The organism is Pseudomonas sp. FEN (genome assembly GCF_904067045.1).
Lineage (GTDB): Bacteria > Pseudomonadota > Gammaproteobacteria > Pseudomonadales > Pseudomonadaceae > Aquipseudomonas.
Genome location: NZ_CAJFDC010000036.1, coordinates 57,672 through 114,415, shown reverse-complemented (window position 1 = coordinate 114,415; position 56,744 = coordinate 57,672). Strand labels below are relative to the sequence as shown.

Genomic DNA, 56,744 nt, shown 5'->3' with positions numbered 1-56,744 from the left:
CGATCCAGGCCGTCTACGTTCCCGCGGATGACTTGACCGACCCGTCGCCGGCGACCACCTTCGCCCACTTGGACGCCACCGTCGTACTGTCCCGTGACATCGCCTCCCTGGGTATCTACCCAGCGGTCGATCCACTGGACTCGACTTCGCGCCAGCTGGACCCGAACGTGATCGGCAACGAGCACTACGAAACCGCTCGCGGTGTTCAGTACGTGCTGCAGCGTTACAAAGAGCTGAAGGACATCATTGCGATCCTGGGTATGGACGAACTGTCGGAAACCGACAAGCAGTTGGTATCCCGTGCTCGTAAGATCCAGCGCTTCCTGTCGCAGCCGTTCTTCGTGGCTGAAGTCTTCACCGGTGCCTCGGGTAAATACGTTTCCCTGAAAGACACCATTGCTGGCTTCAAAGGCATCCTCAACGGTGACTACGACCACCTGCCAGAACAAGCGTTCTACATGGTTGGCGGCATCGAAGAAGCGATCGAGAAAGCCAAGAAACTGTAATCCCGGCGCCCGGCAACGGGCGCTAATTTAGGTTGAGGCAATCAGATGGCTATGACAGTCCATTGCGATATCGTCAGTGCAGAAGGGGAGATCTTCTCCGGGCTGGTCGAGATGGTGATTGCGCACGGTGCACTGGGTGATCTGGGGATCGCCCTGGGGCACGCGCCGCTGATCACCCATCTCAAGCCGGGTCCTATCCGCTTGATCAAGCAGGGCGGGGAAGCCGAGGTGTTCTACATCTCCGGTGGTTTCCTCGAGGTTCAGCCGAACATGGTCAAGGTGCTTGCCGACACCGTGCAACGTGCTGCCGACCTGGATGAAGCCTCCGCTCAGGAAGCCGTCAAGGCCGCTGAGAAGGCGCTGCACGAAAGAGGCGCGGACTTCGACTATGGCTCCGCTGCCGCACGTCTGGCCGAGGCTGCAGCTCAGCTGCGCACCGTTCAGCAGATCCGCAAGAAGTTCGGCGGTTAAGCCGAGGCTTGTTGTGTGATTGATTAAAAAGGGTAGCCTCGGCTACCCTTTTTTCTTTTCCGCATTTATTACTTGGTCACAGTCGCTGACCACACCAGGATTGGTAGCCAGTCATGTCTCTCGAAATCGTTATCCTCGCCGCGGGTCAGGGCACTCGCATGCGTTCATCGTTGCCTAAAGTGCTGCACCCGGTTGCGGGCAATTCGATGCTGGGACATGTTATCCACAGCGCTCGACAACTTGATCCACAGCGCATCCATGTCGTGATCGGCCACGGTGCCGACCTGGTGCGTGAGCGCCTGGCCGCCGATGACCTGAATTTTGTCCTGCAGGACCAGCAGCTCGGCACCGGTCATGCCGTGGCTCAGGCAGTGCCGTTCATTAGTGCCGACACTGTGCTGATCCTCTACGGCGACGTGCCCTTGATCGAAGTCGAGACCTTGCGGCGCCTGCTGAAGCAGGCGGGCCCCGAGCAACTCGGGCTGTTGACGGTCGAGCTGGCTGACCCCACTGGCTACGGCCGGATTGTGCGCGATGCCGCGGGCAAGGTCTGCGCCATCGTCGAACAGAAGGACGCCAGCGCGGCCGAGCGTGCCATTACCGAAGGCAATACCGGAATTCTCGCGGTACCGGCCAAGCGCCTGGGTGAGTGGATGAGCCGCTTGTCGAACAACAATGCCCAGGGCGAGTACTACCTGACCGATGTCATCGCCATGGCCGTGGGTGACGGCCTGGCGGTCGCCACCGAGCAACCGCAGGACGCGATGGAGGTACAGGGCGCCAACGACCGCTTGCAGTTGGCGGAGCTGGAACGTCATTACCAGTTGCGTGCGGCTCGGCGACTGATGGCACAAGGGGTGACGCTGCGCGACCCGGCGCGTTTCGATGTGCGCGGTGAGGTCATCGTCGGCCGCGATGTGCTGATCGACATCAACGTGATTCTCGAAGGTCAGGTGGTGATCGAGGACAACGTGGTCATCGGCCCGAACTGCGTGATCAGGAACAGCACCCTGCGCAAGGGCGTGACGATCAAGGCCAACAGCCATCTCGACGGTGCGGTCATGGGCGAGGGCAGCGATGCCGGTCCGTTCGCCCGCCTGCGCCCGGGCAGCGTGCTCGACGCCCGTGCCCATGTGGGTAACTTTGTCGAACTGAAGAATACGCACCTGGGCGAAGACGCCAAGTGCGGGCACCTGACCTACCTCGGCGATGCCGAAGTCGGTGCGCGGACCAATATCGGCGCCGGTACCATCACCTGCAACTATGACGGGGCCAACAAGCACAGGACGGTGTTGGGCGAGGACGTGTTCATCGGTTCCAACAATTCGCTGGTGGCACCTGTGGATATCTCTTCTGGAGCCAGCACGGCGGCGGGTTCGACCATCACCCAGAACCTCGGTGAGTCGCAGTTGGGCGTGGCCCGTGCCCGCCAGCGCAATATCGATGGCTGGAAGCGCCCGGTGAAGCTCGGCAAGCCCTGAGTTATCCACAGTGACGTTGCACGCTGATTTATCCACAGCTGCGATCATTTCACTTGACTAAGTTTCGGTTCGAAGGTCTTATTGGCGCCGTTATCTTTCGAATCGAAACTTAAGTGACTATATCGAAACGCAACACCCCTCAACGTCGGCACAATATCCTGGCCATGCTCAATGACCAGGGTGAAGTCAGTGTGGATGAATTGGCCAGGCGCTTCGAAACCTCCGAGGTGACGATTCGCAAGGATCTCGCGGCCCTGGAAAGCCACGGCCTGTTGATGCGCCGCTATGGCGGTGCGATCACCATTCCCCACGAGCTGTTCAGCGATCCTGCCCAGGCGGTTTCCCGCTACAAGCAGGCCATTGCCCGTACCGCCGTCGGACGTATCCGCGAGCACGCGCGTATCATCATCGACAGTGGCAGCACCACCGCCGCGATGATCCCGCAACTGGGCCAGCAACCCGGCCTGGTGGTGATGACCAACTCCCTGCATGTCGCCCGCGCCCTGAGCGAGCTGGAACACGAACCGGTGCTGCTGATGACTGGTGGTACCTGGGACCCGCATTCCGAGTCTTTCCAGGGCCAGGTCGCCGAGCGCGTGTTGCGTTCCTACGACTTCGACCAGTTGTTCATCGGTGCCGATGGCATCGATCTGGAGCGTGGCACCACCACCTTCCACGAATTGCTGGGGCTGAGTCGGGTGATGGCGGAGGTCGCCCGCGAAGTGGTGGTCATGGTCGAGTCCGACAAGATCGGCCGCAAGATTCCCAACCTGGAGCTGCCCTGGAGCAGTATCCATACCCTTATTACCGATGATCGCTTACCTCAAGAGGTTCGCGAACAGATTCAGGCCCGCGGCATCACTGTCGTTTGCGCGGTTGCCAGCCAGGAGAAATAGAGCATGTGTGGAATTGTCGGTGCAGTTGCTGAACGTAATATCACGGCCATCCTGGTCGAAGGCCTGAAGCGTCTGGAGTACCGCGGCTACGACAGCGCCGGTGTCGCCGTTTTCAGCCATAACGGCACCCTGGAGCGCACTCGTCGCACAGGGAAGGTCAGTGAGCTGGAGCAAGCCCTGGCGGGGGCGCCAATGCCCGGTCGCCTGGGTATTGCCCACACCCGTTGGGCAACCCACGGCGCTCCCTGTGAGCGCAACGCCCACCCACATTTTTCCGGGTCCGATATTGCCGTGGTACACAACGGCATCATCGAGAACCACGAGGCGCTACGTGAAAAGCTCAAGGGGTTGGGCTATGTCTTTACCTCGGACACCGATACCGAGGTCATCGCCCACCTGCTGAACCACAAGTTCAAGGAGCTGGGTGACCTGACCAAAGCTTTGAAAGCCACCGTCAAGGAGCTGCATGGTGCCTACGGCCTGGCGGTGATCAGTGCGCAGCAACCGGATCGCCTGCTGGCCGCCCGCAGCGGCAGCCCACTGGTGATCGGCCTGGGCCTGGGGGAAAACTTCCTCGCCTCCGACCAGCTGGCACTGCGTCAGGTCACTGACCGTTTCATGTACCTGGAGGAGGGTGATATCGCCGAGATCCATCGCGACAGCGTGCGGATCTGGGACATCAACGGCCGTCAGGTCGAGCGCGAGGCCGTGCAGTATCGCGACGGCGCGGAGGCCGCCGAGAAGGGCGCGTTCCGCCACTTCATGCTCAAGGAAATCCACGAGCAACCGACCGTGGTCCAGCGCACCCTGGAAAACCGTCTCGGCCCGAACCAGGTCCTGGTGCAGGCGTTCGGTCCACAGGCGGCCGAGTTGTTCGCCAAGGTGCGCAATGTCCAGATCGTCGCCTGCGGCACCAGCTATCACGCCGGCATGGTGGCGCGCTATTGGCTCGAAGGCCTGGCGGGGATTCCGTGCCAGGTCGAGGTTGCCAGTGAGTTCCGCTACCGCAAGGTGGTGGTGCAGCCGGACACCTTGTTCGTTGCCATCTCCCAGTCCGGCGAAACCGCCGACACGCTGGCGGCCCTGCGCAATGCCAAGGAACTGGGTTTCCTCGGCAGCCTGGCCATCTGCAACGTCAGCATCAGTTCGCTGGTGCGCGAGTCGGACCTGACCCTGTTGACCCAGGCCGGCCGCGAGATCGGCGTGGCCTCGACCAAGGCCTTCACCACTCAACTGGTGGGCCTGTTGCTGCTGACCCTGGCCCTGGGCCAGGTCCGTGGCACCCTGGCACCGGGTGTCGAAGCGGAGCTGGTGGAAGAGTTGCGGCGCCTGCCGACGCGCCTGGGCGAGACATTGGCCATGGACGCCAAGGTCGAGAAAATCGCCGAGCTGTTCGCCGACAAGCATCACACCCTGTTCCTCGGTCGTGGCGCGCAGTATCCGGTGGCGATGGAAGGCTCGCTCAAGCTCAAGGAAATTTCCTATATTCACGCCGAGGCCTATCCGGCCGGTGAGCTCAAACACGGCCCATTGGCGCTGGTGGACAACGACATGCCGATCGTTACCGTCGCGCCGAACAACGAATTGTTGGAGAAGCTCAAGTCCAACCTGCAGGAAGTCCGGGCGCGGGGCGGTCAACTGATCGTCTTCGCCGACGAGGAGGCCGGGATGGTCAATGGCGAAGGCACTCACGTCATCACCATGCCGCACATCCACGACACCCTGGCGCCGATCCTCTACACCATCCCACTGCAACTGCTGTCGTACTACGTGGCGGTGCTCAAGGGCACGGATGTCGACCAGCCGCGTAACCTGGCGAAGTCGGTGACGGTGGAATAAAGCTTGTCACAAGGCCTTGCCCCGATGGATGTGAACAATAAAGATTGACACAAACCAACTTAGATTAACGCAAGACCTAAACCCCCGTATTTACGGGGGAGGTCCTTTTCAGGGTCGATCCTTCGGTCTGGATTTATCGTTTCAATTTTCAGCTGCAGTGGCCTAGGAATGCCTTCGAGATGGTCGTTGCCGAGCATCATTAGGCCGAGGGAGCGACATATTCTTCTTTGAGTGTTCAACTCAAGGGCTCCGATCTGGAGAGGTCCTGCTCACTCAAGTGGAAAGGGCGCGGCGAAAACCTGAGGTGGAGAGTTGCGTCCAAATGGTCGAACACCAGATCCTGATTCATGCGCGTCACCAGCGCAGGGGAAAGATGTCGATAACGTGGTAAGCCACGCATAACGAAGATGGCGAAGCGCAAAAACTCCGACGGGAAATGTAATGTGCGCTCTGGAAGCCCTTGAGCCTGGAATATTCTCGCCACCATGCTGCGATAAGTGAGGGTCTCGCCGCCGGACAGATTGTAGGCACCGCTCTTTGCTTCAGGCGCCAAGGCTGTGATACAGGCCTGAACCACGTCATCTATATGAACAGGCTGGCGTAATCCTGTGCCCCCCCCCATCAACGGAAAGAAGCCCAGCCGCCGAATAAGGCGCGCCACTTCGGTGATGTTTTTATCCAGCGCGAGGCCATAAATCATGGTCGGACGCAAAATTACCCAATCGACTCCACGTGCCAGTGCCCAGTTTTGTACGTAATCTTCTGCACTGATCAAGCGCTGCGCGAGTGCTCTTTCCTGCGAGTCAGGTGATTGCGCCTTGATGTATCGGCTGGTGGAGGACAAGGCAACAATGCGCTTGAGTTTGCTGGTATTAAGGCGCTCGAGATAGCCCGGTAAAACCCAGATGGGTGCAAACGACAGCAATGCATCCAGCTCTAGTCCCTGCCAATCTTCGGCATGACACCATTCAATCTGCGTAGAGCTTGGCAGAGGTTCGCGTCGTGTACAAACGCTGACCTGGCAACCCGCCTGCACCAGCAAGGGGAGCGCGCGTTTCCCAAGGAAGCTTGAACCTCCTAATACCCCGACGTGCGATTCAGGCATGTTTTCTCGTTTTTGCAGAATAGCGCAGTTGCTTGACTGCATGGCGAGCGATGACTAGGCTGAACCTAAACCAGACGCCCACGACCACGCCACCCCACAATAAAATCGGGTATTTGTGACGGAAAAATTTGCGATAGAAGCGCAGCATTCCAAGGTGCTTGTGCCACTCAACAAAATACGGGCGATTTCGGCTACACACACCGACCTCATGGGTGATCCGCGCACAGGGTACAAACATTATTTTCCAACCACTGCGGCCAAAACGCATGCACCAGTCCAGATCCTCACAATGCAGAAAGTAGTTCTCGTCCCAGAGTCCTACCATGTCCATAGCCTCTCGCTTGACCAGCATGCAGGCACCGGAAATCGCTTCTACTTCTACAGGGCCCGCCGGGACAGGGTCTTCATGGAGCAAAAAATCTGCAAATGCAGCCGGAAAAAACCGAGTCAGCCGGGACAGCCCGAATGCCCGTAACAGCGCTCGTTGTGGTGTGGGGAATACCCGGCGTCCTCCCGCTTGCTCACTGCCATCCGGATTGCACAGAAAACCGCCCACCATGCCAATAGAGAGTGAGCTATTTAAAGTGTCTATCAGGCAGTCCAGCGCATCGGCAGAAAGTACGGTGTCTGGGTTAAGAAAAAGAACGTTTGGGGCAGCGGAATAACGAGTTCCTATATTACACGCCGCTGCAAACCCAAGATTGGAAGTGTTTCGAACGATAATGAACGAGTTGTCAGTTTTATGGCGTCGTTCCACTGTCGCCAAACTGCAGTCATGGGAGTTATTGTCCACCACAATAACCGTTGAAGCCCCTGCCGCAAAGGCCGATTCGACGCAAGCCCTCAGAAACTCTCCAGCATTGTAGTTGACGATAATTACGTCACACGCTCCCTGTAGGGGGGGCGTGATTAAAGTATCGGACAATGGTATGCTTTCCGGCTTGTTCAATAAGGGATCGACTCGCTGATGTTTGTATTACAGCATAAAAGCTTATGCTGATCCACTCTTCTGGAAGCACCCCGCTCAAGGACAAGCACTCGAGCTCGGCCAAGGACTCAGCAAGAAAATGCAGCCGTTTAGTCTTTCTCCCGCAGCAATGGTCAAGAGCCTCGGTGCCAATCGAAATCTGATTAGAGCGTTAATTCGCAGAGAGATAGTGGGCCGTTACAAAGGTTCGATGCTAGGCATTTTTTGGTCGTTTTTTACGCCAGTGTTCATGCTTCTTGTGTATACTTTTGTATTCAGTGTCGTCTTTAAAGCCCGGTGGTCTGGTGGCAGCGATTCCAAGAGCGAGTTCGCCTTGGTGTTGTTCGCGGGCCTGCTAATATTCAACCTGTTTTCCGAATGTGTAAATCGCGCGCCGGGACTGATATTGGCCAATAGCAATTACGTCAAAAAAATAGTTTTCCCCCTGGAAATACTGCCCATCGTGTCTCTGGGGGCAGCCTTGTTCCACATGGCTGTGAGCCTGCTGGCCTGGCTGATATTCTATACCGTGTTGTTTGGCCTGCCTTCGTTAACCATTTTCCTGTTGCCGTTGGTGCTATTACCTTTTGCACTACTCACGCTGGGTATTTCTTGGTTTCTAGCGTCACTTAGTGTTTATCTGCGTGATATCGGTCAACTCGTCGGTATTATCACCACGGCCATGCTTTTTCTTTCGCCGATTTTCTATCCGCTCTCGGCACTTCCTGAAAGTTATACGGTCGTCCTGCAGATGAATCCGTTGACCTTTCCTGTGGAAATGGCACGCAACGTTCTATTTTGGGGAAAAGCACCACAATTTGGCAGTTTGATCAGTTACACCGCCGCCTCTCTGTTGGTTGCATGGGGCGGGTTTGCCTGGTTTCAAAAAACGCGCAAAGGCTTCGCCGATGTCGTCTGAGGTTAGCATTCTGGTTGAGCTGCTTGGCAAGACGACGATTTACTTCGATACTTGCTTCAGCCTTAAACCGGTATGATGGTAATAATTTCAGGGAGAGATGAAGGCATGCGGCACATTGTGCGCCTTGTTGATTGCATCGAAAAACTAACGCTTTTAGCTGAAACCCGGTCGGCTGAAGGTATGTTGCTAGTCAAAGAGATCGAGAACAGGGATCGGCTGCTCGGCGAGCTGCGTGAGAAAGAACAAGCGCTTCGTAGTAGTCTTTCGCGTCAGGCGCTGGAGCTTGAGGCGCTACGCAAGCAGCAGGCATCGCTCAAGGCGCAACTGCACGCGACCAAACGTCAAATCGAAGAGACCAACGAATTACTTCAGATCAAAACCAGTGAAGCTGTGACCCGTTTCGATTTGGCAGTCGACCTGAATAAAAAGCTGGTATCGAAGCAGGCCGAGTTGCTCACGCTGTCGGACTGGGCCAGCCGTATTGAGCGTGCTCCACTGAGTTATTTCCTGCGCAAGCACGTTTATAAAGGATTGCGCAGAATCTATGCACAACTGCCGCTGACGCCCGCGCTAAAGGGCAAGTTGACGCGCCGTGTTCGACGCTGGTTGAAAATCAGCGAGGCGACTCTTCCGGCACAGTCGACCACTCTCACCAAGTTGGTGGGTAAGCCTGCTTTCGCAAGAATAAAATTGCGCTCTTCTACCACGCAGCCTGCGGTGTTGATGTTTGGCGTTATTGACTGGCATTTTCGTATTCAGCGGCCGCAAAATTTGGCCAAGGAGCTGGCAAAAGCAGGCCAGAGAACGCTGTATATATCCAACCATTTTATCGACGATGACGCTCCGGGCTTCGACGTTGAAGAACTGGATCAAGCGAGTGGATTGTTTCAGATCCGCCTGAACGTCAGCGGCGCTCCAGCTATCTATCATGCCCCCCCTTCAGCTGATGCCATCTCACAGCTGTGTCGGAGTCTGGCGCTGCTGCTTGAATGGGCGAATATCGGTGCTACTCATTGCATCGTCCAGCACGCTTATTGGTTTCCGGTCGCTCGACGAGTTCCTGACTCCACGCTGGTCTATGACTGCATGGATCATCATGAAGGCTTCGGCAATGTCTCACGGGAAATGCTGGATCTCGAAATCGCCTTGATGCGCAGAGCTGACCTGCTGGTGGCAACCTCCGACTGGATCGGACGGCACGGAAAACGCGAAAACCCCAACGTAAAAGTCATCCGCAATGCGACTGAATACAGTGTCTTCAGCCAACGTCCAGACAGTATCTATCAAGACGCCCTGGGCAGAAGGATCATAGGTTACTACGGAGCTATCGCCGAGTGGTTCGATCTGAATCTGCTTAAACAAGTCGCTGAGGCTTTACCCCAGCACTTGATATTGCTGATCGGTAACGACACGGTTAACGCCAGAAAGTCCCTGAAAGCCCATTCGAATATTGTAATGCAAGGAGAAGTGCCGTACGCCTCTCTCCCATACTACCTGCATGCCATGGATGTGTGCTTGCTGCCCTTCAAGGTCATTCCGTTAACCCTGGCTACCAACCCAGTGAAGGTTTATGAATACCTGAGCGCAGGAAAACCGGTCGTTGCAGTGAAACTGCCGGAGTTGAGCCAATTCGGGGAGCTGATCAACACGGCTGAAACTGCCGCTGATTTCGTCTTGGCGGTACACGCCGCTCTGAAAGCTCTTCCAGAGCCAGAGTCTGCATTTCAGGCCCGTCAGTTATTTGCGAAGGGTCAGACCTGGCGACATCGCGCTATCAGCCTGCGCGAGGCAATCGATATGCTGCCTGTGCCGAGAATCAGCGTCGTGGTCTTGACCTATAACAATCTGGACTTGACCAAAGCCTGTCTGGACAGTCTAGTGATGCAGAGCAACTACGCCAACCTTGAGATAATCGTCGTAGATAACCATTCCAGCGACGATACGCCCACGTTCCTGAAGATGTGGGCCCAAGGGCACTCGAACCGAGTCGTCATCCTCAACTCTGAAAACAAGGGCTTTGCTGCAGGTAACAATGTAGGTCTTGCGGCGGCCAGTGGCGATTATCTCGTTATCCTGAACAACGATACGGTGGTTACCGCCGGATGGGCCAAAGGCTTGATGCGTCACCTGCGAGACAATGAGGATATCGGGATCATCGGTCCGATCACCAATAATATCGGCAATGAAGCGCGTGTCGATACCGGGTACACAGCGATCAAAGACATGCCGGCCGAGGCTGCGAGTATGACCCGGGCACGCATGGGCGAGTGGTTCGAAATTAATACCTTGGCATTCTTCTGTGCCATGTTTTCTCGCTCAACATATGAGAAGGTCGGCGGCCTGAGCGAAGAGTATGGTCTGGGTTTTTTTGAAGATGACGATTACTGTCGTCGTGTGCAGCACAGCGGCATGCGTGCTGCCTGTGCCGAAGATGTCTTCGTTCACCACCATTTGTCTGCTTCATTCAATAAATTGGGCGTAGAAAAAAAGCAGGCACTCTTCGAAAAAAACAAAGCGATTTATGAGGCAAAGTGGGGGGCCTGGAGTCCACATACCTATCGGGGCGTCTGAACATCAGACATGCATCGGAAGAGAAAATAAATGACCAAGAAGGTCCTTTGCATCATCGGTACGCGTCCTGAAGCCATCAAGGTGGTCCAGTTATCACGGTCCTGCTGGCCGACGAACATATCCAGTGTCGGGTGCTGGCCACGGCCCAACATCTGCGTTTTAAGGCAGCACTTCCAGCAATGCGAATGATCTACCTCTCACCGGTGCCGTGGGCCAGCTTCAGCCAGCGCCCGCATCACTTCGTCAACTGGTTGCACAGTCAGACGGAAGCGCCGGTACTTTGGGTCGATCCCTATCCGACACGTCTGCCGTCGCTGCAAGACTTCACCCGCACCTCGCCAGCGGGGCAACAGCAACGCGTTGCCATTCCGCACTGGCTGCAACTGTGTAAACCTCAAGCGTTGCCGATCGAGCCGATTGCCGGATCTGGACTGCTGCAGCGGTGGCTCTGGCGCGACATTTTCAAGCAAGCCATGGCGTTCGCAGAGGCGGGGCACTGCATGATTTGCGTTGGGAAACCCACCGAACTCGCCTTGCAACTGCTGGCGCTGCTGCCAGCCTGTTATTCCGTTTACGATGCCATGGATGATTTTCCGGCATTCTATCGGGGGCTTTCACGGCGCTCCATGGAGAGTCGCCAGCGTCGACTTGTTAGCAAGGTGTCCAAGGTGCTGGCGGCTTCCACTACCTTGCGCGACAAGCTGCTGAGCGCTACGGACGAGGTTGAGCTGGTCCTTAATGCGTGTGATATTCAAGCATTTGCGCCTGTCGACAGCCTGGATCTGGGTCAGAAGCAGCATATATTGGGTTATGTCGGCACCATCGGCCGTTGGTTTGATTGGGACCTGGTCGTCGCCATGGCGCGTGCCAATCCGGTAAATCGGATTCAACTGATCGGCCCGATATCTACCCCGGCACCGTGTCCGCTGCCAAGCAATATCGAGCTGCTGCCAGAATGCTCACATGCCGAAGCCATATCGGCCATGGCCAGATTTTCGGTAGGCTTGATCCCCTTCAAGCTCAGCCGGCTGACGGCGTCAGTCGATCCGATCAAATACTATGAATACCGCGCTCTGGGACTTCCAGTGATTTCTACCCGTTTCGGTGAGATGGCCCGACGAGGCGAGGAGTTGGAAGTGTGGATAGTCGATCATCAAAGTGAGCTGCACAACGTCTGCCAGAGCGCACTCGCGTTTCAAAGCAACCATTTAATTATCAGGCAGTTTCGCCGGGATAATCTCTGGTCGATGCGCTTTGCCGCGACCCAAGTACATACCCATGCCTATGCTGCGTTTACGGCATCAGGCTTGAGTTCATAGGATGCGCACCTACCTGCTTCAGGAACGAAACAAGCATGACCCATGCGTTCGTAAATAATGCAAGCCTGTTGGCGCTGGACCTTCAAATCTGGGAGGTGTTGGGGCGCATAAAGCTCCCAGTATCAGAAATTTGTTCGGTCCAGATCATCGATGATATCGAGACACTGACCGCTGTACTTGCCGGTATCAGCCAGCGTACAGCCTTAGATTATCGACACGCTCTCTCCGGAGCATCCCACCCAACGGTGACTGAATCAGGCCACGATGGAATGTCTGATTGAGAAGCAACAGGTCCTGCTGTGCTGGACGTGGTTCAGGAAAAAGAGCAACAGCTTGAGGCCGCGCGAGTGCTGATGTAAGCCAGGTAAATGATGAGCAACTTGAAGTGCTGCGGGCTTTACTGGCGGAGCAGGATTTGCACCTGAGTGACCTTACAGTTTGAAGCCGTCGCACAAATCCCCGCTCACTGTTCGAAAGCCGCTCAAGGCGCTGGGCGCGCTAATTTAGATGCCTTCGACGCCTGCTCAGGCTTTAATCCACAGTGGTGCGGCCATCAAACTCAAACCAAAAACTGGCTCCGCCGCTTTCAGATCGACCCTGCATGAGTTCGCTCAAAAGATCATCGTTGAAATGTTTGTGGTACGCATTGCCGAACAATAGTTTCGTGCGCGGGTTGTCAATCAACAGCGCTAGCAGTAAATACTGCTCGGTCCAGTAGATCTGGTGATCGATCAACCACTTCTGTGGAAGACCAAATGGCAGAAAGACATCGTGAACATGGACAAATATCTTCTTGGTTATTTTCGGCAGCAAGCGAAGGTAAATATGCAGGCAATCGCTACCTGTTTTGACCGTGTGGGTGGAGTCGATAAACAGAATGTCGCCATCTTGCAGAGTGGAGTTCAACATCTCAGCGGTCAAATCCTGAGCACGTATCGCTTCCAATTGAAGGGCGCCCTCGTTACTAAGCGACGTTATGAAGGGTCTCGGAAAAGGTTCTATGCAGTGCAACCGCCCCGTTCCGTTTTTGCCCAGCGCTTCCAGAGCAATCAGCGATGAGAACCCGCTGCCGATTTCCACAATGGTTTTTGGGCGGATACGCCTGACATAGGCGTAATAGGCCATGGCATCACTGCATGTGAACTGGCCGTTTCTCCAGAAATAGGAGGTGCAGGTTTCGTGATCATCCACTTCAGCAGGATTGAAATCCACCGCATACGGAATGAGCTCGATTAGCTCCGCTCGGAGTTTTTCCTGATCAAACAGGCCGCTGTTCAGATACGGTGGTTCTGATTCATTGTATTCATAGGAGCTATACGTTTCGGAAATCGATGGTGTGCTTGAGTAAAAATTGCAAGGGATCAGATTAAGGCCGCGCGTTTGCAGTCGCTCTCTATCCTGTGGATCAGCCCAAAGCAGCTTTTGCATCACTGCCAAAGCGGCATCAAACTCTTCATCTGTTACCAACGCCATCTTCCAGAACCCCGTCCCGAGCTATTTTCGTCAGTGTAGCGCGCTTGGACCCGAGGAGTCTTCCTGATGACAGTGTTGGCGCTTTATGCAACTGATCAAGCATCCCTGAAGATAGTCCAGTGCAGTGAACAAGGTGTCGAAAAAGTGTAGCGCGTTGGTATGACCAAATAGGATAGAACAATAAGGATGCCCTAAATTTTTTGATGTCAAATAAATAAACGATAAAGAGTCGGTGTGCATAGAGGGGGCGTGCGCTCTCTCACCCTTGTATATGCGCAGTGCAGCCTATCTGCGGACTGTCCTTGGCCTAGACGCAACGTACGTGGTACATCATTATCGATCCTCGCTCTGAACTGCATGCGGGGATGGCCCATGGTAGCCGAGTGTCCCGTGGTTTTGCCGTGTTGATAGAGGCAAAAGATGCGAACACGTATTGCCTGGAAATGTCATTTGATAGTAAGTAGCAATACTGATACATCGGAGGTTTACTGAAGGCTTGACGGTGTTACCGACAAGCCAAGGCCATCAGTTTCGTGGGTAACTTTGCAGAGGCGTGGTATCGCCCAGGGGCCACATAGAGCTTTCGGAGCCTGGCTGGTAGAAGGTCACTGTCACACTCCGGCGTGAGCCCCTTTGGTTCGGGACGACTGGAGAAACGGCATGCCAGGAGTTATCGGAACGTACCAGTATGGCAGAGTTTCCAACTAGAGGTTCGACCACTGCGGCCACGGCAGTTGGGTCCTTGCTGCGGAGGATATTCAGGCAACCGCCATGGGATCGATCCCAAGACTCATTGAAATAGAGAATATGGGTGATCCGTTTGTCTGGGAGGTCTGGATGTGGTCCCAGGCTAGCCCCAGGCCCATAGTGAAAAACGTTCACCTCCATTGGAGCATGACGTAGGTCACGGTCGGTCAGGGCGCTGAGGGCATCGCGATAAGCCTCGCTGCACAGGTCCCGGGCAAGTCGACGCCAGACATCGCTCAGTTCAGCCTCGTGGGCAATGGCGTTGCTACCCATAGGTAACAAGGCGCGGGCCTCGTAGTCATAATTTTTTTCCCCGCCATAACCCGTCACGGTCTTGAAGTGATCGTGGGGATAGCTAGCGGCGAGGGCGGCAGCGTCTTGCGCGGAATACAGGTTGCTTATTTCGGCCCATGAGAATGGATCGATTTTGAGTACACCATGCTTGAGTGCTGACAGGTTCAGGATGGGCTGCATTTATTTTCCCCTCAATTTTCTGAAAGCGCGCCTCAGCGCACGTAAAGGTGCCGTGACTTTGAAGCTGTTGGAGTTTCGCAACCTTGCAATCTGTTCGGTCAGCATGAAGATCTGTCGCTGTCTGGCGTTGAGCTCGATGTTCAGATAGTCGACCGTGGGTACTGACTGCTCTGTGGGTAACAAGGGCGCATGGCCTTCGTTTTCAAGCAAGGCAGGCAGATGCTGCCAGAAGCGATTGAGGGCGTGGTGAGCCGAAGTCTTGCCTTGAACGATGATGTCCACAACCTGGTCCCAATATGTGGCCAGCTCCACCTTTGTGGCCTCTATCGCCGCAGACGGTTCTGTTTTGCCCAGTCGTGAAGTGAACCATTGCTCCGTCAGTTCTTGCGCTTGAACAAGAGCGTGCATCTGACCCATTTTGGCCAGCGCCGTATACTTGCCGATGCTCAGGTCAGCCGTGGAAAACACCGGAACGCCAAATACCAGGGCACTGATGGACAGGTGATAGCTATGACCGATGACCGCCTGAGCGTGGCAGAGGATTTCCGCCAACAGTAACGGGTCCGGCCAGAAAGGCAGAGTAAGGGTATTGGGTATACGGGTGGACACTACCATGTGATGGTCGCCCAGAACCGGGCCGATCGGAAGGACCACCAAGCGGCAGCCGGATAGGGCTTGCGGATGTTTTTCAAAAAGCTGCAAAAACGGCTCGACCACGTGAATCGGCTGAATGACGATATACGGCCTATCCAACCCGAACGTCTTGCGTAGTTCGGTAAACGCCTTGCTCGGATGGTGCTCATCGATCAGGTTTGGCAGGCCGAAAGCGGTATCGGGTAACGCTTGAATATCAGTGGTTGGACTGAGTTCTCTTAGGCTATCGCGTGATAGCTCATCCCTGACCCGAACGCATTGGCTGTTCTCCAACACCATCTTGAGCAGAGGGGCGCTCCACTCGGGAATATCATTGCAATGCATGCCTGGCGCGTTCCAGATCACCGGTATGCCATGTTGCTGAGCAATCAGCGCCGGCGATAGCCAGTACCCCGTGGGGTGATGGATATACGGTGTCGGGGGAAGGTAGCCGTGGGCGACGACTTTGTCGAAGCGAACGATAAAACCGCCACCTATCAGGGCGCCGTCGAGTTGTTCGGCCAACGTCGGTAGTTCTGTTAGCGATGTAACGGTATAGGGCCACTCGGGAGGGCTTTTTGCGTTGTAGGAAAAACGATGCAGGTTAACGGTGCCCAGCCGCCGCGTCAGCTCCGCCTCGGCGATGACCGGAAACAGCAGGTCGCCGTAATTCTCTACGTCAAATGTGCCGAATATAGCGACGTGCAACGCGGGTTGTTTTATGACTTCTGTCAAACCTTACTCCCCGTGAGTTGCACAATCGGATGGCCGATCGGCCTGGAATAGCCTTTTATTCGACGCAGGGCTGACAGTTTGCAGACCCAGATCAACCATGCCCAGAAAGTTTTTCTGGTTCGGCAACATGTCAAACGCTAACGGCGCCACCTGTTTCTCAATCAATTGTGAGGTGTGCTCATTTTCCCCGTCCAGAAGCTTGAGGGTGATGTGATAGCGACCTGCGCTGAGGTTGGCCGGGAAGCACACGGTGATCGCTGCACGTCGCCAGCCATCTTCGGCTGGGCCTGCCTGCAGCGCAAAATTTGCGCCACCAATCACCAGCAGCCTTGCCTCCTGAATGGTGAAGCTGATGTTGGGTCGACTGATTGATTCTTTGAGCAGCACCTCAACGTGAATCTCGATATCGTCGCCATACAGGTAGCTCGAGGACAACTGCTGGGTGTTGGTGAAACAGGCAGAGCTGATGTGGCCCTCGTGGGTGCCAAACGCAACGCCATCCTGCTCACCCATAAATGATTTGCGCGTGACCGGTATGACGCCGCCACTGGCCCATTGCCGTTGCTCGTCGCGCATGTCGAGCAAGTACAACTCGGCTATTTCATCGGGTGCGCCGCTGGCAACGACCCGGCCTTGGCGCAGGTATATGACCCGATTGCAAAAACGTTTGACCATGGTCATGTCATGGGAGACGAACAACAGCGTCGTGCCTTTAGCAGTCAGCTCTTCCAACCGGTTCAGGCATTTGAACTGGAAGGATGCATCGCCGACAGAGAGGGCCTCATCGACGATCAGGATGTCGGGTTCCACACAGACCGAAACGGCGAAGGCCAAACGCACCAGCATCCCACTGGAGTAGATTTTGGTGGGCTGGTCGATAAAGTCGCCGATGTTGGCGAAAGCTATGATTTCATCAAAGCGAGCATCGATCTCTGAGCTACTTAAACCCAGCACAGCTGCATTCATATAGACGTTTTCTCGACCGGTGAACTCTGGATTGAAACCAGACCCCAGCTCAAGCAACGCAGCAATACGGCCATCCCCTCGTACATGACCATGGGTTGGCATCAACGTCCCGCAGATGAGTTGCAACAGCGTAGATTTACCACTGCCATTGCGACCGATAATACCGACGGTCTCTCCCTTTTCGACCGTCAGGGAGACATCGTCGAGGGCCCAAAACTCGCGATAAAAACGTTTCCTGCCGCGTGCCAACATCTGCAGCAGACGGTCCTTGGGGGCATCATAAATTTGATAACACTTGCTCAGGTTTTCGGCACTGATGGCCATTTCACGCGACATCGGTAAAGCCCTTCCTTGAGTCGCTAGCGTTATTCCGGCGTGTTATTGAAAATAGTGCTTAGCAGGTGCGACAGCCTTTAGGATGTTGGCGCCGACGCCAAGTTGACCCAGTCTGAATCCTCGTGAATCATTGTCTGTGCTTTATTTTTGCAGCTTTTGAGATGGGACAATCTTGCATCGGCAACTGGGTCAATCCGGGGTCAGCATCAACAGGCGAGCTACTGATTGAACAAACTCGTGCAGCAGAGATAGAGAAGCCCACCTTTGGAGGCGGGCTATCAAGTATCTCCAAGGGGAGGCAATGCGCCAACAAATTCTCGGAGCAAGCTTGGACAGGATACGCAATCTGCATCGAATCTGCCAGCCAGCCAGCCAGCCAGCCAGCCTCTGCCATGCACCGTTGCCCTGAAGCCATTTTAATCTCCCTCCTCAATCGAAATGCTGGCCTGGCAATTCGCTGAGATAGTTTTCAAACTCGACTGCTTGAGAGCTCTCATAGACCAGGTTTTCCAGGCGAGATGAAGGCTATCGCAAACCAGTAAAAACCGTCGTTTTTGAGACCGCTGTGACTGCTGTCCTAGCTGAGCCCGCTCCTGAGCTTCCCTACGCCACAACCTCCCTGTGCTGTTCCGATCGAGCGGTTCACCCAATGATGAGCGACTCGAAAAATGAAATTTGCTCCCACTCCATCGGCCAAGCCTGCCCACTGTCGGCCCCTTGTCGGAAGCACTGGACAAGGCTGGTAGGGCATGTTTCATTCTTGTCTTCGATTTGGGAAATTTCCCACGGCGCGGGTCGAGTCTGATGAGGCGCTTCAGGATTAAAGGGCCTCCGCCAGATCGCTAGCCTGCCGTTGTCACTTATCAGGGATGATATTCATGCGAAGCGATAGTCCAACCAATAACAACGCGCCCATGCAGCCCGCCGACGTGCACCAATTGCTCGATGCCGAGCTGAGCAGACGTGGCCTTGGGCATTTCGAGGTCTATCAGTGTGGACCGACGCTGGATGAAGCGGAAATCATCACCAATTATCCCGATGCGCTGGACCGCGGTGACTCTGCGGATGACTTCTACCAACGCGGTCAATTGCTGTCTTTGTCCAAGCGCCGCATAAAACCGTTTTTCTGGAGCGATGAAAACATCCTCGCGCCCGCGGCAGAAGCGGTCCCGGTGCCGGGTCCCTGTGCCCCCGTCGGCGAGGGGGCCAGTTTTATCGTGCATGGCAATCGGGGGTTTTATTCCATCCTCAACCTGTGCAGCTTCGGCGAACACCAGCAGTTTCGCGAGAGAGTGCTGGCTAACAAAAGTGAGCTGCAGATGCTGCTGGTCTCGGTCTACGACGAGGCCTTGGAAAGCGACGTAGCCTCGCGCCCACCAGTTGTACAGGAAACTGTACTCACGCCTCGGGAAACGGAGGTGTTGTCCTGGACCAGCCTGGGCAAGACCTATAACGAAATAGCGCTCTTGGTTTCAATGAGCCCGCGCACCGTCAAGTTCCATATGAAGAATATCTTCAGCAAGTTGGATGTCACCAACGGAAAGTCCGCAATTCGCAAAGCCTTGCAACTGGGCTACATCCGCGAACAGGCCTGATCAACGGGCACTCCCATCTGCAAATGCCACGCCCGCCGATGAATTTTCACCGGCTGGCGTGCGTGTGCGCGTGTGATTCGGCCCTACCTGTCTAAAAGGGCAGCTTGTTCGCAATCAAGCGGTGCTTTAGTTTTTTTTGCAGCTAATGAGTCTAGCTCAGGCAAAAAAACAATAGCCGCAACACCTGAAAAAACCTTAGCCCAGCAATGAGCCTGGTGTTGCAGCGTACCGCTTAATTATGGAGTGATTATGCTGGTCGATAAAAACAAAGAGTCTGCTGGCGAATACGCTGCGGGTATTTCCCGTGAAACCTTCGGAATGCTCAAGCATCTGTGCAAGAAGGATAACTATCACTGGGCCATAGCACTGGGTAAGGACTATGCAATCATCGTCTTTGCCATCTACCTGTCCCTGGGTGTCAGCTACTGGTTCTATCCGCTTTCGCTATTTCTGATCGGTACCACCCAGCGTGCCCTGACGAACGTGCTACACGAGTCAACCCACAAGGTCTTGGCGAAAAACCGCGCGATCAACTGGTTCGCCGGTACATTTCTCTCGGGCTACCTGGTTTTCCACCTGTATCAGTCCTACAGCACGTCGCACATCAAGAACCACCATGTGCACTTGGGACATCCGGAAAAAGACCCTGACTACAATTTCCATCTCAAATGTGGCCTATACGACTTGCAACAGAGCGAGCGTGAGTTTTTCTTGAAAAACGTGGTGATGGCGCTGTCCGGCTACAGGACCCTTCAGTACATCAAGTACGTGGTCAAGGACCGGGTCCAGGGCCAAGCCCCTCGCATCCGCAATGAACGCGGGGTGATGTGGGCCTACTGGGCGGTGATTCTGGCGGTGGCCGTCTGGTTTGGCGTGGTCGCTGAACTGGTGCTGTTCTGGCTGGTACCGCTATTCACCACCGCCGTCGCCGTAGGCTGGATCATCGAACTCGCCGAGCATTATCCGCTGCCTGCCGTAGAGACCGACAAGCTCTTGCTGACCCGTAACCGTAAAGGCAACGCGCTGGAAAACTTCTTTTTTGGTCGCCATGACGATAACTATCACCTTGTGCACCACCTGCACCCGTCGATACCCCATTGGAATATGCGCAAGGCACATAAGCTGCTGATGTCACATCCTGAGTACGCGCGCTGGGACAACATGTGGGCCGGTATTTTTACTCGTGACCGGCATAGCCGTCACAAAGAGACCCTGCTCAGTTACGCGGCCAAGTTCCGCGCCCACAAGATTGCCAATCAAGGCGACGATTCGAGTTTCGCACGTCGCATGCTCAACCAGGCTTACGGGGTTTAACGCCATGAACACTACTGATAACAGCTTGCTGGCTACCCTGGCCCTGAAGAAACTGGCGGCGAACAAGACCTATCGTGACTTGTTCCTGGGCAGCGAGACGCTGCGTGATTTCCTGCGTCCCGCAGCCCTTCGCTACATCATTTCCGAAGACCGCCTGGAGATGCTCGACAAGCTGGCTGCCCTGTTGGGCAAAGGCTATCGCACCGGTGTCGAGTTCGTCGGCGAGGAAGCGACTACGTTGGCCGAGGTGACCACTGCAACCGACGAATACCTGAAGCTGATCGACTTGATCGTGCAGCATCCCAAGCTCGGCGAACCACCTCAACTGGGGTTCGACCTGTCTAACGTCGGCACCATCATTTCCCGGGAACTGGCGATCGAGAACTGCTCGAAGATCCTGACCCATGCGGCCGACAAGAATGTCGGTGTGATCATCAGTATGGAGCGCTCCCAATGGACGGATTCGATCCTCGATATCTTCCTGCAACTGAGCGGGCGCTTCCCCAACGTGGGGATCACCCTGCAGGCGCAGTTGAACCGAACCCCGGATGACCTGGGGGCGGTCCTGGAAACCGGCTGCAAAGTGCGCCTGGTCAAAGGCGTCTATGCTGAGCCTGCCGCGATTGCCTTGCCTCGTGGCGAGGCGCTCAACGAGCGTTACCTGGGGCTGCTGGACCGGATCAATGGCGGCCGTGGGCAGTTTGCTTTCGCGACCCAGGACCCGTTGCTGGTTGAAGAAATCCTCACCAGCCACATCGCCAACCGCGGCGAGCTGGAGATGCTCCACGGCGTGCGCCCTGAACTGATCAAGGCGGTAAAAGATCAGGGCCAGGTCAAGGCCCGGGTATCGGCGGTGTATGGCACCAACTGGTACTTGCATCTGCTGCACCGTGTGGCTGAGTTTCCGCAGAACATTTTCCTGGCACTGGATGACGTGGCTTCGCCACGGGCCTCTGAAACCGCCACTCATTACTGAAAAGGACATTCTTATGAAGCAGTACGTCGCGTTGGTGGATGTCTACTCGAGCGGTAATTTCCTGCCGAAATATTTCCGGGATGCCGGTTTCAGCCTGATCCATGTACAGAGCACTCCCGAGTTGATGCCGAGCATGCTCGGGCCGAACCTGTCGGAGTTCGAGCACAATTTGGCATTCAACGACAATGCCAAAGAGATCGTGCGACGCCTGCGTGAATTCAATGTAGTCGCCGTCATTGCTGGCCAGGAGCCTGGCGTGCCATTTGCCGACTACTTGAGTGAACAGTTGCAATTGTCCACCTCCAACGGCAGCGCTGGCTCACGCGCTCGCCGCGACAAGTTTGAAATGATCAAAAAAGTCGCCGCCGCGGGCCTGTTGACGGCACGCCAGATCAAATCGTCGGACCCCGCCGAGCTGCTGGCCTGGGTAGAGGCCGGCCAAGTGTTTCCCTGCGTGATCAAGCCGCTGAGCTCGGCCTCGACCGACGGGGTTTCGATCTGCCATAACGTCGAGGACGTCAAGCGTGCTTGTGAGGAAGTGCTGTCTAACCTGGATATCTTCGGCCTGGCCAATACCGAGATTCTTTGCCAGTCCTACCTCAAAGGCCCGGAGTACATCGTCGATACCGTCAGCCGTGATGGGCAGACCTACGTCTGTGGGATCTGGCGCTACGTGAAGCGCGAAATCAGCGGCGGCAAGAACATCTACGACCGCGACGTGCTGATTGCCCCGGACAGTGCCGAAGCCAATGTGCTGGTGGACTACATCGTGCAGGTACTCAAGGCGTTGGGTATCAATAACGGCCCGGCCCATTCGGAAGTGATCCTCACCGAAGCCGGCCCCGCTCTGGTGGAAGTCGGTGCTCGCTTGAACGGCAACATGGAGCCCAAATTCCATGACATCAGCCTGGGCGGCAACCAGGCGCAGCTTACCTACCTGGTGTACTGCGACAGTGAGGCGTTCAAGGCAAACTACGCCGGCAAACGCTACCACAAGCTCAAGGAAGCCTGTGTCATCAACACCGACACCACGCTGCAAGGTGAGGTTACCGGGTTCAATGAAGCGGCCATCCAGCTGATTGAGGGGCTGCCCTCGGTGCATAAGCTGAGCGTCAAATACAAGGCTGGCAAGCTGATGAAAAGGACCGTGGACCTGCTCAGCAGTCCGCTGCGGGTGTTCCTGGTATCGGAGAGCCAGCGCGATATCGACCAGGATTACGAGCAGATCCGCCAGTACAAAGACAACGTCTATGTGATCCGCTGAATGATGGGCACTTATCGCGCGTTACGCGGGCTCAACGCTCGCTTGCAGTTGCTGTTCCTGATCACCCTGGTGTTCCGCATGGGCACCATGGCGTTCCCTTTCTATGCGGCGTACCTGATTCATCAGCACGCCGTATCGGCGGGCACCGCAGGCTTGCTGGTGGGCGTCTATGGCGCGGGGGCGTTGTTCGTGGACTTGATCATCGGCGAGGTGATCAAGCGGTGTTCCGCCAATCGGGTGATCCTCGGTTCGTTGCTGCTCAACGCGCTGCTGCTGCTGATCATTCCGTCGGTGGATAACCCCGCGGTACTGTTTGTGCTGTCGTTTCTGTGGGGCGCCTGTTATGAGGCATTCACCCCCGCGGCGTTCTCCGAAACGGTCAGCCACAGCAGTAGTGAGTCGCGCAAAGTGGCGTTCTCTTGCAACCGCCTGGCGATCAACATCGGCATGGCGATCGGGCCATTGCTGGGCAGCCTGATTTTCCTGAGTAACGCCGACGCGGTGTTCTACATCAACGCGGCGTTGTCCCTGGTGGCCTTCGTTGCCTGCCTGCGGTTCGGGCGTGCGGCGCCAGTAGCCCAAGGGGCTGCCGTCGTCAGCAAGGGCAATGGGTTGCCGGAGAGCGCATTGCACGAGCGCTCGCGCTTGCTGGTGATTTTACTGGCGGCATTGCCGGTGCACATTGGCTATGCGCTGCCGCCGACTTTCCTGTCGGCCTACATCATCAATTACACCGAATTGCCGGCGTACTACGTCGGTATCATTTTTTTTGTCAATGCACTGTTGGTGATCGTGTTCGAAGTGCCGATCAACCAGCGTATGTCGCACCTGTCGAGCAGCCGGTCGCTGGTGGCCGGTTTCCTGGTGGCCGGCGTGGGGTTCTTCCTGATGGGCTTCAGCCATATCGGCGCATTGTTGCTGGTGGCCACCGTGTTCTGGAGCCTGGGGGAGATGATCGTGTTTCCAGGCATCACCCACTACGTCAGCAGTATCTCCAGCCGTCATACCGTGGACCGCAACCTCGGTTATTACTCGGCGGGGGTCAATATCGGCGTGATGCTCACGCCGTCGCTGGCGTTCATGCTGGTGTCACAGCCATCCCTGCCTTCGCCGTGGCTGCTGGCGGGCACGGTATTGCTGTTGTTCGCGGTGGCGGTGGGGGTAATGAAAGGGTCGACTGTCTTGTGGAACAAGGAAGCGTGAAATGAATGTGGTGCATCTGAACACTGCCGGTGCCGGCCTGATGTCGTCGGCCACGCTGAATGCGATCCAGCGTTTTACCGCCATTGAAGCGCAAATGGGCAGCTATGAGACCGAACTGGCCTACGAAGAATTGCTCAACGTCGACCTGTATCGGGTGGTGGCCGGGCTGTTGAATGCACAACCTTCGCAGATTGGCTTTTTCAGCAGTGCCACCGAAGCCTGGACCAGCATTCTCAGCAAACTGCAATTCCCCCGAGGTAAGCGGGTTTGGGTGTCGACCTCGGAATACGCGGCGAACCTGATCTTCTTCAACTACCTCAAGCTATCGCGTGAGATCCGCGTCGAAGTGATCCCGACCACGGCCACCAGCCCGCTGGACCTGGAATGGGTGCAGCGGCATTTGGACGAGGACGTGTTTCTCGTCAGCGTTTCGCACCTGCCCTCGTGCTGTGGGGTGATCAATCCAGTGGCAGCGCTGGGTGCGCTGCTCAAAGGCTCGAACGCGCTGTATGTGGTGGATGCGTGCCAGTCGTTGGGGCAGTTGCCGCTGGATGTGCGCGACATCCGCTGTGATCTATTGACGGGCGCGGGCCGCAAGTTTCTCTGCGGGCCCCGTGGCAGTGGGATTGCCTACGTGTCGCCCCGCCTGCTTGGCCAGTTGCAGCTGAATTTTGCCGATTTGCACGCCGCCAGCACGGATGGCCAGGTCAACCGGGTGGACATGTCCGGCGCGCGGGTGCTGGAGATCGCTGAAAAGAGCTTTTCGGCGCTGGTGGGGTTGCACGCAGCGTTGCAGGAGTACGTGCAGGTGGGCGGCGGGCAGGTGAGCACGGAGCCCTATGCGCTGTTGGTGCAGGAGCTGCGGCGTCTGCCGCGGTTAACGCTTATGTGTGACCAGTTCGAACAGACCGGGATTGCCTCTTTCGTGCCGCACAACGTGCCGGCCCAGGCTTTTGTCCGCCAGGCCCGTGAGCGGGGGCTCAACCTATGGGCGGGCACTGCCGCGCATAGCCCTTTGCTGCTCAAGGACCTGGGCGTCACACACTTCGTGCGTGCCTCAGTGAGCCGGCACATCACCCTCGCTCAGATTGAACAGGCTCTGGTGACCCTGCGGAGTCTTTAGCTGCGGCCACTCACTGGGCGGCGATGGTGTATTTCGATGAGCGCATTTTTCTGGAAGCCGTCTGAAGAACCAGCGGATGCCCCCGGCCTATTCGAACTGTTGGCGATTTTCCGGGGTGATCAGTTTGAACGGCACCCAGATCAGCGGTGAGTCCAGGGTTTCCCCCCGCGCCAGGCGCAAGGCGACTTCCACCGCGCCGTTGGCCTGGCCGACGGCGTCCTGGAACACACTCACGGCCATCTTGCCGTCGGCCATCAGTTTCAAGCCGTCTGGCGTGCCATCAATGCCACCGACCCAATAGTCCTTGGCATTTTTGCCGGCCTTTTCCAGGCCCATGATCGCGCCAATGGCCATCTCATCGTTATTGGCGGCGATGATCGAGAAATCCACGCCGGCCTTGACCCAATCGATGACGATGGCGGCTGCCTGGCTACGTTCCCAGTTCCCGACTTTCTTCTGCACCACTTTCATGTTCGGGTACTTGGCGACGACCTTTTCCACGTCTTCGGTACGCATCAACGAGGACTTGTTGCTCGGGTCCCCCACCAGGATCACCACATTGCCCTTGTAGTTGGCGCGACGGGCCAACTCTTCCATCTGCAGGGTGCCCGACTCCAGCTCATCGGAGCCGACGAATGCCGTCTGCGCCGGCCATTTGTCCGGGGTCGGGTTGCGGTTGACAAACACCAGCGGGATTTTCGCCTCACTGGCCAAACGCAGCATTTCCGGCGCGCTCTTGGCATTGACCATGGCGATCACGATGGCGTCCACCTTGGAGTTGACCAGGTTGCGAAACTGGCGCATCTGCAACTCGGCATTGTCGTGACCATTTTCCATGAAGATGTCGGCATCCAGCACGGCGGCGTGTTTCTCCACGCCATTGCGCAGGATGGTCTGGAAGTTGTCATCATATTTGGCCATGCCCACGCCCAACAGCGGCGTGGCGGCCTGGGCCAGGCCGGCAGCCAGGAAGCTGGCAGCCAAGGCAAGCGTTAACCACTGTTTCATGTTCGGTCTCCCAGGCGTCATACGCTGAAATGATGGAGCAGCTCACGCTGCACCTTGGCCATGTCCGACAGGCCCTGGCTACTGCTGGCCGTCCGCTCGGCCCCTTCGGCGGCCTGCTGGGCGGAGTCGTTGATCTGGGTGACCATGCGGCTGGTTTCCTGCACCGTGGCGCTCTGTTCCTCGGTGGCGGCAGCGATCTGGATGTTCATGTCGCGGATGGTGCCCACCGCTTCGCCCATGGCCACCAGCAACTCATCGGCGCCAGAGGCCAGGGTCACGCAGTTGTTGGATTGCACCTGGCTTTCGTTCATCACCTGCACGGCGGAATGAATCTTGCCTTGCATCTGGCCGATCATTTCCTGGATTTCGCTGGTCGAAGCCTGGGTGCGACTGGCCAGCGAACGCACCTCGTCAGCCACCACCGCAAAGCCCCTGCCTTGTTCGCCCGCGCGGGCCGCTTCAATGGCGGCGTTGAGCGCCAACAGGTTGGTCTGCTCGGCAATGGTGCGAATCGCGTCGACGATGCTGTCGATGTTCTGGCCATATTTCTGCAGTTCATCGGTGACCGCCGAAGCCTTGTTCACCTGCTCGGCCTGCTGGCGGATGTTGACGATCGTCTCGGCCACGCGCTGCTGCACCTTGTGGGTCAGATCGCTGGTGTCATCCACCGCATGACGTGTGTCCTGGGCCCGCCGCGCGACTTCTTCGACGGTACTCTCCATTTCGGTCATCGCCGAGGCGGCGGAATGCAGGCGATCCTTCTGTTCATCCACTACCCGCGTGGTCTGTTCGCTGACCAGCGCGTTATCGCTCGCCGACTGGGCCAGGGTATCGGCGGAACCAATCAGCTCGCGGAAGGTGGTCTGCAAGGCCTGGGTCAGCTCGTTGAGGTAGCCGCCGAGTTCGCCGAATTCATCTTTGCGGCTGACATCGAAGCGCACCCGCATGTCACCCCGGGTAAGTTGTTTCAACACCTCGCGAAAGGCCGCCAATGGCCGACGCAGGCTGAAGGCTACCCACGTACCGATCACCACCGCGGCCAACACCGCCAGCACGCAGACGATCAACAGCAGGCTGAGGCTATTGCTGATGGTAGCGTCGGCGGCACTCTTCGCCGCGCTGGCCACGTCAAGCGACTGGCTGCCAAACTCGCCGATCTTATCCAGCGTGGCCTGCAGGCGGGTTTCCGTTGCCTGGCGTTGCTCGCGGACATGCTCGGCCAGGCTGGCTTCCTGCTGAAAGGCACGGTACAGACCGTCACTGCCGGTCAGGTCATTGAGCAAGCGGTTGACCATGACCCCGACGATGCGCCCCACCCGGGGGTCAACAGCCAAAAACGCCTGGAGCCGCGAGTTGATGACCTCATCCTGCAGGTTGAGCAGGCGCTGCAAGGTCGCGATATCCGGCTTGGCGGCGTGGGCGGCCAGGCTGTCATAGGATTTGTTGACTTCCAGCAACAGCCTCTCCGCAACGGCCAGGTTTTCCTCGGCACCGGCACTGCGCTCACGGGCGATGTAATCGCGAAGATAGTTGGTCAGTTGAACTCCCTGGCTGCTGCTGTAACCCTGCAACACCTGGGTCTGGGCAACTTGCTCCATGTGCTGGCGATGGCTCGCCATCAGCGTCTGTGCCTGTTCGACATAAGCCGCGCTGAGTTGGCGTTGCTGAACCAGGTTGTCGCGCAACTGCGGGTGATCGCCGATGTAGGTCGGGATGCTCTCGAGCAATTGACCGAAGCGCGCCAGGCTGTCATTGAACGGCTGCTTGCCATCGTCGATCTGTTTGGGGACGTTGCTGATGAGAACCGCCAGCAGTGCCTGGTTGGCCCGCAGGATATGCACGTAAAGCTCGCTGGCCGCCCGACTCAACGGCGCGGATTGGCCGGTGATGATAGTCAGGCGTTCGCTGATCGAATGGGTGCTTTGATAGCTGATACCCACCATGGTGAGCAGCACCACCAACAACACGGCAAATCCACCAATCACTCGTTGAAGAATGGTCATCGCTAGCCTCTTTATTATTTTTGGTACTGACTCAAGCACGAAGTACGCAGAGCACGAAGCCCGGAGGTTTTCTTGGCGACCTGAAAAGTTATCGGCATGGCGCCGGGCAACTTTAAGCGTGGCCTGTTGACGTGGGACGTGACTAACCCGTCTACGTCGCATACCTCTGGACATTTGAGCGCGTGCAGGCAACGCTGTCCGGTCTGTTGATTCCGAGTGTAGCGGGCCGAGCTCCCGTCGCATCATCCATTAGCAAAAGGGGAACTCAATGCCGTTTGTGACGATCGATGGGCAACCACTGCATTTTCTCGACCAGGGCATGGGCGAGGTGGTGGTGCTGGGTTCCAGCTATCTGTGGGATAGCGCTATGTGGGCAGCGCAGGTCGCCGCGCTGTCGCAACATTATCGGGTTATCGTGCCGGAACTCTGGGGTCATGGGCAGTCAGGGCCGTTGCCGGAGAACACCCGCAGCCTCGACGATCTGGCCAACCAGGTACTGGCCTTGCTCGATCACCTGGAGATCCGGCGTTTCACTCTGGTCGGCCTGTCGGTCGGCGGCATGTGGGGCGCTCGCCTGGCCCTGGCGGCGCCCGAGCGTGTTCGCGGTCTGGTGTTGATGGACACCGATGCCGGCGAAGAGCCCGCGCCGACCCAACAGTATTATTTTTCGATGCTGAAGATGATCGAGGACGCCGGCAGCATTCCCGCGCCTTTGCTCGACGCGATCGTGCCGATTTTCTTCAAGCCGGGTATTGATCCTCAATTGCCGTTCTACCAGGCGTTTCGCGCGTCCCTGACAACCTACTCGAGCGAGCGTCTGCGCGACAGCATCGTCCCGCTGGGACGGCTGATCTTCGGGCGTGACGATCGCCTGGCCGCGCTGACGGCGTTGGACGCCAGGCGCACCCTGGTGATGTGCGGTGAGCAGGACAAGCCGCGCCCGCCGAGCGAGGCGCGGGAAATGGCCGGGTTGATTGGCTGCGACTACATTGGGATACCCGATGCCGGGCATATTTCCAGTATTGAGAACCCGATATTTGTGAACAACGCATTATTGGCGTTTCTCTCAGAGCTACCTGCCTGATCACAGCGATCCTCAGTAGGAGCGAGCACGTCAAGCCATGGATAGATTCCAGGAAATGCAGGTATTCGTCGCCGTGGCCCAGGAGCAAGGTTTCGCGGCGGCGGCGCGGCGTCTGAGCCTCTCGGCACCGAGCGTCACCCGGGCGGTGGCGGCGCTGGAACAACGCATCGGTGCGCGGTTGCTGGTGCGCACCACGCGCAACGTGCACCTGACTGAACCCGGACAGCGTTACCTGGAGGACTGCCGACGTATCCTTGCCGCGATGGAGGAGGCCGAGGCTTCGGCCGCCGACAGTCACGCCCGTCCCAGTGGTCAACTGACCATGACCGCGCCGGTGCTGTTCGGCGAGCTGTACGTCACCCCGGTGATGGTGCGGTACCTGGCGCAGTATCCGGCGATGGCCATCAACGCATTGCTGCTGGACCGTGTGGTGCCCATGGCCGAGGATGGGATCGACGTGGCGGTACGGATCGGCGAGTTGCCCGACAGTGGTTATCACGCCGTCAGGGTAGGGCAGGTCCGCCGGGTGGTCTGCGCTTCGCCGAGCTATCTGGATGAACACGGCCGGCCGCGGCACCCGGACGAGTTGCGCCAGGCGCGGATTGTCATGGCCGCGTCGGCTTCACAGGTCAGGAACTGGCAGTTCCTCGACGGCGACAAACCCTTGAGTATCCGCCTGGAACCACGATTGGCGCTGACGGCGAATCGGGCGGCGATCCACGCCGCTTGTCTGGGTTTTGGCCTGACCCGGGTGCTGTCTTATCAGGTGGCGGACAAGCTGGCGAGCGCTGAGCTGGAGATCGTGCTGGAGGCGTTCGAGTTGCCACCACTGCCGATCCATGTGGTCTATCAAGGTGGCCGCACGGCATCTGTGCGTGTGCGCAGCTTTGTCGACTTCGTGGTCGCGGCCTTGCGTGAACATCCAAATCTGAGAGGCGAATGAGCATTTCAATTTTTGAAAGAGTGGATTGCCGTTTCTGGTGATTCTGTTGTTTTCGCTGAAGGAGGAACATCACTCCATCAGCGCGAACCATCCTGGGCCGCGCTCCCGTCCCCGGAGTCTGTCATGCCTCAGAACCCTATCAAGCTCTACAACTTTTCCCGTTCCGGTCACGCTCATCGGGTCGAGCTGATGTTGTCCCTGCTCGGCCTGCCGGTGGAGCTGATTCATGTGGACCTGCCCAGCGGTGCCCATAAAACCCCGGATTACCTGGCCCTGAACCCCTTTGGCCAGGTGCCGGTCATCGACGATCAAGGTCTGATCCTCAGCGATTCCACGGCCATTCTGGTGTACCTGGCGTTGACATATGGGCAAGGCCGCTGGCTGCCTACCGATCCGGTTGGCGCCGCTCAGGTGCAACGTTGGCTGTCGGTGGCATCGGGGCCGATTGCCTTCGGCCCAGCCCGGGCCCGGCTGATTACGGTCTTCGGCGCGCCCTATGATGCGGAGGAAGCGATCAGTCGCTCCCATGCCTTGCTCAAGGTTGTCGAACAGGAACTGAGTCAGTCGTCCTATCTGGTGGGGAACACACCGACCATTGCCGACGTCGCCGGCTACAGCTATATCGCCCATGCGCCGGAAGGCAATGTCTCGCTGGCGGAGTACCCCAGCGTCCGGGCCTGGCTGGTTCGCCTCGAAGCCTTGCCGGGCTTTGTTCTGATGCCGCGGACCATCGCCGGTTTGCAGACTGCCTGAGATCAATGAAACCTCCCGCCACGGTTGTGGCGGGAGAGCTTCAATGGAGATGTCGCGATGAACCCACATGACTCTTCCAGTGCATCACCCTGGCATGCCGGCGAACGGCAGATGCAGGCCCACGTCGGTGTTGCCGAACGGATGGCGGAGTTCGGGCCCAAGGTGATTCGCGACTACATGCCGGACCAGCATCGTGATTTCTATCGCCAGTTACCATTCCTGCTGTTCGGTGCCGTGGATGACGAAGGCAATCCCTGGGCGAGCCTGTTTGAAGGTGAGCCCGGGTTTGCCTTTTCTCCTGAGCCCAAGCTTTTACATGTAGGGAGTTTTCCCCAGATCGGGGATCCCACTTATTCAGCTCTGCGAGCCGGCGCGGCCGTCGGACTGTTGGGGATCGAGCTGCATACCCGGCGGCGCAACCGTATCAATGGGCGTATCACGGTGTTGTCCGATCGAACCCTGGACGTTGCTGTGGAACATGCATTTGGCAACTGTCCGCAGTACATCCAGTTGCGTCAGTTCGCACGGGGGCCGGCGCCGGACCCAGCCACACAAAGGGTATATCGCTCGCAAGGCCTGGATGCCGTGGCCACGGCAATGATTCGCGCCGCCGATACCTGCTTCGTTGCCAGTTATGTGGAGATCGAGGGTACCCGTTCGGTAGACGTTTCCCATCGTGGCGGGCAACGCGGCTTTGTCCGGGTGGAGGGCGACTGCCTGACCATTCCGGACTTCGCTGGCAACCTGCATTTCAATACCCTGGGCAATCTGCTGCTCAATCCGCGCGCCGGCTTGTTGTTTATCGACTTCAATAGCGGTGACTTGCTGCAACTCAGCGGGCGCACCGAAATCATCCTCGAGGGGCCCCTGGTGAAGGCCTTTCAGGGCGCTGAGCGTTTGTTGACGTTCCACGTGGAACATTGTGTGCGACGTCCGGCGGCTTCGACCTTGCGCTGGACGTTCGAGGGTTTCTCACCCAACAGTCTGATGACCGGATCCTGGGAGCAAGCCGTCGCGCGTTTGCAAGCCGAGGCGTTGGGCAATAGCTGGCGACCCCTGCGGATCAGCCGGATTGTCGAAGAAAGTCGCACCATCCGTTCTCTCTACCTGGAACCAACGGATGGGGCGGGGTTGCCCTTATTTCAGGCCGGGCAGCATTTGCCACTGCGTTTTGATCTGGGTGGGCGGACATTGATTCGTACCTACAGTCTGTCGGGGGCTCCGTCGGATGGGTTCTGCCGGATCAGCGTCAAGCGCGACGGACGGGTGTCGTCTCATGTACATGAGCAGCTCAAGGTCGGTGATCTGCTTGAGGCGCGCGCACCGCAGGGGCATTTCAGCGTGGCAACCAATGAGCAGCGCCCGTTGGTGTTGTTGGCCGCGGGCGTGGGGATTACGCCTTTGCTGTCGATGTTGCGGGAGGTGGTGTACCAGGGCCAGCGCACCCGGCGGATGCGGCCCACGGTCTTGTTCCACAGTGCCCGTTCGTTGGCGGAGCTGCCATTCAGGAGCGAACTGGAGGCGCTGATGGGCCGCGCTGGCGATACGCTCCAGGTGGTCCGCCTGCTCAGTCAACCGGAGCCTGAGGCGGTGCCGGGCGAGGATTACCATCTGCAAGGTCGACTCGATGTCGAGGTGCTGAAGGCCGTGCTGAGGATCGATGATTATGATGCGGTGGATTTTGTCCTGTGCGGCCCGGGCGGTTTTACCCAAGACCTGTACGATCAACTGCGCGACATGGATATCCGTGATGAACGTATTCATGCGGAGACTTTCGGTCCGTCGACATTGCGTCGCCGTCAGGATCCGGGTGTGCGTCGGATCGAGCAGCCGGCGGCGGCGACGCAGTCGATGCCGGTGGTGTTCCATCGCTCGGGCAAGGAGGCGCGCTGGCAACCGGAAAGTGGCAGCCTGCTGGCGTTGGCCGAGAGCCGTGGCTTGCAGCCGGAGTTCAGTTGTCGGGGCGGATCCTGCGGAACCTGCAGCACGCGCGTGATCAGTGGGCAGGTGCATTATCCGCTGCCGCCCGCGGAGTCGCCGGGCGAGGGGCGGGTGTTAATTTGTTGCGCGATTCCGGCGCAAGGCACGGAACCTCTGGTGTTGGATCTCTGAGCAAGAATTTGAATGTATGGCACATTCCTGTAGGAGCAGAGCTTGCTCGCGAAGCTTTTAGCATACTCACGGCCGCCTTCGCCGCCGTGCGGCGTCCCGGCGAGCCGTGCTCCTACAGATTGGGCGGCGTTCTCAATACCAGCGACAAATCCACCACCTGAACAACACCTCAGCGCCGCAGGCTGGTATCGACCTGGCTCATCCGGCTGCGCAGGGTAAACACCCCGTCCCCGGACAGAATCGCCCCACGGGCAAACAAGCGTCCGTTCTCCCAGTTCGAAAGCCCCAGTTCCGGCTTGTTCAGTGCGTATTGGCCATCGACCCAACGGGTGAAACCATCGCCGACAAAGGGCGCATTGATGCTGTTGTAGAAATAGTCATGGGTCCCGCGCTCGGTGCTGATCAACGACACGGTGAACTGCGGGCTGTAGCGATTGAACAGGGCAATCGCCTGATCCAGGTCATCGACGATTTTCAGGCTGACTTCCGGCGTCTCTTCCCACTCCCACTCACGGCCGAGTTGGTCTTCGGGCAAGGACTCGGTTTGCGCCTCTTCCTGATAGCCTTCGGCGCGTTGGACCCGCACCCGTGCTTGCAGCCATTCGACGGGCAGTACGTTTTCGTTACCGCTGACGATATGCAGTTTGCAGCACTGGCCACGGGCCTCGCCGGCGGCTTTCAACGCATCGAGGAACAATGGCACCAGTTCGGCCGCTCGCTGGCGATGGATCAAGCAGACGTTGAGGGTGTTGCAGACCTTGCGATCCAGGGAGTTGCGTACCACGTCGGCAAAGCGCCCGGCGTCGGCATCCTGATGAGCTACCAGCCAGGCACCGCCGGTGCCGTGCAGGCTGACCACGGTGCCGGCCTGCTGGGCGATACCGCCAAGTTGCTTGACGGCATGACCCGAACCCCGGGCCACCGCCAGGGACAGGCGGCGGTCGGCGAACATGGCCCAGCCGGCCGCGCGGTCGCTGCTTTCCACCAGTGACACCGCCCCCGCCGGCAGGCCCGCCGCGCGGAGTGCCGGATCGAGCGCGTGGCGGACAATCGCCTGGGCTGTACCGAGGGCGTCGCTGCCGATCCGCAGCACGGCAGTGTTGCCGGTGCGCAGGACGCCGGCCGCGTCGGCAAACACATTCGGCCGGCCTTCAAAAACGAACGCCACTACGCCCAGAGGCGCGACGACTTGCTCGACCTTCCAACCCGCATGTTCCACTGACTCGCGAACCCAACCGCGAATCAGCGGCGCATCACGCCAGGCCCGCAACCCGGCGATCATGTCGCGGCGCATGGCGTCGCTCGCCAGCAGGCGGGTAGTGGAGCGGCCACGAGCCTTGGCGCGGGCGATATCGGCTTGGTTCGCGGCTTCGATCAGGGCCCAGGAAGCCGGTGTTTCCAGGTGTTGGGCGAACAGGTCGAAAAACTGGCTGATAGCCGTGTCCGACACCTGGGCCAGGGCCGTGAAGGCACTCTGTGCGGTGTCGATGGCTTGGCTGGCGATTTGTTGCACGGCCTGCGGGATCAGCAGCAGCTCGCCGCTGGCCTGGTCCACCAGCAGATGATCGCCCGGTTGGAAACGCTCGGCCAACGCCATCGGCACCGGGGATACCCGGTTACCCGCGTAGAGAATCGGGGTGCCGGCGATAAGACGATCGAGCGTGCTGGTCATGGTTGGAAAACTTGTCTGTGGAAGTAGAAGGCAAAATGTATAAGAAAAACGCCGTCGGCTCACCTGCTAACGGAGTTTCTTTTGCGGAACGTTGCACCCCGATGGAACACCTCCTGTGTGAGCTGGCTTGCCGGCAATGACGGCCTTGAAGACGATGCAAGACTCAAGGGCCCTATCGCCGGCAAGCCGGCTCTTGCGGGATCAGCGTCGTGCCGCGATGGTGCGCCAGGCGTGGGATGACGAGAGGGGCGCCTTCACGCTTGCTGGATAAACGCCAATCTGACGGCAAAGCCGATCAGCAGGCCACCAAACAGCCATTGCTGTAGACGTTGTACCCGCGGGCTTTTGTCCAGCCATTGGCCGATCCACGCACCGGCCAGGGCGTAGCCGCTGTCGAACAGCAGCCCGACCGCCACCAGGGTCACGCCGAGTCCGAGGAACTGCGCGGCCACCGGGCCGGCCTGGGCATCAATGAATTGCGGTAGCAGTACCGAGCAGAACAGCAGCGCCTTGGGGTTCAGCAGGTTGGTGAGCAGGCCCTGTCGCAAGGCGGCGTGCCAACTCAAGGTACGCTGGGTTCCCTCGGGGCCGGCGCTCAACAACGCCAGCGAGCCGGGCCGCAGCATGCGTGCGCCGATCCACAATAGATACGCGGCGCCGGCCAGACGCACCATGTCGAAGGTCCACGGTGCCGCCTTGAACAGCGCCGCCAGACCCAAGGCCGCAAGCGCCACATGGCAGGCGCGGGCGATACCCAGGCCCAGGGCGGTGGTCAGGGCCTGGCTGCGGCCATGGCGGGCGCCGGTTTGCAGCAGCAGGATCATGTCGGGGCCGGGAAGCAGATAAACCATCGCCAATGCGAACAGGTAGAGGAGCATCTTGCCGTTTCTCCAAAGAGGGCTCACGGAGAAAAGTCTATGCCGGAAAGCCAGGGCAGGTGCTTGCGTATTCAACGCGCGAAAGGCTTAGAATTGGTACTTCATGCCAATACACTCGAAATAGATAGTTGGATATGCCAAAAATGAAACTCGATGCCTACGACCGTAAAATCCTCGCGGCCTTGCAACGGGACGGGCGCCTGAGCAATGTCGAGCTGGCTGCCGAGATCGGTCTCTCGGCGTCGCCATGCCTGCGGCGGGTACGCATGCTCGAGGAGGCGGGGGTGATTCGCGGCTACCAGGTGAACCTGGATCGTGATGAAGTCGGGCTGGGTTTGACTGTGTTCGTTGGGGTCAAGGTCGAGCGGCACCACGAGGCCGAGGCCGAAGCGTTCCGTTTGGCGGTCCTGGCCTTGCCTCAGGTAATCTCGGCGTTCCTGGTGTCCGGCGAATCGGACTTTCTGCTGCAAGTGGTGGTGCCCGACCTGCGGGCTTATGAGCGTTTTCTCAATGGCGAATTGCTGCGCCTGCCCGGTGTGCGTGACATCCGCAGCAACTTCGCGATCCAGGCGGTAAAGGCGCCCGGACCGCTGCCGTTGAACCACCTGCCCGATTGACTCAGATCTGCGTGGCCAGGCCTTCGACGTTCATCGCCGCCTGGCGCAGGGCTTCGGAACGGGTCGGATGCGGGTGGCAGGTGAGGGCGATGTCTTCGGCCGAGGCGGAAAACTCCATGGCCACGCAGTACTCACCGATCATCTCACTGACACTCGGCCCCACCAGATGGACGCCGAGGACTTCGTCGCTGTGCTCGTCGGCCAGGACCTTGGCGAAACCCTCGGTCTCATGATTGATCTTGGCCCGGCTGTTGGCGCTGAAGGGGAATTTTCCGACTTTGTAGGCTCGACCTTCGGCCTTGAGCTGCTCTTCGGTCTTGCCGACGCTGGCCAATTCCGGCCGGGTGTAGATCACGCTGGGGATCAGTGCGTAATTGACTTCACCGGCCTTGCCGACGATCTGCTCGATGCAGGCCATGGCTTCGTCCTCGGCCTTGTGGGCAAGCATCGGGCCACTGGTGACATCGCCGATCACCCAGATCCCCGCCGCCTCGGTGCGATGGCCCTGGTTGGCCAGCATGCCGCGCTGGTCGGTGCAAAGCCCGACGCTTTCCAGGCCAAGCCCCTGGGTAAAGGGACGACGACCGATGGCCACCAGTACGTAATCGGCGTCGATCAGCTGCGCTTCGCCGCCAGCCGCCGGCTCCACGTGCAACTGTACATTGGTCGCTGAGCTGGTGGCGCGGGTGACCTTGGAGCCCAGCAGGAAACGGATGCCTTGTTTGCTCAGTGAGCGCTGCAAGGTCTTGCCGGCTTCCAGGTCCACGCCGGGGCAGATCCGGTCCAGGTATTCCACCACTGTGACCTGGCTCCCCAGCCGGCGCCACACCGACCCCAATTCCAGGCCGATGACGCCGGCACCGATGACCACCAGATGCCTGGGGACCTCGGGCAGCGACAGCGCGCCGGTGGAGTCGAGGATGCGCCGGTTGTCGATGTTTACACCAGGTAGCGGCATCGGTTCGGAGCCGGTGGCGATCACGATGTCCTTGGCCTGCAGGAGGGTCTCGCTACCGTCGGCAGCGCTTACCAGCACCTTGCCGGGGCCGGTGATTCGTCCCCAGCCCTTGATCCACTCGACCTTGTTCTTGCGGAACAGATATTCGATGCCCTGGGTCAGTCCGGCCACGCTCTGGTCTTTCTGTTTCATCATCTGTGCGAGGTTGAGAGCAGGCGTGACCTCGATCCCGAGGTTGGCGAACTCTCCGCCCGTGGCCGCCTCATAGAGTTCGGATGCGTGGAGGAGGGCCTTGGACGGCATGCAGCCGACGTTCAGGCAGGTCCCGCCGAGGGTGGCGCGGCCTTCCACGCAGGCGGCCTTCAAGCCCAACTGGCCGGCACGGATGGCGGCGTTGTAGCCCCCCGGTCCGCCGCCGATGATGATGACGTCGTAACTGCTCATGACTGCTCTCCTGCGAGACACCCGGTTGAGGGAAAAGATAAAAAGCGCTGAGATAAAATATTATGGATGTAATATTGTTCCTGCGCGGTACGGCTGGTCAAGTCGTCATGCGTGAATAGGGGTCTCGAAAGCAGCGCGTCATCGGCAGGGCTTTCTGCTGTTCCCCGGTCGAGCCGGATCTTCCAGAAAGGTGGTGTAGGGGTACGTCGAGTCGGCGTGGAAATTGATCCGGTGTCCGCGGACGGTGATCCACTGGGAGTCGGCCTTTATGCAAAGTGTCTGGCCACTTCTGAAGGTGAGTCGGTGAATCTGTTGATTGTTTTCCCGGCTGATTTCGTGACTGATCAAATCCAGCAGGTTGCTCAGGCCCAAGGGGGAGCCCGGCTGATTGATGGTCAGGCAACTGGAAGTATCTGCAGTAGTAGCAGTGCCCAGTGGGTGCTGGAAATAGTGGTATTCACTCAAGGTATGGCTCATGGCGGCTCCGTCGCTCAAGTGTGCGCGCCGAGTGTTGGGCCTGTTATTAGTCGGCGGCGCGCACAAAGGGGTCAAGTGTTTTAAGGGTGGGGCATATAGTTATAATTTATCTGCCTTCGCGGTGTTTGAAAGCGCACGAGGACAAATAGGACTTTCAGGATCTCGAGCCGTCTATTCAACGGTTTTGGCGCGGTGCGGAACCGTTGACGGACGCTTTTCAATATTGGGAGTTGCGAGGCTTTTTAATGAGCGGGCAAGGGATATTTAAAGTCAGGGGATGTTAGTCATTGCCAGGACGCCAATCAAGCCACGCAGATGTTGAATTTTGTTACATGAGCACGGCATTGGTGAGCGGTAGTTTTTCTGGTTATTTCGAGTAGTGGGATGTCAGATAAAACAATGTCAGTGTTTTCTGTATTGTCGGGTTAATTTATATACAGGGATAAGTCGTTCAGACGTCGTTTTCATTGTTCCTTGTTTTGGCACTTCTGTTATGCAGTAGCGTAATACTTCAACCAGACATCATACCCCCGCAGGAGCAACCGCTCGGTACTGCCGCGGGTGAGGCTCTATTTTCAAAAATATTTGCAACGGTCTGTAACGGGCGGCATCGACCGCTCTCTAGTGCCATGTCGAGACTGAACATTCGGTTCGGACCGATACCCCTAACGCACTTCGAGGATAACAACCATGTCGATCAAAACCGCCGCTGCTGGTGCCGCGCTCGCTCTCGCCGCCGCCACTCTGTTCGCCGGTGTCGTCACCCAGGCGTCGGCCGCCGATGCCCAGGTTCACTGCTACGGCGTCAATGCTTGCAAAGGCCAGAATGACTGCAAGACCAAGGACCACGCCTGCAAAGGCATGGGCTCCTGTAAAGGCCAGGGCTTCAAGGCCATGACCCAGGCTGCTTGTGACAAAGCGGGTGGCAAAGTCGGCGAGTAACCGACACCCGAGTGCTCCCGCAGCGGCCAGTGCCCATGTCGCTGCGGACACTTTCGCAAGGAGTCCAGTATGTCAGTTTCCCATACCTGCCTGGGCTATGGCCTGGGGTTGCGCAGTCACTATCATCAGGAAATCCTCGAACAGTCGCCCGCGGTGGACTGGTTCGAGATCGTTTCCGAGAACTATCTGGTCCAGGGCGGCAAGGCGCTGTATTACCTGGATGCCATTGCCGAGCGGTATCCGCTGGTGATGCATGGTGTGTCGCTGTCCATCGGCGGGCCCCATGAACTGGACAGGCAATACCTCGAACAGCTCCGACGGCTGGCCGCACGGATCAAACCGGCGTGGATTTCCGATCATCTGTGCTGGAGCCGCGGCAACGCTCATCAATTGCATGACTTGCTGCCGCTGCCGTATACCGAAGAAAGCCTGTATTACGTCGCGGCCCGTGTCCGCCAGGTGCAGGACGTGCTGCAACAACCGCTGGTGCTGGAGAATGTCTCCAGTTATGTGCGGGTCGCGACCGATGAGTTCTCCGAATGGGAGTTTCTCGAAGCCCTGAGCCGCCTGAGCGACTGCGAGCTGTTGCTGGATGTGAACAATGTCTATGTCAGCGCGCGCAATCACGGTTTTGATCCCTGGACCTTTATTCGCAGCCTGCCCGCGCGGAAGATCCGTCAATTGCACCTGGCCGGGCATGCCGATTATGGCGACTACGTGATCGACACCCATGATCATCCGGTCGCTGATCCGGTCTGGGCGCTCTATCAGCAGACCCTCGAACACCTGGGCCCGGTGGCGACTTTGCTGGAACGCGACGATCACTTCCCGCCGCTGGCCGAGCTGATGGATGAACTGGCCAAGGCCCGCGAACTGGGCCGGGTTGCCCTGGCCCGGAGGTCGTTATGCGCCTGAGCGACTGGCAGTTGGCCTTTGAACGTTATCTGCTGGGGGAGGGCATCACGGCCGACGCGGCATTGGGCGCCAGCCTGATCGGTGGGCCGACCCTGGATGTCGAGACCGGCCTGGCCATCTACCACAACGCCTACCGGGCCCGTTTGCAGGAAGCCCTGCGCGGCGACTTTCCCACGGTCTGGCACTGGCTGGGTGACGCTGAATTCGATGCGTTGAGCGCCGCGTACCTGCGTGAATGCCCATCGTCGCATTACAGCCTGCGCTGGCTGGGGGCTGGCTTCGAAGCTTTTGTCCGGCGCCATCTGGTGCCGGCCCAGGGTCTGCCTCTGGCGGAACTGATTCGCCTGGAGTGGGCCTTTACCCTGGCTTTCGATGCCTTGCCGGGCGTGCCCCTGACCCTGGAAGAGATGGCCAGCTTGCCGCTCGAGGCCTGGCCGACGCTGCGGTTGGAGCTGGTGCCTAGCGTCCAGTGGCTCAGTGGCCGGTTCAACAGCCTGGCGATGTGGCGAGCGGTGAAGGCCGAAGTACCATTGCCCGGCAGTCTCGAACTGCGACAGCCGCAGGTCTGCCTGGTCTGGCGTGCGGGCCTGGTCTGCCAGTATCGCAGCCTCGAGCCGGCGGAAGCTCGCGCCCTGGACGGTATGGTGCGGGATGGTTGGAGTTTTGCCGAGCTGTGCGTCGAACTGGCGGACACTTTCGGAGAGGGCGCGCCCTTGCAAGCGGTCAGTTGGCTCAAACAGTGGGTGAACGATGGTCTGGTCGGCCAATGCCGCACTCTTTGACGCACCCCACCAGGGCGCTGTCGGGCAAAACCTATAGTTAGAGTCTATGATCTTTATAGGCTGACAGTTCCGGTGAATGCGCTACCCTTAATTCAGACGTCTGAAACAAGGGGGATTACTCATGCTCGCGCAACTTCCACCGGCCTTACAGAATCTTCAGCTACCGCTTCGCCTGAGACTCTGGGACGGCCACGAAATCAATCTCGGGCCGATGCCCAGTGTCACGATCATTGTGAAGGACCCACAGTTGGTCGCGCAGTTCACACAACCCACGCTGGACCTGCTGGGCAGTGCCTTTGTCGAAGGGAAACTGGAGCTCGAGGGATCGATCAGCGACGTCGTGCGTGTCTGCGACGAACTGAGCCAGGCGTTGCTGGAGGATGAAGGGGACAATCCGCCGCCGCGACTGGCCCACGACAAGGAAACCGACGCTGCCTCCATCTCCTACCATTACGACCTTTCCAACGCTTTCTACCAGCTCTGGCTGGACCGCGACATGGTCTATTCCTGTGCCTACTTCGAACGTGACGATGCGACCCTCGAAGAGGCCCAGCAAGCCAAGTTCCGCCACCTGTGTCGAAAATTGCGCCTGCAGCCCGGCGAGTACCTGCTGGATGTCGGCTGCGGTTGGGGCGGGCTGGCTCGCTATGCGGCCCGGGAGTTCGGGGTCAAGGTGTTCGGTATCACCCTGAGCAAGGAACAGCTGGCGCTGGCGAAGGAACGGGTCGCCGCCGAGGGCCTGCAAGACAAGGTCGATCTGCAACTGCTCGATTATCGCGATTTGCCCCAGGACGGTCGCTTTGACAAGGTGGTCAGCGTCGGCATGTTCGAGCATGTCGGCCATGCCAACCTCAAGCAGTACTGTGAGATCCTGTTCGGTGCCGTGCGCGAAGGCGGCCTGGTGATGAACCATGGGATTACCGCCAAGTACACCGACGGGCGCCCGGTGGGACGCGGTGCCGGCGACTTTATCGATCGCTATGTGTTCCCTAATGGTGAGTTGCCACATCTGGCGATGATCTCCGCGCAAATCAGCGAGGCCGGCCTGGAAGTAGTCGATGTGGAGAGCCTGCGCCTGCATTACGCGCGGACCTTGGATCAGTGGAGCCAGCGTCTGGAAAACAACCTGGAGGCGGCGGGCCGCGAGGTGCCGGAACGAGCCCTGCGGATCTGGCGGCTATATCTGGCCGGTTGCGCCTACGCCTTTAAAAAAGGTTGGATCAACCTGCACCAGATCCTGGCGGTGAAACCCTTTGCCGACGGCAGTCACAACCTGCCCTGGACTCGCGAGGATATCTATCGCTGAGGACCTGCCACTGGATCGGCGGCGGGTCGCCATGGCATTTCTCTCCCGGCGGAAGCTGCCGTGCTGGGGAGGAATGCTCTGGTCGGAGGGCGGCCCCTCGGAGAAGGGGGACGCCATGGCTTCAGAGCGATCCCGCAAGTCTCTGGAGCTTATCCTTCATGCCAGCCTACAAAATCGGCGAGATCAACCGGGCGACCCGCATGCCGAGCTGTTGCAGGCGATGGGTTTTCCGGTTTTCGTCCTTGGCCACTTCATGGGCCAAGGCGAAGTCCTGCTCGAGCATCTGTTCCACTTCCCCGGCGAAGGTTTCGTCCACGGTCAGCAGCATCAGTTCGAAATTCAGCCGGAACGAGCGATTGTCCAGGTTCGCACTGCCGATGGCGCTGATTTCGTTGTCCACCAGCACGACCTTCTGATGCAGGAAGCCGGGGCGATAGCGAAACACCCGTACACCGGCGCGTACCGCTTCGAAGGCGTACAGGCTGGAGGCGGCGTAGACGACGCGGTGGTCGGGGCGTGACGGCAGCAGTAGGCGCACATCCACGCCGCGCAGTACCGCCAGGCGCAGGGCGGCGAACACCGCTTCATCCGGGATGAAGTAGGGGCTGGTGATCCAGACCCGTTCCCGGGCCGCGTGAATGGCTTCGACGAAGAACAGCGAACAGGTTTCCATCGGGTCGGCCGGGCCGCTGGCAAGCAACTGGCAGAGCACGCCGTCGTCCGGGTAGGATTCCGGCAGGATCAGCGGCGGCAACTTTCGCGAGACCCAGAACCAGTCTTCGGCGAACGATTCCTGCAAGCTGGTGACCACTGGGCCATTCACCTGCACATGGGTATCGCGCCAGGGCGACAGCGGCGGCATGGTTCCCAGGTACTCGTCGCCGACGTTGTGCCCGCCGACGAAGCCCACCAGGCCGTCGATCACCACCATCTTGCGATGGTTACGGAAATTCACCTGGAACCGGTTCAGCCAACCGCTGCGGGTGGCGAATGCGCGGATCTGCACACCGCCCTCGCGCAAGATATCGACATACTCGCGGGGCAGGGCATGGCTGCCGATCCGGTCGTACAACACATAGACCGCTACGCCCGCGGCGGCCTTTTCCAGCAGTTTTTTCTGCAGCCGTCGGCCGAGCTGGTCGTCGTGAATAATGAAAAACTGCACCAGAACCGCTTCCCGAGCCTGGTCGATGGCCTGGAAAATCGCCTCGAAGGTCGCTTCGCCATTGATCAGCAACAGCACCTGGTTATTGGCCAGGCACGGCGTGCGGCCCAGTTTCGGCATGGCCCGCAGCGACGCATAGGCCTGGGAACCGCGCGCGGCCAGGGCTTCTTCGACCCAGGGACGCCAGTTCAGGTCGGCGATGGCCTTGCGCATTTCCACGTTGGCCTGGCGCCTGGCCTTGATATAGGCGTCGAAGGTGCTCCGGCCGAAGACCAGGTAGGGAATCAGGGTCAGGTAAGGGATGAACATCAACGACAAGGCCCAGGCGATTGCGCCTTGGGCGGTGCGCACGGTCAACACGGCGTGGATGGCGGCGATCAGGCCAAGGGAATGAATCAGGGCAATCAGGTAGCCGAAAATATGCGGGCCAAAATAATCCATGGGCGATCCTGCTCAGGCGTCTTCAATGTCTAACAGACCATGTTCGGGCGTTATTGTCGCTATTTAATTCCTGACGCAACCCCTGCATGATTCTGACGTCTAAGACGAACCATTCTCTAGGAGCTACTCGATGAACCTTCGTCTGCCGGGCCTGGCCCTTGTCCTCGGCTCAATGATTCCCGCTGCCCAGGCGCAGGTGTTGCAACCGGGTTTGTGGGAGCTGACCTCCAGCAATGTGCAGGTCGAGAACCAACAGCTGGATGTGGGCATGCTGATGGGTGTGTTGAAACAGAACACTACCCCGGAGCAGCGCGCGGCGTTGGAAAAGCAGGGCGTCAACCTCGGTGGCGAGGGAGTGCGGGTGTGCCTGACGCCGCAACAGGTGGCCTCCGAGTCGATTCCCCTGACTGACCCGCAATCGGGTTGCAGCCAGCAGATCACCGAGCGCAACGGGCCGGACTGGAAATTCCGCTTCAGCTGTCCGAAAGCCCAGGGTGCCGGGGTTGCGCATTTTGTCAGTGACCGTGAGTTCAGCACCAAGGTCAGCGGTACCTTCAATGCCACCGGCATTCAGCAGAACGGTAGCATGGAAACCAAAGCGGTGTGGATGGGGCAGGATTGCGGGACCGTGAAGCCCCGCACCTGATACACGCTACAAACGCCGCCAGGCCTGCTGTAGGCGCCGGCTTGCCGGCGACGGCGCAGGCACGGGCGATGCGAGACTCAAGGGTCTCGTCGCCACGGATGATCGCGGTCCCGTCCAATCGACAAGGACGGCTGTACGGTCATTTGCTCAGTGCCGCATGCAGGGTGTTCATGTTGTATTCGAACAGGCCGGTAAAGGTGCTGGCCGGGCCTTCGGCGGCCAGGGCGTCGGAATACAGGGTGCCGCCGATCTGCGCGCCGCTTTCGTCGGCGATCTGCTGGAGCAGGCGGGCGTCCTTGATGTTTTCCATGAACACGGCCTTGACCTTGTCTTTGCGGATCTGTGTGATCAGCGCGGCGACTTCGGCGGCGGACGGCTCGCGTTCGGTGGACAGGCCCTGTGGTGCCATGAACTGGATGCCGTAGGCCTGGCCCAGGTAGCCGAAGGCGTCATGGGAGGTGACGATGCGCCGGTTACCGGCCGGCAGGTTGCCGAGCTTGATCTTGGCTTCGGCGAGCAGGCGGTAGATCTCTTTCAGGTAGGCCTGGCTGTTGCGGGTGTAGTCGCTCTTGTTGGCCGGGTCGACCTTGATCAGCGCCTTGGTGATGTTGTTCACATAGAGTTCGGCGTTGGCCAGGTTGTGCCAGGCGTGCGGGTCGGGAATGGTTTCGCCATCGTCCACCATGGTATGGGAAATCACGCCCTTGCTGGCGGTGACCACCGGTGCTTTGGTTTCGGTGCTGGTCACCAGGCGATCAAGCCAGGGTTCGAAACCCAGGCCGTTCTTGACGATCAGCTTGGCGTTGAGCAGCGCCTTGGCGTCATCCGGCGTGGGTTCGTAGGTATGGGCATCGGCGTCCGGGCCGACCATGCCGATAACCTCGATATGATTGCCGCCGATCTGTTGGGTGATGTCCTTGAGAATACTGAAGCTGGCGACCACCGGGAGCTTGTCCGCCGCCTGAGCGGTGGACAGGTTCAGCGACAAGGCCAGCACGGAGCTGAACAACACGAGTAAAGCGCGCATCGGATGACACCTCATTGGGATGTAAGCAAGGGCGGGCGGCGCAGCAAGCCATGCACTGGGCCGAAGATCACGGACAGCAGATAAAAGCCGCCTGCGACCAGCACGATGGATGGGCCGCTGGGCAGCGAGTAGTAGAACGACAGCAGTAATCCGAGCGTGACCGAGACGCAGCCGATCAGCGCCGCAATCGCCATCAACAGCGGCAGGTTGCGGCTCCAGAAGCGTGCGCAAATCGCCGGTAGCATCATCAGGCCGACCACCATCAGGGCGCCGATGGCTTGGAAACCGATCACCAGGTTCAGCACCACCAGGGTCAGGAACACGCCATGCGCCAGGGGGCCGAGACGGCTGACGGTTTGCAGGAACAGTGGGTCGAGGGTATCCAGCAGCAGCGGGCGATAGATGAGCGCCATCAACACCAGGCTGATGCCACAGACCCAGAGCATGCCGGTCAGGGTCGGGCCATCGACCGCCAGAGCCGAGCCGAACAGCAGGTGCAGCAGGTCCAGGCGTTTGCCGGCGATGCCGAGGATCAGCACGCCGCTGGCCAGGGAGATTGGGTAGATCGCCGCGAGGCTGGCGTCTTCGCGCAGACCGGTGCGGCGGGTAATCCAGGCCGAAAGCCCGGCCATGCCCATGCCGGCGCCAAGGCCGCCAAGCGTGAGGGCCGGTAGGCTCAGGCCGGCGACCCAGAAGCCCAGGGCGGCGCCGGGCAGGATGCCGTGGGCGACCGCGTCACCGATCAGGCTCATGCGCCGCAAAATCAGGAACACCCCCAGTGGCGCGGTACTGCAGGCCAGTACCAGCCCACCGAGCAACGCTCGGCGCATGAAGACGAAATCCTGAAACGGTTGCCACAGGTGGCTGGTGAACATCAGCATCAGGCCACCTGCGTAATGGGTTGCTGCACGATCAGCTCGGTGCTGGGCGCGAGGACGCAGCCGCTGCTCTTGATTCGCAAGGCGCGGGGAATATGTTGGCGCACGGCAGCCAGGTCATGGCAGACCACCACCAGGGTGCGACCGGCGGCGTGCCAGGCATGGATATGTTTCCACAGCAGGGCCTGGCCGTCCTCGTCGAGGGCCGCGTGGGGTTCGTCGAGCAACAGGATCGGTGCTTCGGCCAGACTCATGCGCGCCAGCAAGGCCCGCTGCAATTCGCCGCCGGACAAAGCCATCAATGGGCGCTGTTCCAGGCCGTTCAGACACCAGTCTGCCAGCACGGTTTGCAGGCGTTCGTTGCGTTGTCGCGGGGTTTGCTTGATGCCCCAGAACCCAGCGGCCACCAGCTCTTGAACGCTGATGGGAAACTGTCGGTCGAGGTGCTGTTGCTGCGGCAGGAACGACAGACTGCCACGCCGTGGAACCTCCAGGCTCACTTTGCCGGCCAGGGGTTTTTGCAGCCCCGCGATCACTTTCAACAGGCTGCTTTTACCGCTGCCGTTGGCACCGATCACGGCCGTCAGGCTGCCAGCGGCGAGTTCGAAATCCACCGCGGGTGTAAGGGGCTGGCCCGGGGCGCCCCAGCGCAGGCCTTGGCAGCGGATCATGCCTGCCTCCAGTTCCAGTGGCTTTCGGCCACGGCGTCATGGGCGTGCAAGCTTTCGGCGTGGACCACTCGCAGGTGGAAGCCGCTGATCGAATCCGAGCGCTTGAGCGCCAGGTTGAGACGGCGCGCCGCGTCTTCGCAGAACATCAGGTTCTGGCCGTTGGCGAGGGCGAAAGCTTGTTCGTCCGCGCGTTTCACTGCAGTCTGCACGGCGGTACCGAGGGCGGCCTCGGCATCGTTGATCAAGTCCTCGAAGGGAAATCGATAGGTTTTTTCATCCAGGCGAATCTGCAATTGTGCAATGCTGCGCTGGCTGTGAGGTGTGGCGACGACACCTTGCGGACCGCCGAGCCAGCTGAGGATGTCACTGTGTTCCAGAGGCTTGTCGGCGAAATCGACGATGAATTGCTGTTGGATCAACTGCCGGGCGAGGGCTGCGGAACACGGGCAGGTCGAGGAGTAGGCCACGTCAATTTTTAGTTCCACGTGGAACACTCCGTTGCTCAGTTCGCCTAAAACACTGACTGGATAGGTTTTCCAGCCTGCCAGCGGACTGACCAACGCCAGGCGTTTAAGCAGCAGGTCGCTATGGATGCGTAGGTACGCGTTGCTGGAAAGTCCTTCGTGGCTGTCGAGAAACTGTTGCAGCACTTCTCGGATCAGCGCGGGTGTCAGGTCCTCCTGTTCCAGTCGTTCCAGGGCCAGGTACAGACGTGACATATGAATACCCCGCGCTTCGCCATCGTCGAGGCTGACGCCGGCATCGGCTTTGGCACTGAGGCGGTGGCCGCCAATCGAGACCGGTAGAGCAATGCCGCACATGCCCACCCACTCAAGGGGCAGGGCTTGCCGGGATGACTGCGCGGCGATATCCGGCAGCGTCAACGCATTCATGGGCAGGTCCATCGTCGAAAATAAAATGACATGTTATATTATAACTATTCGCTCGACGATGCCTTTTTGCCGGGTTTTCACACAGCGACAACGAGTATGGATGCTCCCTTATCCGCGGTACCTGTTATGCATAGACGTCAGTTGCTCAACTTTTTATTGGCCGGTGCGGCGGTTCTGCCGTTCGGCTTGTCGGCGGCGCAGATCCAGAATGCGCGCCTGTGGCGCGATGGCAACAAGCTGCGGCTGGTGCTCGATCTCAGTGGGCCGATTCAATACAAGACCTTTTCCCTGACCTCACCCGAGCGGCTGATCATCGACCTGAGCGGCGCCAAGCTGACCGGTGATTTCCGACAATTGGCACTGAGCAACACGGTGATCCGCTCGATCCGTTCCGGGCATTTCGGCCAGGGCGATACGCGGCTGGTGTTGGACCTGGCCAGTCCGGTCCAGCTCAACAGCTTCCTGTTGCCGCCCGAAGGCACGCAGGGTCATCGCCTGGTCCTCGACCTGACCAGCAACGGCGCCGCCGCCGCGGCGCCGGCGACCCTCGCGGCGGCACCGGCGGTAGCAGCACCACCGGCGCAGCACGACGTGACGAGTGGCAAACCTCACCCCAAGCGCGACATCATGGTCGTGGTCGACCCTGGCCATGGCGGGAAAGACCCGGGGGCGGTGGGATCGAGAGGCGAGCGTGAGAAGGACGTGGTGCTGTCCATCGGCCGGTTGCTGGCCAAGCGCCTCAAGCGCGAGAAGGGCTTCGATGTGCGGTTGGTGCGCAACGACGACTTCTTCGTGCCCCTGCGCAAGCGGGTGGAGTTTTCCCGCAAGAACAAGGCCGACATGTTTATCTCGGTGCATGCCGATGCCGCGCCGCGCATCACCGCCTCGGGGGCGTCGGTGTTCGCCCTGTCGGAAGGCGGCGCGACATCGACCACGGCGCGGTTCATGGCCCAGCGTGAAAACGGTGCCGACTTGTTGGGCGCGCAGAGCCTGCTCAACCTCAAGGACAAGGACCCGATGCTGGCCGGGGTGATCCTCGACATGTCGATGAATGCCACCATCGCCTCCAGCCTGCAACTGGGGCACAGCGTGCTGGGCAGCCTGGAAGGCATCACCACCTTGCACCAGAGACGTGTGGAACAGGCTGGTTTTGCGGTACTGAAGTCGCCGGACGTGCCGTCGATCCTGGTGGAAACCGGGTTTATCTCGAATGCCCGCGACAGCCAGCGGCTGGTGACGTTGCGGCATCAGGAGGCGATTGCCGATGGCTTGTTCGCCGGGTTGAAGCGTTACTTCGAGAAGAACCCGCCACAGGACAGCTATATCGCCTGGCAGCAGCAGATGCAGGAGAGTTTGGTGTAGGACTGGCTGCACCACCGTTGTGTGGCTTGCCGGCGATGAGGCCGGCAAGTCCTGCATCGACTGTTCGGCCGCTATCGCCGGCAAGCCGGGCTCCTACAGTGGAGCGTGCGTTACCTGGGGATTGCCTAGCACCCCACCATCCGGTCGCAGACGAACTTCTTGCTCAACCCACCTGAACTGGAAAAGCGGTTCTGGGTGGTCCAGCCCACCCGCCGGCTGTAACCGACCCAGGCTTCTCCGTCCGAGGCTATCCCGGTGAAGAACGTCAGCTGCCCATAGCGGCTGCTGGTCTGCGCCCAGTAGCGCTTGCCGATCACTTCAAAGCCCTGCAGGTAAATCGTCTTGCCCTCGGTGGCGACGCCATAGGCGTTGCCCAGCCCATCCTTGCACGCCAGCAGGTTGGCGCTACGGGTACAGCTCGTCTGGGCCGCGGCGGGCACTTGGGCCGCGGCGCTCGCCGCCACCAGCAGCAAGGCCGACAGCAGATAGTTCAGGACAGGACGCATCGACACTCTCTTCAGCGGGATCGCCACCAGCATTGCGCCCTTCGTCGTGACGAGCAAGCGGGGATTGGATTATTTGTATTGTTATAATATAACATTAAATCCACTTCGGACCGTGATCTCCGCCATGAACGGGCGCCTTGACCCGGCCGACCTGATGAGGAACCACCCATGCCCCAACGTCTACCCGTGACCGTGTTGTCCGGCTTTCTCGGTGCCGGTAAAAGCACCCTGCTCAACTACGTGCTGCGCAATCGCGAAAACCTGCGGGTGGCGGTGATCGTCAACGACATGAGCGAAATCAATATCGACGGCAGTGAAGTCCAGCGCGATGTCAGCCTCAACCGCGCCGAGGAAAAGCTCGTCGAGATGAGCAACGGCTGCATCTGCTGCACCTTGCGCGAAGACTTGCTGGAGGAGGTCGGCAAGCTGGCTCGCGACGGTCGTTTCGATTACCTGCTGATCGAATCCACCGGCATTTCCGAGCCACTGCCGGTGGCCGAGACCTTTACCTTCCGTGACGAAAGCGGCCAGAGTCTGGCCGATGTCGCCCGGCTCGACACCATGGTCACGGTGGTCGACGGCATGAATTTCCTGCTCGACTACCAGGCGGCCGAAAGCCTTGCCTCCCGTGGCGAAACGCTGGGCGAGGAGGATGAACGCTCGATCACCGACCTGCTGATCGAGCAGGTCGAGTTTGCCGATGTGATCCTGATCAGCAAGATCGACCTGATCGGCAGCAGCGAACGCCAGGAGTTGCTGGCCATCCTGCAGCGGCTGAACCCACAGGCGGAAATCCTTCCCATGGTCATGGGCGAGATCCCGCTGGCGAAGATCCTCGACACCGGCCGTTTCGACTTCGAACGGGCGGCCCAGGCACCGGGCTGGTTGCAGGAATTGCGTGGCGAACATGTGCCGGAAACCGAAGAGTACGGCATCGCCTCCATGGCGTACCGGGCACGGCGGCCGTTTCATCCCGAGCGGTTTTTCGACTTTATCAATCGGCCTTGGGTGAACGGCAAGTTGCTGCGTTCCAAGGGCTTCTTCTGGCTGGCCAGCAAGTATCAGGAGGCTGGCAGTTGGTCCCAGGCCGGCGGTTTGATGCGTCATGGTTTTGCCGGGCGCTGGTGGCGTTTCGTGCCGAAACCGCAGTGGCCGCAGGATGAGGAGAGTGTCGCGGCGATCATGGCGCAATGGACGCCGGAAACCGGTGATTGCCGCCAGGAACTGGTGTTTATCGGGCAGAACATCGACTTTGCGCAGATGATCGCACGGTTGGATAACTGCCTGTTGAACGATGAGGAAATGGCCCTGGGGGTCGAGGGATGGAGCGCGTTGCCCGATCCGTTCGGCCCTTGGCATGAAGAGGAGGCTGCCTGATGCTGGCGCCACGTTGGAAGGCCTGATCCGGACTATCGGCAGTTGCCCGTTCCGACAAGCTCCGCTCCCACATTGGATCTGTGTTGGCCGTCGTTATGGGGTTTGCCAGTGGCCCTGGCTCTGGCCCTCACAGAACGGCTTGAGGTACGCCGCGTCCGTCGCCACGCCGTAATAGTGAATATTCTGCCGGTAAGGCATATTGGCCACTTGTGCGTTGCCGCACACGCCGAACGAACCGCCCGGGCACTGCTCGACGTACTCGACCTCGACCTTCTGCCCCGGCAGGGTTGGTTGGCAGAAGCCGTCGCTGAACAGCTTGGCCGGGATATTGATATTTTCCTGGCAGACTTTGACGTCCAGCCGCTGCCCATGGCTATGCACCACGCAGGCCTGCGCCAGTACCTGGCTAGAGCCGAACAGCAACGCCAGGCAGATCAGGCGCATCATGCTTTTATCTCTTTCAGAATATCGGCCCTCTATGTTGCAGAACATTCCCACCCATGTCATCGCCGGCCCGTTGGGCGCCGGCAAGACCAGCCTGATTCGGCACCTGCTGGCGCAAAAGCCCGCGGGCGAGCGCTGGGCGGTGCTGATCAACGAGTTCGGTCAGATCGGCCTGGATGCCGCGCTGCTGACCCGGGGCGAAGAGGGTATCGCACTGGGGGAAGTGGCTGGTGGTTGTGTCTGCTGCGTCAACGGCGCGCCGTTCCAGGTGGGCTTGACGCAATTGTTGCGCAAGGCGCGGCCAGACCGGCTGTTTATCGAACCTTCCGGGTTGGGGCATCCGGCGCGGATTCTCCAGCAATTGGCCGCGGCGCCCTGGTTGGGGGTACTGGCATTGCAGCCGTGCGTGCTGGTGTTGGACGCGCAAGCCCTGGCGGCGGGCAAGCCCTTGCCGGATGCGCAGCAGGAGGCACTGGGGCTGGCCGGGTTGCGGGTACTGAACAAGTCCGAAGGGTTGGGCGAGGTTGAACGGCAACGGGTGCTGGCCCGGTTGCCCGAAGGACCTGTGCGCTGGACCGAACAGGGGCGGTTGGACTTGGCCGAGTTGCTTGCCCTGGAGAGCGGTCATCGCGGGCAGGCTGACACCGCCAGGGATGTCACGTCCTCCGTCGGCGCGCCGGTCAATGCTCCATTGTCAGCGATCTGGACCGATCCGGCCCAACCGATCTGCCTGGATCATAGCCAAGACGGCAACTGGAGCATTGGCTGGCGCTGGCACCCGAGCCAGCAATTCGATGTGACACAGCTCCAGCACTGGCTGTCCGGCCTGGACTGGCGGCGGGCCAAGTTGGTTATCCACAGCCCGGATGGCTGGGTTTCCGCCAATGCTGTGGATAACTCGGCTGTGCAGTGGCAGCCCAGTGAATGGCGACGGGATTCACGTGTTGAGTTGATCTTCGGGGAAAAACAGGAGATCGAGCGGTTAAAGGCGGGAATGGCGGATTGCCGTTTGTAGGGAGGGCCGGTGGTGAATGTGAGATCGCCATCGCCACCCGGTTCGACGATGGCGATTCAGCGGCGCAAATTGTTGTGGTCCTTGGCATGATCCTGGCGCCATTGGCTCAATTCGATCACTTCGGCGCTGTGCGGCTCCGGTTTGGCCTCGAACGGGTAGGGCGCCAGCTCGATATGGGCACTGTGGGCGCCGAACTGGGTAATGGTCCCGGCGTGACGCTGTTCACCGGTGACGGTGAACTCGAAGTTGTAGATCCGCGCCAGGCGCCGCCGGCCATGGGCATCACGGACAAGACCGATGCGCTTGAGGGCGACATTGCCATCCAGCAACTCGATGTCGAGCTTGGCGCAATGCTGCTTGACCCGCTCCAGCGCCCGCTCGCGCAGGCCATGGTTGTGCCAGAGCCAGGCAGCGCCGGTCGCCAGCAACATCAGCACGAACATATTTCCCAGGGTCAGCATGAACGCCACTCCAACAAAGTCAGCTCAGCTTAACTGGCTCCCCGGTCTGTCGTACAGGCTCTGTTTAGTCGCATACTGAGCGGCTTGAATCCACCGGCCTTTCTGGAATACGGAATGAAACGCACTCCCCATCTGCTCGCCATTCAATCCCACGTGGTTTTCGGTCATGCCGGCAACAGTGCCGCGGTGTTTCCCATGCAACGGGTCGGGGTCAATGTCTGGCCGCTGAACACCGTGCAGTTCTCCAACCATACCCAATACGGGCAGTGGGCGGGCGAGGTGCTGGCGCCGCAGCGGATTCCCGAACTGGTCGAAGGGATTGCCGCCATCGGTGAGCTGGGCAACTGCGATGCCGTGCTGTCCGGCTACCTCGGCAGCGCGGCCCAGGGCCGGGCGATACTCGCTGGCGTGGCGCGGATCAAGGCGATCAATCCTAATGCCCTGTACCTCTGTGACCCGGTGATGGGCCATCCGGAGAAAGGCTGCAGCGTGCCCGCCGAGGTCAGTGAGTTCCTGTTGGAAGAAGCGGCGGCCATGGCCGACTTTCTCTGCCCCAACCAGCTTGAACTCGATAGCTTCTGCGGGCGTACACCGCAGTCCCTGTTCGATTGCCTGGCGATGGCTCGCAGCCTGCTGGCGCGGGGCCCGAAGGCGGTGTTGGTCAAGCACCTGGTCTATCCAGGCAAGCCGACCGACAGCTTCGAGATGCTGCTGGTCACCGCCGAGGGCAGTTGGCACCTGCGTCGGCCGTTGTTGGCCTTCCCGAAGCAGCCGGTGGGGGTCGGCGACCTGACCTCAGGGTTGTTCCTGGCGCGGGTGCTGTTGGGCGACAGCCTGCTGGCGGCGTTCGAGTTCGCGGCGGCGGCGGTGCATGAGGTGCTGCTGGAAACCCAGGCCTGCGCCAGCTACGAGCTGGAGCTGGTGCGGGCCCAGGATCGTATCGCGCATCCGCGGGTGCGGTTCGAGGCAGAGCCGATCAGCCTCTGATCAGCTTGGCGGTCGGCGCGCTGCTGCTTTTTGGGGAGCAGCGGGTGGCCACTTTTTTGGCGGGAGCAGTGGGTCGCTCCCACACAAGCACCACTTCCACAGTGAGCGCGTTCAGCCCTGGCTGACTCTACAGGGCTTCAGTTCCCTTCAATCAAACCCCATCGGCCTTGATTTCCTGGTAACGCTTCTCCAGCTCCTGGCGAATCTGCCGGCGCTGCTGCGCTTGCACGTAGCGGCGTTTGTCCTCGCTGTTATGGGGCTGCAAGGGCGGCACGGTGGCCGGCTTGCGCTGGTCGTCAACCGCGACCATGGTGAAAAAGCAGCTGTTGGTGTGGCGCACCGAACGCTCGCGAATATTCTCCGTCACCACCTTGATGCCTACCTCCATGGAGGTGTTGCCGGTGTAGTTGACCGAGGCCAGGAAGGTCACCAGTTCGCCGACATGGATCGGCTCGCGGAAAATCACCTGGTCCACCGACAGGGTCACTACATAGCGGCCGGCATAACGGCTGGCGCAGGCGTAAGCCACTTCATCCAGGTACTTGAGCAGGGTGCCGCCGTGGACATTGCCAGAAAAATTGGCCATGTCCGGGGTCATCAAAACAGTCATCGACAGCTGGGCATTTCCGGGTTCCATAGCACGCTCACGGTAGGATAGGCAGGGATTGGCGCAGGCACCTCTATGGGTGCTTCCTTCATTTTCGCAGACACTCGATAACGGGACGCCAGCGACCCGGGCATCGTCACGCATCAAGGGATCTGTTTCTACATATTGCACCGGCTTTTTGTCGGAAGTTGCGGTGTTAACCTTCAGAAAGCCATGCCATAGAAAATTCTCACACCAGGAGCGGTGATTGCTGACAGCTCAAAAGGCTGTTGCGGGGCCGATTTCCGAACAGCAAGGAGCGCCACGCCATGCATGCCATCAGTTTTATTCAGGACCTGGCAGTGATCATGCTGGTGGCGGGTGTGGTGACCATCCTCTTTCATCGCTTCAAGCAACCGGTAGTGCTCGGCTATATCGTCGCCGGGTTCATCATCGGCCCGCACACGCCGCCGTTCGGCCTGATCCACGATGAAGACACCATCAAGACCCTGGCCGAACTGGGGGTGATTTTCCTGATGTTCTGCCTCGGCCTGGAGTTCAGCCTGGGCAAGCTGTTCAAGGTTGGGGCCACGGCGTTTATCGCTGCGTTCCTGGAAATCGTGCTGATGATCTGGATCGGCTACGAAATCGGCCGCTGGTTCGATTGGAACACCATGGATTCGCTGTTTCTCGGCGCGATCCTGGCGATTTCCTCAACCACTATCATCGTCAAGGCGCTCAATGACCTGAAGATGAAGAACCAGCGTTTCGCCCAGCTGATTTTCGGTGTGCTGATCGTCGAGGACATCCTCGGCATCGGCATCATCGCCTTGCTCTCGAGCATCGCGGTCAGTGGCACCGTGAGCTCGGGCGAGGTGTTTTCCACCGTGGGCAAGCTGTCGCTGTTCATGATTGTCGCCCTGGTGGTCGGCATCCTGCTGGTGCCACGGCTGCTGGCCTACGTTGCCCGCTTCGAAAGCAACGAGATGTTGCTGATCACCGTGCTGGGCTTGTGTTTCGGCTTCTGCCTATTGGTGGTCAAGTTGGAATACAGCATGGTCCTGGGGGCCTTCCTGATTGGCGCGATCATGGCCGAATCACGTCAACTACTGAAGATCGAGCGCCTGATCGAACCGGTTCGCGACCTGTTCAGCGCCATCTTCTTCGTCGCCATCGGCTTGATGATCGACCCGGCGATCCTGCTCGATTATGCCTGGCCGATTGCCGTGATCACCGTTGCGGTGGTGCTGGGCAAGATGCTCTCCTGCGGGCTGGGGGCCTTTATTGCCGGCAATGATGGTCGGACTTCGTTGCGGGTGGGCATGGGGCTGTCGCAGATCGGCGAGTTCTCTTTCATTATCGCGGCGCTGGGGATGACCCTACAGGTCACCAGTGACTTCCTCTATCCGGTCGCGGTGGCGGTCTCGGTGATTACCACTCTGCTTACGCCCTATCTGATCCGCGCGGCGGACCCGCTGTCGCTCAAGCTGGCGGCGGTGATGCCGCGGCGTCTGGCACGGGTGTTCGGCCTTTACGGTGAGTGGTTACGCAGTATCCAGCCTCAGGGTGAGGGCGCGCTGCTGGCGTCGATGATTCGACGGATTCTGTTGCAGGTGGGGGTCAATCTGGCGCTGGTGATGGCGATTTTCTTTGCCGGTGGCTTCTTCGCGATGCCGATTGCCGATTATCTGGCCGACTGGATCAATGAGCCAAGCTGGCATAAGGGCTTGATCTGGGGTGGAGCGTTGCTGTTGTCATTGCCGTTCCTGATCGCGGCGTACCGCAAGCTCAAGGCGCTATCGATGCTGCTGGCGGAGATGGGGGTCAAGGCCGAAGTGGCGGGTCGGCACACCCAGCGGGTTCGGAGGGTGGTCGCCGAGGTGATTCCACTGGTGTCGCTGCTGGTGATTTTCCTGCTGCTGTCGGCGCTGTCGGCAAGCATTCTGCCGACCAACGAACTTTTGCTGTTGATCGCCGTGGTCGCGGCGGCGGTGGCGGCGCTGCTGTGGCGCTGGTTTGTGCGCGTGCACACGCGGATGCAGGTGGCCTTGCTGGAGACCTTGGAGCAGAAGAGCGATTCGACGGGGCACTGACGCCCGGGCGCCGAACCCTTGTAGGAGCAGGGCTTGCCCGCGAAGGGGCCCTTGAGGTCGCCAAAAGCTTCGCGGGCAAGCCCTGCTCCTACAGGTCCGAGTCAACCTAAGGTATCGTGATTCCCTGTGAGCAAGCTTGTTCTACAAGGGAGCAGCATCGGACAGGGTCAATCAGCTTTCCAGCCAGACATCCCGCGCCCAGTGCCACACCGACTCCCAGGACTCTTCGGTGATCAGCTCTTCCTCGCCAGACCACAACACCACGGTGCCATCCTCCTCGACGCAGTAGTAGTTGTCACCGTCCTGGCAGATCGGGATCAGTTCCCGCGGCACACCCATGTCCCAGGCAGTGGCTGCGACTTCGGGCAGGTAGGTGTGCGACTGC

At 59.2% G+C, this 56,744-nt stretch carries 52 protein-coding genes and 1 pseudogene (2 of these 53 cut by a window edge); 30 read left to right on the top strand and 23 right to left on the bottom strand.

The window, feature by feature from the left end; genetic code table 11:
* The 5 genes from atpD to glmS all read left to right on the top strand — a co-directional run.
* Window positions 1-506: the 3' end of a F0F1 ATP synthase subunit beta gene (atpD, locus tag PFEN_RS24165; RefSeq protein ID WP_191489149.1), read on the top strand. Its footprint begins 871 nt before the window's first position; 506 of the gene's 1,377 nt are visible here — the last part of the coding sequence; its start codon lies beyond the left edge, outside the window; it ends in the stop codon at window positions 504-506.
* A 45-nt stretch (window positions 507-551) separates the two neighbouring features.
* Window positions 552-977 (top strand): F0F1 ATP synthase subunit epsilon, encoded by a 426-nt coding sequence (locus PFEN_RS24160; protein ID WP_191489148.1) that lies wholly within the window; start codon window positions 552-554, stop codon window positions 975-977.
* 113 nt (window positions 978-1,090) lie between these two features.
* Window positions 1,091-2,458, top strand: a complete 1,368-nt coding sequence (glmU, locus tag PFEN_RS24155) for a bifunctional UDP-N-acetylglucosamine diphosphorylase/glucosamine-1-phosphate N-acetyltransferase GlmU (protein WP_191489147.1) — start codon at window positions 1,091-1,093, stop codon at window positions 2,456-2,458.
* 119 nt (window positions 2,459-2,577) lie between these two features.
* The gene (locus PFEN_RS24150) at window positions 2,578-3,354 is read left to right on the top strand and encodes a DeoR/GlpR family DNA-binding transcription regulator (protein ID WP_191490243.1); all 777 of its coding nucleotides are present in this window, start codon (window positions 2,578-2,580) and stop codon (window positions 3,352-3,354) included.
* Between the two features lie 3 nt (window positions 3,355-3,357).
* Window positions 3,358-5,193, top strand: coding sequence for a glutamine--fructose-6-phosphate transaminase (isomerizing) (gene glmS / locus PFEN_RS24145; RefSeq protein WP_191489146.1), 1,836 nt, complete (start codon window positions 3,358-3,360; stop codon window positions 5,191-5,193).
* A 235-nt stretch (window positions 5,194-5,428) separates the two neighbouring features.
* On the opposite strand, the gene PFEN_RS24140 is transcribed toward glmS, so the two are convergent.
* Window positions 5,429-6,298 carry an NAD-dependent epimerase/dehydratase family protein gene (locus tag PFEN_RS24140; RefSeq protein ID WP_191489145.1) on the bottom strand — a complete coding sequence of 290 codons (870 nt, stop codon included), beginning with the start codon at window positions 6,296-6,298 and terminating at the stop codon, window positions 5,429-5,431.
* A complete protein-coding gene (locus tag PFEN_RS24135) occupies window positions 6,291-7,247 on the bottom strand; it encodes a glycosyltransferase family 2 protein (protein WP_224771066.1) in 957 nt (318 codons plus the stop codon). Before PFEN_RS24135 ends, PFEN_RS24140 begins: the two co-directional genes overlap by 8 nt.
* Before the next feature lie 118 nt (window positions 7,248-7,365).
* Between PFEN_RS24135 and PFEN_RS24130 the strand changes: the two genes are divergently transcribed.
* The 4 genes from PFEN_RS24130 (at window position 7,366) to PFEN_RS24115 (ending at window position 12,355) form a co-directional block, all read left to right on the top strand.
* Window positions 7,366-8,184: an ABC transporter permease gene (locus PFEN_RS24130; RefSeq protein WP_191490241.1), complete on the top strand. Its 819-nt coding sequence runs from the start codon at window positions 7,366-7,368 to the stop codon at window positions 8,182-8,184.
* A gap of 105 nt (window positions 8,185-8,289) precedes the next feature.
* Window positions 8,290-10,755: a glycosyltransferase gene (locus PFEN_RS24125; protein WP_191489144.1), complete on the top strand. Its 2,466-nt coding sequence runs from the start codon at window positions 8,290-8,292 to the stop codon at window positions 10,753-10,755.
* 185 nt (window positions 10,756-10,940) lie between these two features.
* Window positions 10,941-12,074 (top strand): glycosyl transferase, encoded by a 1,134-nt coding sequence (locus PFEN_RS24120; protein WP_224771065.1) that lies wholly within the window; start codon window positions 10,941-10,943, stop codon window positions 12,072-12,074.
* Window positions 12,075-12,109: 35 nt separating this feature from the next.
* Complete coding sequence (locus PFEN_RS24115; RefSeq protein ID WP_191489142.1) at window positions 12,110-12,355, top strand: hypothetical protein; 246 nt, start codon at window positions 12,110-12,112, stop codon at window positions 12,353-12,355.
* A 250-nt stretch (window positions 12,356-12,605) separates the two neighbouring features.
* On the opposite strand, the gene PFEN_RS24110 is transcribed toward PFEN_RS24115, so the two are convergent.
* From PFEN_RS24110 to PFEN_RS24095, 4 genes are all read right to left on the bottom strand, one after another.
* Window positions 12,606-13,547 carry a class I SAM-dependent methyltransferase gene (locus PFEN_RS24110; protein WP_191489141.1) on the bottom strand — a complete coding sequence of 314 codons (942 nt, stop codon included), beginning with the start codon at window positions 13,545-13,547 and terminating at the stop codon, window positions 12,606-12,608.
* Window positions 13,548-14,072: 525 nt separating this feature from the next.
* Window positions 14,073-14,759 (bottom strand): 2OG-Fe(II) oxygenase, encoded by a 687-nt coding sequence (locus PFEN_RS24105; protein WP_412071488.1) that lies wholly within the window; start codon window positions 14,757-14,759, stop codon window positions 14,073-14,075.
* Between the two features lie 9 nt (window positions 14,760-14,768).
* Entirely contained in the window at window positions 14,769-16,136 is a 1,368-nt protein-coding gene (locus PFEN_RS24100) for a polysaccharide pyruvyl transferase family protein (RefSeq protein ID WP_191489139.1), read from the bottom strand.
* Window positions 16,137-16,139: 3 nt separating this feature from the next.
* Entirely contained in the window at window positions 16,140-17,438 is a 1,299-nt protein-coding gene (locus tag PFEN_RS24095) for an ABC transporter ATP-binding protein (protein WP_191489138.1), read from the bottom strand.
* A gap of 914 nt (window positions 17,439-18,352) precedes the next feature.
* On the opposite strand from PFEN_RS24095, the gene PFEN_RS24090 reads away from it, so the two are divergent.
* From PFEN_RS24090 to PFEN_RS24065, 6 genes are all read left to right on the top strand, one after another.
* Complete coding sequence (locus PFEN_RS24090) at window positions 18,353-19,033, top strand: helix-turn-helix transcriptional regulator (protein WP_224771064.1); 681 nt, start codon at window positions 18,353-18,355, stop codon at window positions 19,031-19,033.
* Window positions 19,034-19,282: 249 nt separating this feature from the next.
* The gene (locus tag PFEN_RS24085; protein ID WP_191489136.1) at window positions 19,283-20,347 is read left to right on the top strand and encodes a fatty acid desaturase family protein; all 1,065 of its coding nucleotides are present in this window, start codon (window positions 19,283-19,285) and stop codon (window positions 20,345-20,347) included.
* 4 nt (window positions 20,348-20,351) lie between these two features.
* Window positions 20,352-21,323, top strand: a complete 972-nt coding sequence (locus tag PFEN_RS24080) for a proline dehydrogenase family protein (protein ID WP_191489135.1) — start codon at window positions 20,352-20,354, stop codon at window positions 21,321-21,323.
* 13 nt (window positions 21,324-21,336) lie between these two features.
* Complete coding sequence (locus PFEN_RS24075; RefSeq protein WP_191489134.1) at window positions 21,337-22,587, top strand: ATP-grasp domain-containing protein; 1,251 nt, start codon at window positions 21,337-21,339, stop codon at window positions 22,585-22,587.
* Window positions 22,588-23,790 (top strand): MFS transporter, encoded by a 1,203-nt coding sequence (locus PFEN_RS24070; protein WP_224771063.1) that lies wholly within the window; start codon window positions 22,588-22,590, stop codon window positions 23,788-23,790.
* A 1-nt stretch (window position 23,791) separates the two neighbouring features.
* Entirely contained in the window at window positions 23,792-24,913 is a 1,122-nt protein-coding gene (locus tag PFEN_RS24065; protein WP_191489133.1) for an aminotransferase class V-fold PLP-dependent enzyme, read from the top strand.
* A gap of 87 nt (window positions 24,914-25,000) precedes the next feature.
* Here the strand turns inward: PFEN_RS24065 and PFEN_RS24060 are convergent, their stop codons facing one another.
* The 3 genes and pseudogenes from PFEN_RS24060 to PFEN_RS31645 form a co-directional block, all read right to left on the bottom strand.
* Window positions 25,001-25,921 carry a substrate-binding domain-containing protein gene (locus PFEN_RS24060; RefSeq protein WP_191489132.1) on the bottom strand — a complete coding sequence of 307 codons (921 nt, stop codon included), beginning with the start codon at window positions 25,919-25,921 and terminating at the stop codon, window positions 25,001-25,003.
* Window positions 25,922-25,938: 17 nt separating this feature from the next.
* Entirely contained in the window at window positions 25,939-26,694 is a 756-nt protein-coding gene (locus tag PFEN_RS31650) for a methyl-accepting chemotaxis protein (RefSeq protein WP_412071487.1), read from the bottom strand.
* Window positions 26,695-26,796: 102 nt separating this feature from the next.
* Window positions 26,797-27,216: pseudogene (locus PFEN_RS31645) on the bottom strand (HAMP domain-containing protein); the annotation flags it as partial.
* A 976-nt stretch (window positions 27,217-28,192) separates the two neighbouring features.
* Here PFEN_RS31645 and PFEN_RS24050 point away from each other — a divergent pair.
* The 4 genes from PFEN_RS24050 (at window position 28,193) to PFEN_RS24035 (ending at window position 32,816) form a co-directional block, all read left to right on the top strand.
* Window positions 28,193-29,008 carry an alpha/beta fold hydrolase gene (locus PFEN_RS24050; protein ID WP_191489130.1) on the top strand — a complete coding sequence of 272 codons (816 nt, stop codon included), beginning with the start codon at window positions 28,193-28,195 and terminating at the stop codon, window positions 29,006-29,008.
* 37 nt (window positions 29,009-29,045) lie between these two features.
* A complete protein-coding gene (locus PFEN_RS24045) occupies window positions 29,046-29,951 on the top strand; it encodes a LysR family transcriptional regulator (protein ID WP_191489129.1) in 906 nt (301 codons plus the stop codon).
* 123 nt (window positions 29,952-30,074) lie between these two features.
* Complete coding sequence (locus PFEN_RS24040) at window positions 30,075-30,704, top strand: glutathione S-transferase family protein (protein ID WP_191489128.1); 630 nt, start codon at window positions 30,075-30,077, stop codon at window positions 30,702-30,704.
* Window positions 30,705-30,761: 57 nt separating this feature from the next.
* A complete protein-coding gene (locus PFEN_RS24035; protein ID WP_191489127.1) occupies window positions 30,762-32,816 on the top strand; it encodes a pyridoxamine 5'-phosphate oxidase family protein in 2,055 nt (684 codons plus the stop codon).
* Between the two features lie 169 nt (window positions 32,817-32,985).
* Here the strand turns inward: PFEN_RS24035 and PFEN_RS24030 are convergent, their stop codons facing one another.
* Both PFEN_RS24030 and PFEN_RS24025 read right to left on the bottom strand, forming a co-directional pair.
* Window positions 32,986-34,488: an aldehyde dehydrogenase family protein gene (locus PFEN_RS24030; protein WP_191489126.1), complete on the bottom strand. Its 1,503-nt coding sequence runs from the start codon at window positions 34,486-34,488 to the stop codon at window positions 32,986-32,988.
* 254 nt (window positions 34,489-34,742) lie between these two features.
* Window positions 34,743-35,366 (bottom strand): LysE family translocator, encoded by a 624-nt coding sequence (locus PFEN_RS24025; protein ID WP_191489125.1) that lies wholly within the window; start codon window positions 35,364-35,366, stop codon window positions 34,743-34,745.
* A 143-nt stretch (window positions 35,367-35,509) separates the two neighbouring features.
* On the opposite strand from PFEN_RS24025, the gene PFEN_RS24020 reads away from it, so the two are divergent.
* Window positions 35,510-35,983 carry an Lrp/AsnC family transcriptional regulator gene (locus PFEN_RS24020; protein ID WP_121141587.1) on the top strand — a complete coding sequence of 158 codons (474 nt, stop codon included), beginning with the start codon at window positions 35,510-35,512 and terminating at the stop codon, window positions 35,981-35,983.
* A 1-nt stretch (window position 35,984) separates the two neighbouring features.
* Here PFEN_RS24020 and lpdA read toward each other — a convergent pair whose 3' ends face one another.
* A complete protein-coding gene (gene lpdA, locus PFEN_RS24015) occupies window positions 35,985-37,385 on the bottom strand; it encodes a dihydrolipoyl dehydrogenase (protein ID WP_191489124.1) in 1,401 nt (466 codons plus the stop codon).
* A gap of 138 nt (window positions 37,386-37,523) precedes the next feature.
* Window positions 37,524-37,862: a hypothetical protein gene (locus PFEN_RS24010; protein WP_191489123.1), complete on the bottom strand. Its 339-nt coding sequence runs from the start codon at window positions 37,860-37,862 to the stop codon at window positions 37,524-37,526.
* A gap of 690 nt (window positions 37,863-38,552) precedes the next feature.
* Here PFEN_RS24010 and PFEN_RS24005 point away from each other — a divergent pair.
* From PFEN_RS24005 to cfaB, 4 genes are all read left to right on the top strand, one after another.
* A complete protein-coding gene (locus PFEN_RS24005; RefSeq protein WP_191489122.1) occupies window positions 38,553-38,804 on the top strand; it encodes a hypothetical protein in 252 nt (83 codons plus the stop codon).
* Between the two features lie 69 nt (window positions 38,805-38,873).
* Window positions 38,874-39,719: a DUF692 domain-containing protein gene (locus PFEN_RS24000; RefSeq protein ID WP_191489121.1), complete on the top strand. Its 846-nt coding sequence runs from the start codon at window positions 38,874-38,876 to the stop codon at window positions 39,717-39,719.
* Entirely contained in the window at window positions 39,710-40,501 is a 792-nt protein-coding gene (locus PFEN_RS23995) for a DNA-binding domain-containing protein (protein ID WP_191489120.1), read from the top strand. Before PFEN_RS24000 ends, PFEN_RS23995 begins: the two co-directional genes overlap by 10 nt.
* A 121-nt stretch (window positions 40,502-40,622) precedes the next feature.
* Window positions 40,623-41,807, top strand: a complete 1,185-nt coding sequence (gene cfaB / locus PFEN_RS23990) for a C17 cyclopropane fatty acid synthase CfaB (RefSeq protein ID WP_191489119.1) — start codon at window positions 40,623-40,625, stop codon at window positions 41,805-41,807.
* Between the two features lie 166 nt (window positions 41,808-41,973).
* Here the strand turns inward: cfaB and cls are convergent, their stop codons facing one another.
* Window positions 41,974-43,413, bottom strand: a complete 1,440-nt coding sequence (gene cls, locus PFEN_RS23985) for a cardiolipin synthase (RefSeq protein ID WP_191489118.1) — start codon at window positions 43,411-43,413, stop codon at window positions 41,974-41,976.
* A 130-nt stretch (window positions 43,414-43,543) separates the two neighbouring features.
* Here cls and PFEN_RS23980 point away from each other — a divergent pair, with 130 nt between their 5' ends.
* The gene (locus PFEN_RS23980; protein ID WP_191489117.1) at window positions 43,544-44,059 is read left to right on the top strand and encodes a DUF3617 domain-containing protein; all 516 of its coding nucleotides are present in this window, start codon (window positions 43,544-43,546) and stop codon (window positions 44,057-44,059) included.
* Between the two features lie 139 nt (window positions 44,060-44,198).
* Here the strand turns inward: PFEN_RS23980 and PFEN_RS23975 are convergent, their stop codons facing one another.
* Genes PFEN_RS23975 through folE2 form a run of 4 tightly spaced genes read right to left on the bottom strand, consistent with a single transcriptional unit; the run spans window position 44,199 to window position 47,528 of the window.
* The gene (locus PFEN_RS23975; protein WP_191489116.1) at window positions 44,199-45,086 is read right to left on the bottom strand and encodes a metal ABC transporter substrate-binding protein; all 888 of its coding nucleotides are present in this window, start codon (window positions 45,084-45,086) and stop codon (window positions 44,199-44,201) included.
* 11 nt (window positions 45,087-45,097) lie between these two features.
* Window positions 45,098-45,967 (bottom strand): metal ABC transporter permease, encoded by an 870-nt coding sequence (locus tag PFEN_RS23970; protein WP_412071477.1) that lies wholly within the window; start codon window positions 45,965-45,967, stop codon window positions 45,098-45,100.
* The gene (locus tag PFEN_RS23965; protein WP_191489115.1) at window positions 45,967-46,635 is read right to left on the bottom strand and encodes a metal ABC transporter ATP-binding protein; all 669 of its coding nucleotides are present in this window, start codon (window positions 46,633-46,635) and stop codon (window positions 45,967-45,969) included. The genes PFEN_RS23970 and PFEN_RS23965 overlap by 1 nt, the downstream gene beginning before the upstream one ends.
* Entirely contained in the window at window positions 46,632-47,528 is an 897-nt protein-coding gene (folE2, locus tag PFEN_RS23960) for a GTP cyclohydrolase FolE2 (RefSeq protein ID WP_191489114.1), read from the bottom strand. The genes PFEN_RS23965 and folE2 overlap by 4 nt, the downstream gene beginning before the upstream one ends.
* A gap of 126 nt (window positions 47,529-47,654) precedes the next feature.
* Here folE2 and PFEN_RS23955 point away from each other — a divergent pair, with 126 nt between their 5' ends.
* Window positions 47,655-48,890, top strand: a complete 1,236-nt coding sequence (locus tag PFEN_RS23955) for an N-acetylmuramoyl-L-alanine amidase (RefSeq protein ID WP_191489113.1) — start codon at window positions 47,655-47,657, stop codon at window positions 48,888-48,890.
* 125 nt (window positions 48,891-49,015) lie between these two features.
* On the opposite strand, the gene PFEN_RS23950 is transcribed toward PFEN_RS23955, so the two are convergent.
* Window positions 49,016-49,396 carry a glutamine synthetase gene (locus PFEN_RS23950; RefSeq protein ID WP_191489112.1) on the bottom strand — a complete coding sequence of 127 codons (381 nt, stop codon included), beginning with the start codon at window positions 49,394-49,396 and terminating at the stop codon, window positions 49,016-49,018.
* Window positions 49,397-49,564: 168 nt separating this feature from the next.
* On the opposite strand from PFEN_RS23950, the gene zigA reads away from it, so the two are divergent.
* Window positions 49,565-50,773: a zinc metallochaperone GTPase ZigA gene (zigA, locus tag PFEN_RS23945; RefSeq protein WP_191489111.1), complete on the top strand. Its 1,209-nt coding sequence runs from the start codon at window positions 49,565-49,567 to the stop codon at window positions 50,771-50,773.
* 93 nt (window positions 50,774-50,866) lie between these two features.
* Here the strand turns inward: zigA and PFEN_RS23940 are convergent, their stop codons facing one another.
* Window positions 50,867-51,217 carry an NADH:ubiquinone oxidoreductase gene (locus PFEN_RS23940; RefSeq protein ID WP_191490238.1) on the bottom strand — a complete coding sequence of 117 codons (351 nt, stop codon included), beginning with the start codon at window positions 51,215-51,217 and terminating at the stop codon, window positions 50,867-50,869.
* A 34-nt stretch (window positions 51,218-51,251) separates the two neighbouring features.
* On the opposite strand from PFEN_RS23940, the gene PFEN_RS23935 reads away from it, so the two are divergent.
* Window positions 51,252-52,232 (top strand): CobW family GTP-binding protein, encoded by a 981-nt coding sequence (locus PFEN_RS23935; protein WP_191489110.1) that lies wholly within the window; start codon window positions 51,252-51,254, stop codon window positions 52,230-52,232.
* 56 nt (window positions 52,233-52,288) lie between these two features.
* Here the strand turns inward: PFEN_RS23935 and PFEN_RS23930 are convergent, their stop codons facing one another.
* Window positions 52,289-52,693 carry a DUF3301 domain-containing protein gene (locus PFEN_RS23930; RefSeq protein ID WP_191489109.1) on the bottom strand — a complete coding sequence of 135 codons (405 nt, stop codon included), beginning with the start codon at window positions 52,691-52,693 and terminating at the stop codon, window positions 52,289-52,291.
* Window positions 52,694-52,807: 114 nt separating this feature from the next.
* Between PFEN_RS23930 and pdxY the strand changes: the two genes are divergently transcribed.
* Entirely contained in the window at window positions 52,808-53,680 is an 873-nt protein-coding gene (pdxY, locus tag PFEN_RS23925) for a pyridoxal kinase PdxY (protein ID WP_191489108.1), read from the top strand.
* Window positions 53,681-53,831: 151 nt separating this feature from the next.
* Here pdxY and PFEN_RS23920 read toward each other — a convergent pair whose 3' ends face one another.
* Window positions 53,832-54,317 (bottom strand): acyl-CoA thioesterase, encoded by a 486-nt coding sequence (locus PFEN_RS23920; RefSeq protein ID WP_191489107.1) that lies wholly within the window; start codon window positions 54,315-54,317, stop codon window positions 53,832-53,834.
* A 278-nt stretch (window positions 54,318-54,595) separates the two neighbouring features.
* Here PFEN_RS23920 and PFEN_RS23915 point away from each other — a divergent pair, with 278 nt between their 5' ends.
* Complete coding sequence (locus tag PFEN_RS23915; protein WP_191489106.1) at window positions 54,596-56,359, top strand: cation:proton antiporter; 1,764 nt, start codon at window positions 54,596-54,598, stop codon at window positions 56,357-56,359.
* A 171-nt stretch (window positions 56,360-56,530) separates the two neighbouring features.
* Here PFEN_RS23915 and PFEN_RS23910 read toward each other — a convergent pair whose 3' ends face one another.
* Window positions 56,531-56,744 carry the 3' portion of an SMI1/KNR4 family protein gene (locus PFEN_RS23910; RefSeq protein WP_191489105.1) on the bottom strand. Its footprint extends 194 nt past the window's final position, so the window shows 214 of its 408 coding nt (coding positions 195-408); the start codon falls outside the window, past its right edge — the gene reads right to left on this strand; it ends in the stop codon at window positions 56,531-56,533.

Bases quoted from the DNA above. Each gene is read 5' to 3' on its own strand.
- PFEN_RS24160 (WP_191489148.1), top strand. From the start codon at position 552: ATGGCTATGACAGTCCATTGCGATATCGTCAGTGCAGAAGGGGAGATC.
- glmU (WP_191489147.1), top strand. From the start codon at position 1,091: ATGTCTCTCGAAATCGTTATCCTCGCCGCGGGTCAGGGCACTCGCATG.
- glmS (WP_191489146.1), top strand. From the start codon at position 3,358: ATGTGTGGAATTGTCGGTGCAGTTGCTGAACGTAATATCACGGCCATC.
- PFEN_RS24140 (WP_191489145.1), bottom strand. From the start codon at position 6,298: ATGCCTGAATCGCACGTCGGGGTATTAGGAGGTTCAAGCTTCCTTGGG.
- PFEN_RS24130 (WP_191490241.1), top strand. From the start codon at position 7,366: ATGCAGCCGTTTAGTCTTTCTCCCGCAGCAATGGTCAAGAGCCTCGGT.
- PFEN_RS24125 (WP_191489144.1), top strand. From the start codon at position 8,290: ATGCGGCACATTGTGCGCCTTGTTGATTGCATCGAAAAACTAACGCTT.
- PFEN_RS24120 (WP_224771065.1), top strand. From the start codon at position 10,941: ATGATCTACCTCTCACCGGTGCCGTGGGCCAGCTTCAGCCAGCGCCCG.
- PFEN_RS24115 (WP_191489142.1), top strand. From the start codon at position 12,110: ATGACCCATGCGTTCGTAAATAATGCAAGCCTGTTGGCGCTGGACCTT.
- PFEN_RS24110 (WP_191489141.1), bottom strand. From the start codon at position 13,547: ATGGCGTTGGTAACAGATGAAGAGTTTGATGCCGCTTTGGCAGTGATG.
- PFEN_RS24095 (WP_191489138.1), bottom strand. From the start codon at position 17,438: ATGTCGCGTGAAATGGCCATCAGTGCCGAAAACCTGAGCAAGTGTTAT.
- PFEN_RS24090 (WP_224771064.1), top strand. From the start codon at position 18,353: ATGCAGCCCGCCGACGTGCACCAATTGCTCGATGCCGAGCTGAGCAGA.
- PFEN_RS24085 (WP_191489136.1), top strand. From the start codon at position 19,283: ATGCTGGTCGATAAAAACAAAGAGTCTGCTGGCGAATACGCTGCGGGT.
- PFEN_RS24080 (WP_191489135.1), top strand. From the start codon at position 20,352: ATGAACACTACTGATAACAGCTTGCTGGCTACCCTGGCCCTGAAGAAA.
- PFEN_RS24075 (WP_191489134.1), top strand. From the start codon at position 21,337: ATGAAGCAGTACGTCGCGTTGGTGGATGTCTACTCGAGCGGTAATTTC.
- PFEN_RS24070 (WP_224771063.1), top strand. From the start codon at position 22,588: ATGATGGGCACTTATCGCGCGTTACGCGGGCTCAACGCTCGCTTGCAG.
- PFEN_RS24065 (WP_191489133.1), top strand. From the start codon at position 23,792: ATGAATGTGGTGCATCTGAACACTGCCGGTGCCGGCCTGATGTCGTCG.
- PFEN_RS24060 (WP_191489132.1), bottom strand. From the start codon at position 25,921: ATGAAACAGTGGTTAACGCTTGCCTTGGCTGCCAGCTTCCTGGCTGCC.
- PFEN_RS24050 (WP_191489130.1), top strand. From the start codon at position 28,193: ATGCCGTTTGTGACGATCGATGGGCAACCACTGCATTTTCTCGACCAG.
- PFEN_RS24045 (WP_191489129.1), top strand. From the start codon at position 29,046: ATGGATAGATTCCAGGAAATGCAGGTATTCGTCGCCGTGGCCCAGGAG.
- PFEN_RS24040 (WP_191489128.1), top strand. From the start codon at position 30,075: ATGCCTCAGAACCCTATCAAGCTCTACAACTTTTCCCGTTCCGGTCAC.
- PFEN_RS24035 (WP_191489127.1), top strand. From the start codon at position 30,762: ATGAACCCACATGACTCTTCCAGTGCATCACCCTGGCATGCCGGCGAA.
- PFEN_RS24030 (WP_191489126.1), bottom strand. From the start codon at position 34,488: ATGACCAGCACGCTCGATCGTCTTATCGCCGGCACCCCGATTCTCTAC.
- PFEN_RS24025 (WP_191489125.1), bottom strand. From the start codon at position 35,366: ATGCTCCTCTACCTGTTCGCATTGGCGATGGTTTATCTGCTTCCCGGC.
- PFEN_RS24020 (WP_121141587.1), top strand. From the start codon at position 35,510: ATGAAACTCGATGCCTACGACCGTAAAATCCTCGCGGCCTTGCAACGG.
- lpdA (WP_191489124.1), bottom strand. From the start codon at position 37,385: ATGAGCAGTTACGACGTCATCATCATCGGCGGCGGACCGGGGGGCTAC.
- PFEN_RS24010 (WP_191489123.1), bottom strand. From the start codon at position 37,862: ATGAGCCATACCTTGAGTGAATACCACTATTTCCAGCACCCACTGGGC.
- PFEN_RS24005 (WP_191489122.1), top strand. From the start codon at position 38,553: ATGTCGATCAAAACCGCCGCTGCTGGTGCCGCGCTCGCTCTCGCCGCC.
- PFEN_RS24000 (WP_191489121.1), top strand. From the start codon at position 38,874: ATGTCAGTTTCCCATACCTGCCTGGGCTATGGCCTGGGGTTGCGCAGT.
- PFEN_RS23995 (WP_191489120.1), top strand. From the start codon at position 39,710: ATGCGCCTGAGCGACTGGCAGTTGGCCTTTGAACGTTATCTGCTGGGG.
- cfaB (WP_191489119.1), top strand. From the start codon at position 40,623: ATGCTCGCGCAACTTCCACCGGCCTTACAGAATCTTCAGCTACCGCTT.
- cls (WP_191489118.1), bottom strand. From the start codon at position 43,413: ATGGATTATTTTGGCCCGCATATTTTCGGCTACCTGATTGCCCTGATT.
- PFEN_RS23980 (WP_191489117.1), top strand. From the start codon at position 43,544: ATGAACCTTCGTCTGCCGGGCCTGGCCCTTGTCCTCGGCTCAATGATT.
- PFEN_RS23975 (WP_191489116.1), bottom strand. From the start codon at position 45,086: ATGCGCGCTTTACTCGTGTTGTTCAGCTCCGTGCTGGCCTTGTCGCTG.
- PFEN_RS23970 (WP_412071477.1), bottom strand. From the start codon at position 45,967: ATGCTGATGTTCACCAGCCACCTGTGGCAACCGTTTCAGGATTTCGTC.
- PFEN_RS23965 (WP_191489115.1), bottom strand. From the start codon at position 46,635: ATGATCCGCTGCCAAGGCCTGCGCTGGGGCGCCCCGGGCCAGCCCCTT.
- folE2 (WP_191489114.1), bottom strand. From the start codon at position 47,528: ATGAATGCGTTGACGCTGCCGGATATCGCCGCGCAGTCATCCCGGCAA.
- PFEN_RS23955 (WP_191489113.1), top strand. From the start codon at position 47,655: ATGCATAGACGTCAGTTGCTCAACTTTTTATTGGCCGGTGCGGCGGTT.
- PFEN_RS23950 (WP_191489112.1), bottom strand. From the start codon at position 49,396: ATGCGTCCTGTCCTGAACTATCTGCTGTCGGCCTTGCTGCTGGTGGCG.
- zigA (WP_191489111.1), top strand. From the start codon at position 49,565: ATGCCCCAACGTCTACCCGTGACCGTGTTGTCCGGCTTTCTCGGTGCC.
- PFEN_RS23940 (WP_191490238.1), bottom strand. From the start codon at position 51,217: ATGCGCCTGATCTGCCTGGCGTTGCTGTTCGGCTCTAGCCAGGTACTG.
- PFEN_RS23935 (WP_191489110.1), top strand. From the start codon at position 51,252: ATGTTGCAGAACATTCCCACCCATGTCATCGCCGGCCCGTTGGGCGCC.
- PFEN_RS23930 (WP_191489109.1), bottom strand. From the start codon at position 52,693: ATGCTGACCCTGGGAAATATGTTCGTGCTGATGTTGCTGGCGACCGGC.
- pdxY (WP_191489108.1), top strand. From the start codon at position 52,808: ATGAAACGCACTCCCCATCTGCTCGCCATTCAATCCCACGTGGTTTTC.
- PFEN_RS23920 (WP_191489107.1), bottom strand. From the start codon at position 54,317: ATGGAACCCGGAAATGCCCAGCTGTCGATGACTGTTTTGATGACCCCG.
- PFEN_RS23915 (WP_191489106.1), top strand. From the start codon at position 54,596: ATGCATGCCATCAGTTTTATTCAGGACCTGGCAGTGATCATGCTGGTG.